The 53,373-nt window shown below is 60.7% G+C and carries 59 protein-coding genes, 4 tRNA genes and 1 pseudogene (1 of these 64 only partly in view); 36 read left to right on the top strand and 28 right to left on the bottom strand.

Annotated elements, in window-relative coordinates:
* On the bottom strand, positions 1–244 hold the start of the coding sequence (locus tag AAEZ09_RS19140; protein ID WP_045060932.1) for a hypothetical protein. 836 nt of this gene lie to the left of the window's left edge; 244 of the gene's 1,080 nt are visible here — the first part of the coding sequence; it begins with the start codon at positions 242–244; its stop codon lies beyond the left edge, outside the window.
* Between the two features lie 149 nt (positions 245–393).
* Between AAEZ09_RS19140 and AAEZ09_RS19135 the strand changes: the two genes are divergently transcribed.
* The 4 genes from AAEZ09_RS19135 to AAEZ09_RS19120 are packed head-to-tail and all read left to right on the top strand — an operon-like array spanning position 394 to position 3,007.
* Positions 394–702, top strand: a complete 309-nt coding sequence (locus AAEZ09_RS19135; protein WP_045060933.1) for a PepSY domain-containing protein — start codon at positions 394–396, stop codon at positions 700–702.
* Entirely contained in the window at positions 702–1,025 is a 324-nt protein-coding gene (locus tag AAEZ09_RS19130) for a PepSY domain-containing protein (RefSeq protein WP_045060934.1), read from the top strand. The genes AAEZ09_RS19135 and AAEZ09_RS19130 overlap by 1 nt, the downstream gene beginning before the upstream one ends.
* A gap of 3 nt (positions 1,026–1,028) precedes the next feature.
* On the top strand, positions 1,029–1,697 hold the full coding sequence (locus AAEZ09_RS19125) for a response regulator transcription factor (protein ID WP_045060935.1): 669 nt from the start codon (positions 1,029–1,031) through the stop codon (positions 1,695–1,697).
* The gene (locus tag AAEZ09_RS19120; protein WP_350600362.1) at positions 1,694–3,007 is read left to right on the top strand and encodes a sensor histidine kinase; all 1,314 of its coding nucleotides are present in this window, start codon (positions 1,694–1,696) and stop codon (positions 3,005–3,007) included. The genes AAEZ09_RS19125 and AAEZ09_RS19120 overlap by 4 nt, the downstream gene beginning before the upstream one ends.
* Before the next feature lie 155 nt (positions 3,008–3,162).
* Here the strand turns inward: AAEZ09_RS19120 and AAEZ09_RS29515 are convergent, their stop codons facing one another.
* A complete protein-coding gene (locus AAEZ09_RS29515; protein ID WP_412072549.1) occupies positions 3,163–3,918 on the bottom strand; it encodes a methyl-accepting chemotaxis protein in 756 nt (251 codons plus the stop codon).
* A gap of 102 nt (positions 3,919–4,020) precedes the next feature.
* Positions 4,021–4,167 (bottom strand): annotated as a pseudogene (locus AAEZ09_RS29510) (HAMP domain-containing protein); the annotation flags it as partial.
* A gap of 1,468 nt (positions 4,168–5,635) precedes the next feature.
* Here AAEZ09_RS29510 and AAEZ09_RS19110 point away from each other — a divergent pair.
* Both AAEZ09_RS19110 and ctpM read left to right on the top strand, forming a co-directional pair.
* Positions 5,636–6,952, top strand: a complete 1,317-nt coding sequence (locus AAEZ09_RS19110) for a Na+/H+ antiporter family protein (RefSeq protein ID WP_177328578.1) — start codon at positions 5,636–5,638, stop codon at positions 6,950–6,952.
* Positions 6,953–7,143: 191 nt separating this feature from the next.
* Positions 7,144–8,826 carry a methyl-accepting chemotaxis protein CtpM gene (ctpM, locus tag AAEZ09_RS19105; RefSeq protein ID WP_045060939.1) on the top strand — a complete coding sequence of 561 codons (1,683 nt, stop codon included), beginning with the start codon at positions 7,144–7,146 and terminating at the stop codon, positions 8,824–8,826.
* A 112-nt stretch (positions 8,827–8,938) separates the two neighbouring features.
* Here the strand turns inward: ctpM and AAEZ09_RS19100 are convergent, their stop codons facing one another.
* On the bottom strand, positions 8,939–9,874 hold the full coding sequence (locus AAEZ09_RS19100) for a LysR family transcriptional regulator (protein ID WP_350600360.1): 936 nt from the start codon (positions 9,872–9,874) through the stop codon (positions 8,939–8,941).
* Positions 9,875–10,090: 216 nt separating this feature from the next.
* On the opposite strand from AAEZ09_RS19100, the gene AAEZ09_RS19095 reads away from it, so the two are divergent.
* From AAEZ09_RS19095 to AAEZ09_RS19085, 3 genes are all read left to right on the top strand, one after another.
* Entirely contained in the window at positions 10,091–10,576 is a 486-nt protein-coding gene (locus tag AAEZ09_RS19095) for a DMT family transporter (protein ID WP_045060941.1), read from the top strand.
* A 2-nt stretch (positions 10,577–10,578) separates the two neighbouring features.
* On the top strand, positions 10,579–11,031 hold the full coding sequence (locus AAEZ09_RS19090) for a DMT family transporter (RefSeq protein ID WP_045060942.1): 453 nt from the start codon (positions 10,579–10,581) through the stop codon (positions 11,029–11,031).
* An 82-nt stretch (positions 11,032–11,113) separates the two neighbouring features.
* Complete coding sequence (locus AAEZ09_RS19085) at positions 11,114–11,281, top strand: metallothionein (protein ID WP_205892468.1); 168 nt, start codon at positions 11,114–11,116, stop codon at positions 11,279–11,281.
* 84 nt (positions 11,282–11,365) lie between these two features.
* On the opposite strand, the gene AAEZ09_RS19080 is transcribed toward AAEZ09_RS19085, so the two are convergent.
* Complete coding sequence (locus AAEZ09_RS19080; protein WP_045060943.1) at positions 11,366–11,593, bottom strand: DUF6555 family protein; 228 nt, start codon at positions 11,591–11,593, stop codon at positions 11,366–11,368.
* A 230-nt stretch (positions 11,594–11,823) separates the two neighbouring features.
* On the opposite strand from AAEZ09_RS19080, the gene selD reads away from it, so the two are divergent.
* Complete coding sequence (selD, locus tag AAEZ09_RS19075) at positions 11,824–12,858, top strand: selenide, water dikinase SelD (RefSeq protein WP_045060944.1); 1,035 nt, start codon at positions 11,824–11,826, stop codon at positions 12,856–12,858.
* Positions 12,858–13,961: a tRNA 2-selenouridine(34) synthase MnmH gene (gene mnmH / locus AAEZ09_RS19070; RefSeq protein ID WP_350600358.1), complete on the top strand. Its 1,104-nt coding sequence runs from the start codon at positions 12,858–12,860 to the stop codon at positions 13,959–13,961. The genes selD and mnmH overlap by 1 nt, the downstream gene beginning before the upstream one ends.
* 38 nt (positions 13,962–13,999) lie before the next feature.
* Here mnmH and AAEZ09_RS19065 read toward each other — a convergent pair whose 3' ends face one another.
* Together AAEZ09_RS19065 and AAEZ09_RS19060 are read right to left on the bottom strand one after the other, a co-directional pair.
* Positions 14,000–15,055, bottom strand: coding sequence for a permease (locus AAEZ09_RS19065; protein ID WP_350600357.1), 1,056 nt, complete (start codon positions 15,053–15,055; stop codon positions 14,000–14,002).
* Positions 15,056–15,121: 66 nt separating this feature from the next.
* Positions 15,122–15,793: a hypothetical protein gene (locus AAEZ09_RS19060; protein WP_045060947.1), complete on the bottom strand. Its 672-nt coding sequence runs from the start codon at positions 15,791–15,793 to the stop codon at positions 15,122–15,124.
* 362 nt (positions 15,794–16,155) lie between these two features.
* Between AAEZ09_RS19060 and AAEZ09_RS19055 the strand changes: the two genes are divergently transcribed.
* The 3 genes from AAEZ09_RS19055 to hemB all read left to right on the top strand — a co-directional run bounded on the left by AAEZ09_RS19055 (position 16,156) and on the right by hemB (position 18,829).
* A complete protein-coding gene (locus AAEZ09_RS19055) occupies positions 16,156–16,854 on the top strand; it encodes a glutathione binding-like protein (RefSeq protein ID WP_350600355.1) in 699 nt (232 codons plus the stop codon).
* Between the two features lie 27 nt (positions 16,855–16,881).
* A complete protein-coding gene (locus AAEZ09_RS19050) occupies positions 16,882–17,724 on the top strand; it encodes a PhzF family phenazine biosynthesis protein (protein ID WP_350600354.1) in 843 nt (280 codons plus the stop codon).
* A 130-nt stretch (positions 17,725–17,854) separates the two neighbouring features.
* On the top strand, positions 17,855–18,829 hold the full coding sequence (gene hemB, locus AAEZ09_RS19045) for a porphobilinogen synthase (protein ID WP_045060950.1): 975 nt from the start codon (positions 17,855–17,857) through the stop codon (positions 18,827–18,829).
* 61 nt (positions 18,830–18,890) lie between these two features.
* Here hemB and AAEZ09_RS19040 read toward each other — a convergent pair whose 3' ends face one another.
* The gene (locus AAEZ09_RS19040) at positions 18,891–20,426 is read right to left on the bottom strand and encodes an FAD-dependent oxidoreductase (RefSeq protein WP_350600352.1); all 1,536 of its coding nucleotides are present in this window, start codon (positions 20,424–20,426) and stop codon (positions 18,891–18,893) included.
* Positions 20,427–20,717: 291 nt separating this feature from the next.
* Between AAEZ09_RS19040 and AAEZ09_RS19035 the strand changes: the two genes are divergently transcribed.
* A complete protein-coding gene (locus tag AAEZ09_RS19035; RefSeq protein ID WP_045060952.1) occupies positions 20,718–21,809 on the top strand; it encodes a DUF1615 domain-containing protein in 1,092 nt (363 codons plus the stop codon).
* 63 nt (positions 21,810–21,872) lie between these two features.
* On the opposite strand, the gene AAEZ09_RS19030 is transcribed toward AAEZ09_RS19035, so the two are convergent.
* The 3 genes from AAEZ09_RS19030 to AAEZ09_RS19020 all read right to left on the bottom strand — a co-directional run bounded on the left by AAEZ09_RS19030 (position 21,873) and on the right by AAEZ09_RS19020 (position 23,940).
* Positions 21,873–22,592 (bottom strand): anti-sigma factor, encoded by a 720-nt coding sequence (locus AAEZ09_RS19030; RefSeq protein ID WP_045060953.1) that lies wholly within the window; start codon positions 22,590–22,592, stop codon positions 21,873–21,875.
* Positions 22,589–23,116 carry a sigma-70 family RNA polymerase sigma factor gene (locus tag AAEZ09_RS19025; RefSeq protein WP_045060954.1) on the bottom strand — a complete coding sequence of 176 codons (528 nt, stop codon included), beginning with the start codon at positions 23,114–23,116 and terminating at the stop codon, positions 22,589–22,591. Before AAEZ09_RS19025 ends, AAEZ09_RS19030 begins: the two co-directional genes overlap by 4 nt.
* A 302-nt stretch (positions 23,117–23,418) precedes the next feature.
* Positions 23,419–23,940, bottom strand: coding sequence for a DUF3455 domain-containing protein (locus tag AAEZ09_RS19020; RefSeq protein ID WP_045060955.1), 522 nt, complete (start codon positions 23,938–23,940; stop codon positions 23,419–23,421).
* Between the two features lie 157 nt (positions 23,941–24,097).
* On the opposite strand from AAEZ09_RS19020, the gene AAEZ09_RS19015 reads away from it, so the two are divergent.
* Positions 24,098–24,721 carry a glutathione S-transferase gene (locus AAEZ09_RS19015; protein WP_045060956.1) on the top strand — a complete coding sequence of 208 codons (624 nt, stop codon included), beginning with the start codon at positions 24,098–24,100 and terminating at the stop codon, positions 24,719–24,721.
* A gap of 101 nt (positions 24,722–24,822) precedes the next feature.
* Here AAEZ09_RS19015 and AAEZ09_RS19010 read toward each other — a convergent pair whose 3' ends face one another.
* On the bottom strand, positions 24,823–25,263 hold the full coding sequence (locus AAEZ09_RS19010; RefSeq protein ID WP_045060957.1) for a CBS domain-containing protein: 441 nt from the start codon (positions 25,261–25,263) through the stop codon (positions 24,823–24,825).
* A gap of 212 nt (positions 25,264–25,475) precedes the next feature.
* Here AAEZ09_RS19010 and AAEZ09_RS19005 point away from each other — a divergent pair, with 212 nt between their 5' ends.
* Positions 25,476–27,836 carry a DNA polymerase II gene (locus AAEZ09_RS19005; protein WP_177328577.1) on the top strand — a complete coding sequence of 787 codons (2,361 nt, stop codon included), beginning with the start codon at positions 25,476–25,478 and terminating at the stop codon, positions 27,834–27,836.
* On the opposite strand, the gene AAEZ09_RS19000 is transcribed toward AAEZ09_RS19005, so the two are convergent.
* Both AAEZ09_RS19000 and AAEZ09_RS18995 read right to left on the bottom strand, forming a co-directional pair.
* On the bottom strand, positions 27,801–28,271 hold the full coding sequence (locus AAEZ09_RS19000) for a DUF1810 domain-containing protein (RefSeq protein ID WP_045060959.1): 471 nt from the start codon (positions 28,269–28,271) through the stop codon (positions 27,801–27,803). The genes AAEZ09_RS19005 and AAEZ09_RS19000 overlap by 36 nt on opposite strands.
* A 28-nt stretch (positions 28,272–28,299) precedes the next feature.
* Positions 28,300–29,121 carry an aldo/keto reductase gene (locus tag AAEZ09_RS18995; protein ID WP_350600350.1) on the bottom strand — a complete coding sequence of 274 codons (822 nt, stop codon included), beginning with the start codon at positions 29,119–29,121 and terminating at the stop codon, positions 28,300–28,302.
* A 289-nt stretch (positions 29,122–29,410) separates the two neighbouring features.
* Between AAEZ09_RS18995 and AAEZ09_RS18990 the strand changes: the two genes are divergently transcribed.
* From AAEZ09_RS18990 to AAEZ09_RS18980, 3 genes are all read left to right on the top strand, one after another.
* The gene (locus tag AAEZ09_RS18990; RefSeq protein ID WP_414704645.1) at positions 29,411–30,097 is read left to right on the top strand and encodes a hypothetical protein; all 687 of its coding nucleotides are present in this window, start codon (positions 29,411–29,413) and stop codon (positions 30,095–30,097) included.
* Positions 30,098–30,162: 65 nt separating this feature from the next.
* Positions 30,163–31,377: an MFS transporter gene (locus AAEZ09_RS18985; RefSeq protein ID WP_350600349.1), complete on the top strand. Its 1,215-nt coding sequence runs from the start codon at positions 30,163–30,165 to the stop codon at positions 31,375–31,377.
* A gap of 217 nt (positions 31,378–31,594) precedes the next feature.
* A complete protein-coding gene (locus AAEZ09_RS18980) occupies positions 31,595–32,380 on the top strand; it encodes a sulfite exporter TauE/SafE family protein (RefSeq protein ID WP_045060964.1) in 786 nt (261 codons plus the stop codon).
* Between the two features lie 12 nt (positions 32,381–32,392).
* On the opposite strand, the gene AAEZ09_RS18975 is transcribed toward AAEZ09_RS18980, so the two are convergent.
* Together AAEZ09_RS18975 and AAEZ09_RS18970 are read right to left on the bottom strand one after the other, a co-directional pair.
* A complete protein-coding gene (locus AAEZ09_RS18975; protein WP_350600348.1) occupies positions 32,393–32,563 on the bottom strand; it encodes a GNAT family N-acetyltransferase in 171 nt (56 codons plus the stop codon).
* A gap of 6 nt (positions 32,564–32,569) precedes the next feature.
* Positions 32,570–32,863 (bottom strand): GNAT family N-acetyltransferase, encoded by a 294-nt coding sequence (locus AAEZ09_RS18970; RefSeq protein WP_350600346.1) that lies wholly within the window; start codon positions 32,861–32,863, stop codon positions 32,570–32,572.
* Positions 32,864–33,074: 211 nt separating this feature from the next.
* Here AAEZ09_RS18970 and AAEZ09_RS18965 point away from each other — a divergent pair, with 211 nt between their 5' ends.
* Entirely contained in the window at positions 33,075–33,623 is a 549-nt protein-coding gene (locus AAEZ09_RS18965; RefSeq protein ID WP_045060966.1) for a DUF4174 domain-containing protein, read from the top strand.
* A gap of 62 nt (positions 33,624–33,685) precedes the next feature.
* On the opposite strand, the gene ampC is transcribed toward AAEZ09_RS18965, so the two are convergent.
* The 3 genes from ampC to AAEZ09_RS18950 all read right to left on the bottom strand — a co-directional run bounded on the left by ampC (position 33,686) and on the right by AAEZ09_RS18950 (position 37,699).
* Positions 33,686–34,852 carry a class C beta-lactamase gene (gene ampC / locus AAEZ09_RS18960; RefSeq protein WP_350600345.1) on the bottom strand — a complete coding sequence of 389 codons (1,167 nt, stop codon included), beginning with the start codon at positions 34,850–34,852 and terminating at the stop codon, positions 33,686–33,688.
* A 137-nt stretch (positions 34,853–34,989) separates the two neighbouring features.
* Positions 34,990–36,333: a glucarate dehydratase gene (gudD, locus tag AAEZ09_RS18955; protein ID WP_350600343.1), complete on the bottom strand. Its 1,344-nt coding sequence runs from the start codon at positions 36,331–36,333 to the stop codon at positions 34,990–34,992.
* A gap of 22 nt (positions 36,334–36,355) precedes the next feature.
* Positions 36,356–37,699 carry an MFS transporter gene (locus AAEZ09_RS18950; RefSeq protein WP_350600342.1) on the bottom strand — a complete coding sequence of 448 codons (1,344 nt, stop codon included), beginning with the start codon at positions 37,697–37,699 and terminating at the stop codon, positions 36,356–36,358.
* A gap of 275 nt (positions 37,700–37,974) precedes the next feature.
* On the opposite strand from AAEZ09_RS18950, the gene AAEZ09_RS18945 reads away from it, so the two are divergent.
* The 3 genes from AAEZ09_RS18945 to AAEZ09_RS18935 all read left to right on the top strand — a co-directional run bounded on the left by AAEZ09_RS18945 (position 37,975) and on the right by AAEZ09_RS18935 (position 40,308).
* Complete coding sequence (locus AAEZ09_RS18945) at positions 37,975–38,691, top strand: FadR/GntR family transcriptional regulator (protein ID WP_350600340.1); 717 nt, start codon at positions 37,975–37,977, stop codon at positions 38,689–38,691.
* Positions 38,692–38,780: 89 nt separating this feature from the next.
* Positions 38,781–39,011 (top strand): hypothetical protein, encoded by a 231-nt coding sequence (locus tag AAEZ09_RS18940; protein ID WP_350600339.1) that lies wholly within the window; start codon positions 38,781–38,783, stop codon positions 39,009–39,011.
* Between the two features lie 235 nt (positions 39,012–39,246).
* On the top strand, positions 39,247–40,308 hold the full coding sequence (locus AAEZ09_RS18935) for an AI-2E family transporter (protein ID WP_350600338.1): 1,062 nt from the start codon (positions 39,247–39,249) through the stop codon (positions 40,306–40,308).
* On the opposite strand, the gene AAEZ09_RS18930 is transcribed toward AAEZ09_RS18935, so the two are convergent.
* The 3 genes from AAEZ09_RS18930 to AAEZ09_RS18920 all read right to left on the bottom strand — a co-directional run bounded on the left by AAEZ09_RS18930 (position 40,305) and on the right by AAEZ09_RS18920 (position 41,393).
* The gene (locus AAEZ09_RS18930; RefSeq protein ID WP_045060243.1) at positions 40,305–40,487 is read right to left on the bottom strand and encodes a hypothetical protein; all 183 of its coding nucleotides are present in this window, start codon (positions 40,485–40,487) and stop codon (positions 40,305–40,307) included. The genes AAEZ09_RS18935 and AAEZ09_RS18930 overlap by 4 nt on opposite strands.
* A 100-nt stretch (positions 40,488–40,587) precedes the next feature.
* Positions 40,588–40,782: a hypothetical protein gene (locus AAEZ09_RS18925; RefSeq protein WP_045060244.1), complete on the bottom strand. Its 195-nt coding sequence runs from the start codon at positions 40,780–40,782 to the stop codon at positions 40,588–40,590.
* A 233-nt stretch (positions 40,783–41,015) separates the two neighbouring features.
* Positions 41,016–41,393 carry a hypothetical protein gene (locus AAEZ09_RS18920; RefSeq protein WP_045060245.1) on the bottom strand — a complete coding sequence of 126 codons (378 nt, stop codon included), beginning with the start codon at positions 41,391–41,393 and terminating at the stop codon, positions 41,016–41,018.
* A gap of 244 nt (positions 41,394–41,637) precedes the next feature.
* Here AAEZ09_RS18920 and AAEZ09_RS18915 point away from each other — a divergent pair, with 244 nt between their 5' ends.
* A complete protein-coding gene (locus AAEZ09_RS18915) occupies positions 41,638–42,456 on the top strand; it encodes a shikimate 5-dehydrogenase (RefSeq protein WP_205892483.1) in 819 nt (272 codons plus the stop codon).
* A 226-nt stretch (positions 42,457–42,682) separates the two neighbouring features.
* Here AAEZ09_RS18915 and AAEZ09_RS18910 read toward each other — a convergent pair whose 3' ends face one another.
* On the bottom strand, positions 42,683–43,330 hold the full coding sequence (locus AAEZ09_RS18910; RefSeq protein ID WP_122839356.1) for a YceH family protein: 648 nt from the start codon (positions 43,328–43,330) through the stop codon (positions 42,683–42,685).
* A 203-nt stretch (positions 43,331–43,533) separates the two neighbouring features.
* Here AAEZ09_RS18910 and AAEZ09_RS18905 point away from each other — a divergent pair, with 203 nt between their 5' ends.
* Positions 43,534–44,043, top strand: a complete 510-nt coding sequence (locus AAEZ09_RS18905; RefSeq protein ID WP_045060247.1) for a DUF1993 domain-containing protein — start codon at positions 43,534–43,536, stop codon at positions 44,041–44,043.
* Positions 44,044–44,195: 152 nt separating this feature from the next.
* Here AAEZ09_RS18905 and sstT read toward each other — a convergent pair whose 3' ends face one another.
* Positions 44,196–45,428: a serine/threonine transporter SstT gene (sstT, locus tag AAEZ09_RS18900; RefSeq protein WP_045060154.1), complete on the bottom strand. Its 1,233-nt coding sequence runs from the start codon at positions 45,426–45,428 to the stop codon at positions 44,196–44,198.
* A gap of 259 nt (positions 45,429–45,687) precedes the next feature.
* On the opposite strand from sstT, the gene AAEZ09_RS18895 reads away from it, so the two are divergent.
* Complete coding sequence (locus AAEZ09_RS18895) at positions 45,688–46,842, top strand: MFS transporter (RefSeq protein ID WP_045060155.1); 1,155 nt, start codon at positions 45,688–45,690, stop codon at positions 46,840–46,842.
* A gap of 4 nt (positions 46,843–46,846) precedes the next feature.
* Here the strand turns inward: AAEZ09_RS18895 and nhaR are convergent, their stop codons facing one another.
* Positions 46,847–47,746: a transcriptional activator NhaR gene (gene nhaR / locus AAEZ09_RS18890; protein ID WP_045060156.1), complete on the bottom strand. Its 900-nt coding sequence runs from the start codon at positions 47,744–47,746 to the stop codon at positions 46,847–46,849.
* A 134-nt stretch (positions 47,747–47,880) separates the two neighbouring features.
* Between nhaR and AAEZ09_RS18885 the strand changes: the two genes are divergently transcribed.
* Positions 47,881–48,123, top strand: a complete 243-nt coding sequence (locus tag AAEZ09_RS18885) for a hypothetical protein (RefSeq protein ID WP_045060157.1) — start codon at positions 47,881–47,883, stop codon at positions 48,121–48,123.
* 27 nt (positions 48,124–48,150) lie between these two features.
* Positions 48,151–48,900, top strand: a complete 750-nt coding sequence (locus AAEZ09_RS18880; RefSeq protein ID WP_045060158.1) for a TerC family protein — start codon at positions 48,151–48,153, stop codon at positions 48,898–48,900.
* A gap of 68 nt (positions 48,901–48,968) precedes the next feature.
* On the opposite strand, the gene AAEZ09_RS18875 is transcribed toward AAEZ09_RS18880, so the two are convergent.
* Positions 48,969–49,124: a hypothetical protein gene (locus tag AAEZ09_RS18875; protein ID WP_350600335.1), complete on the bottom strand. Its 156-nt coding sequence runs from the start codon at positions 49,122–49,124 to the stop codon at positions 48,969–48,971.
* 223 nt (positions 49,125–49,347) lie between these two features.
* Here AAEZ09_RS18875 and AAEZ09_RS18870 point away from each other — a divergent pair, with 223 nt between their 5' ends.
* The 3 genes from AAEZ09_RS18870 (at position 49,348) to AAEZ09_RS18860 (ending at position 50,539) form a co-directional block, all read left to right on the top strand.
* A complete protein-coding gene (locus AAEZ09_RS18870) occupies positions 49,348–50,019 on the top strand; it encodes a C39 family peptidase (RefSeq protein WP_350600333.1) in 672 nt (223 codons plus the stop codon).
* Between the two features lie 89 nt (positions 50,020–50,108).
* Positions 50,109–50,315, top strand: a complete 207-nt coding sequence (locus tag AAEZ09_RS18865) for a DUF6021 family protein (RefSeq protein ID WP_045060160.1) — start codon at positions 50,109–50,111, stop codon at positions 50,313–50,315.
* Between the two features lie 17 nt (positions 50,316–50,332).
* Positions 50,333–50,539 carry a hypothetical protein gene (locus AAEZ09_RS18860; RefSeq protein WP_205892485.1) on the top strand — a complete coding sequence of 69 codons (207 nt, stop codon included), beginning with the start codon at positions 50,333–50,335 and terminating at the stop codon, positions 50,537–50,539.
* A 51-nt stretch (positions 50,540–50,590) separates the two neighbouring features.
* Here AAEZ09_RS18860 and pbpG read toward each other — a convergent pair whose 3' ends face one another.
* Together pbpG and folD are read right to left on the bottom strand one after the other, a co-directional pair.
* The gene (gene pbpG, locus AAEZ09_RS18855) at positions 50,591–51,529 is read right to left on the bottom strand and encodes a D-alanyl-D-alanine endopeptidase (RefSeq protein WP_045060162.1); all 939 of its coding nucleotides are present in this window, start codon (positions 51,527–51,529) and stop codon (positions 50,591–50,593) included.
* Positions 51,530–51,767: 238 nt separating this feature from the next.
* The gene (folD, locus tag AAEZ09_RS18850; RefSeq protein WP_045060163.1) at positions 51,768–52,622 is read right to left on the bottom strand and encodes a bifunctional methylenetetrahydrofolate dehydrogenase/methenyltetrahydrofolate cyclohydrolase FolD; all 855 of its coding nucleotides are present in this window, start codon (positions 52,620–52,622) and stop codon (positions 51,768–51,770) included.
* Between the two features lie 275 nt (positions 52,623–52,897).
* Between folD and AAEZ09_RS18845 the strand changes: the two genes are divergently transcribed.
* The 4 genes from AAEZ09_RS18845 to AAEZ09_RS18830 all read left to right on the top strand — a co-directional run bounded on the left by AAEZ09_RS18845 (position 52,898) and on the right by AAEZ09_RS18830 (position 53,372).
* Positions 52,898–52,974: transfer RNA gene (locus AAEZ09_RS18845), tRNA-Arg, on the top strand.
* 32 nt (positions 52,975–53,006) lie between these two features.
* A tRNA-His gene (locus AAEZ09_RS18840) sits at positions 53,007–53,082 on the top strand.
* Between the two features lie 57 nt (positions 53,083–53,139).
* Positions 53,140–53,224: transfer RNA gene (locus AAEZ09_RS18835), tRNA-Leu, on the top strand.
* Positions 53,225–53,299: 75 nt separating this feature from the next.
* Positions 53,300–53,372: transfer RNA gene (locus tag AAEZ09_RS18830), tRNA-His, on the top strand.
* The last annotated feature ends 1 nt before the right edge of the window (position 53,373 follow it).

Here is a 53,373-nt window from a genome sequence, read left to right as displayed (position 1 = left end):
CGCTGGCGAAACGCCAGGAGCCCACCGAGGCGCCGATCAGCGAGCGCTCCCGCGGGGCGGCCGGCAGCCACTCACCGAACAACGCCAGGTCCAGTCCCTGAATCCCCAGGGCTTTGGGGCCACCGGCGGCGCCGGGCAGCGTGCCGACATCGGCGGCGCTCAGCCCTTGTTCACGGATGCGCGCAAAGGCGCGGGGGCCGGCTTTGAGGGTCAGGGCGGGGAACTTGATGTGGATGGCGGTCATACCGGATCTCGATTCTGGCAAGCGGGAGCGATTATAAGAGATTTCAAAGGCAAACCCTTGCGCAATGCATGATGGCCATTCAGTTTCAGTTAAGTTCGAATCGTTAAGGTAGCTCCCGTAAGCAACACCCAAAAAATTCGGAGACACCGATGAAAACCCTGACTGCCCTGTTCACTGCTTCCCTCGTCGCCATGACCGCCAGCCTCGCCCATGCCCGGGACCTGGGCCCTGATGAAGCCCTGCGGCTGCGCGACGCTGGTACCATTGTGTCTTTCGAGAAGCTCAATGCTACAGCTCTGTCCAAACACCCGGGCTCCACCATCACCGAGACCGAGCTGGAAGAAGAGTACGGCAAGTTCGTCTACCAGGTGGAGATGCGTGACCCACAGGGTCTCGATTGGGACATGGAATTGGACGCTGTCAGCGGGCAGGTTCTCAAGGATCAACAGGATACGTAATGAAGGTGCATTTTTTGTCCGGCACGCGCGCCAGCCTCCGAGTGGGGCTGGCGCTGCTGGTCTTCTGCTCTGTGGTGATGGCCCGCGACCTGGATCAGGACGAAGCCCTGCGCCTGCGCCAGCAAGGGGTGATCATGCCCCTGGAGCAGCTGCTGCAGCAGGCCCTGGATCGCTATCCAGGGGCCAAATTGCTGGAAGCCGAGCTTGAAGAAAAACACGACGTCTACATTTATGAAGTCGAACTGTTGACCGCCGAAGGCGTAGTCCGCGAGCTGGACCTCGACGCCACCACTGGCCAGTTACTGAAAGACAAGGAAGATTGACCGATGCGCTTGCTTCTCGTGGAAGACCACGTGCCCCTGGCCGACGAATTGATGGCCGGTCTGAACCGCCAGGGGTATGCCGTGGACTGGCTGGCCGACGGCCGCGATGCGGTGTACCAGGGCAGCAGCGAGCCTTATGACCTGATCATCCTCGACCTTGGCCTGCCTGGTTTGCCCGGGCTTGAAGTGCTGGCGCAATGGCGCGCCGGTGGTCTGTCGACACCCGTGCTGATCCTGACCGCGCGCGGTTCCTGGTCCGAACGCATCGAAGGCCTCAAGGCCGGCGCCGACGATTACCTGACCAAACCCTTTCACCCCGAAGAGCTGCATTTGCGCGTCCAGGCGCTGTTGCGCCGCTCCCACGGCCAGGCCAACCAGCCGACGCTCAAGGCGGCGGGCCTGCATCTGGATGAAGGCCGCCAATGTGTGACGCGGGACGGTGCCGACATCTTGCTCACCGCTGCGGAATTTCGCCTGCTGCGCTATTTCATGCTGCACCCCGAACAGATCCTGTCCAAGAGCCACCTGGCAGAGCACCTCTACGACGGTGAAACAGAGCGTGATTCCAACGTGCTGGAGGTCCACGTCAATCATCTGCGACGCAAGCTGGGCCGCAGCGTGATCGAAACCCGTCGCGGCCAGGGTTACCTGTTCGGCGGGCAAGCCAAGTGAGGTCGATCCAGCGCCGCTTGAGCCTGGGCCTGATCAGCGTGATGGTGATTGTCGGCCTGGTATTGGCGCAGACCAGCCTGTGGCTGTTCGAAATGGGCTTGCAGCGCTACCTTGAGGCGGGCCTGCGCAACGACAGCGAGAACCTGCTGGTGGCACTGGTACGTGGGCCCCAGGGTTTGCAACTGGAGGAGCGGCACCTGTCGCCGGCCTATCAGCGGCCGTTCTCCGGGCACTACTTCCGCATCGACTTCGCCGACAAACATTGGCGCTCGCGATCCCTGTGGGACCAGGAGTTTCCCCAACTCACTGAATCGGGGCTGCACAGCAACCTGCAACTGGGGCCCGAGGGCCAGCAGTTGCTGGTGTTGCGTTCCGACTATCGGCGGCTGGGGCAGTCGATTTCCATCAGCGTGGCGCAGGACTACACCCCGGTGCGCGACAGTTTCCTGCGCATGCAACAGGTCGGCCTCGGGCTGGGACTGGCGGGGCTGCTGCTGATTCTGGTGCTGCAACGGGTCACCGTACGTCGAGCATTGCGTCCCCTGGAAAAGGCCCGCGAGCAGATCGCCCAGTTGCAACAGGGGCAGCGCTCGCAGCTGGACGATCAGGTCCCGGTAGAGCTGGAGCCGTTGGTGGCGCAGATCAACCATCTGCTGGCGCACACCGAGGACAGCCTCAAGCGCTCGCGCAATGCCCTGGGCAATCTTGGTCACTCCTTGAAAACCCCGCTGGCGGTGTTGGTGAGCCTGGCCTCGAGTGAAAAACTCGATGACCACCCCGAATTGCGCAGGATCTTCAAGGAGCAGCTGGAGCAGGTCCGGCAAAGGCTCAATCGAGAGCTCAATCGCGCAAGGTTGTCCGGCGATGCGCTGCCGGGCGCCTTGTTCGATTGCGCTGGCGAGTTACCGGGGTTGCTGGCGACGCTGAACATGATCCACGGTGAACATTTGCACCTGAGCTACCGCGCGCCCCAGGGGCTGCAACTGCCCTGGGATCGTGAAGACCTGCTGGAACTGCTCGGCAACCTGCTGGACAACGCCTGCAAATGGGCGGATGCCGAGGTGCGCTTGAGCGTGGTGGAGACGACGGCAGGGTTTGAGTTGGATGTGGAGGATGACGGGCCGGGAATACCCGAGGATCAACGGACCCAGGTCTTCAGCCGCGGCACCCGTTTGGATGAGCAAACCGATGGGCACGGCCTGGGGCTGGGGATCGTGCGCGATATCGTCGACACGTGGGGCGGGGTGTTGCGCCTGGAAGAGAGTGAGTGGGGCGGGTTGCGGGTGGTGATTGAACTGCCCAGGCGCTGAGACCTGAAACTGCCCCAAAGTCCCTGCGGGAGCCAGCCTGCTCGCCATAGCGGTGTGTCAGTCGACATCTAGTTGCCTGACACTCTGCTATCGCGAGCAGGCTCGCTCCCACATTGGCTCTTGCACATTGGCTCACCCGTGCGCTGTGGAGTGGCTCACACGCGAAACTGATCCATCAAGCTCTGCTGCTGATTCGCCAGGCTGTTGAGTGACTGGCTGACCCGCGCCGACTCATTCGCCTGCCCCGACAGCGACTCCGTGACGTCGCGAATCGTCGCCACGTTGTTGTTGATCTCTTCAGCCACGGCGCTCTGTTCTTCCGCCGCACTGGCGATCTGCAGGTTCATGTCGCTGATCACCGTCACCGCTTCTCCGATCTGGCGCAGGGCGGTCACGGCCTGGCCAACCTGCTCGACGCTGCCCTGGGCCTGGCGATGGCTGTTGCTCATCGAGCCCACCACCTCCTGTGTACCGCTTTGCAGCTGCTCGATCACCAGGCGGGTTTCCTCGACCGACTCCTGGGTACGTCTCGCCAGGTTGCGCACCTCATCGGCCACTACGGCAAAGCCGCGACCGGCTTCACCCGCGCGAGCGGCTTCGATGGCGGCGTTCAAGGCCAGCAGGTTGGTTTGTTCGGCGATGGCGCGAATCACTTCCAGCACCGAGCCGATTTTCTCGCTGTTGGCTGCCAGGCCTTCGACCTGCACCATCGCCGCACTCATGTCGGCGGCAAGGTTGTCGATGCTGGTGGTGGTCTGGTCGATCACGGTCAGGCCACGGCGAGTCGCATGGTCCGCGTCGCGGGCGGCCTGGGCGGCTTGCGCTGCACTGCGGGCGACGTCCTGGGCGGTGGCGCTCATTTCGTGGGACGCGGTGGCAACCTGGTCCACCTGGCGATACTGCTGCTCCATGCCGGCGCTGGTTTGAGTGGCGATCGCGGAGGATTGGTCAGCCGTGCTGCGCGCATCCTGCACCGAGCGTTTCACTTCGGCGATGATTGGCTGCAGCTTGTCCAGGAAGCGGTTGAACCAGCCGGCCAACTGGCCCAGTTCGTCCTGCTTGTCGTAGGCCAGTCGGCGGGTCAGGTCGCCTTCGCCGCTGGCGATGTCTTCGAGCATGCGCGCCACCCCGAGGATCGGTTTGGTCACACTGCGGGCCATCAGCCACACCAGCAGCAGGCCGATCAACGCGGCCAGCACGCCCAGGCCCAGTTCAACCAGGGTGCCAGTGGTGTTGCTCTCATCGAGTTGTCGTTCCAGGGCTTCGGCAGGACCGACCAGGACTTTTTCCGGCACTTGCAGCAGCACGCCCCAGGATTTGCCACCGGGGATCGGCTCGAAGGGTGCGAGCACCTTGAGCTGTTGGTCGCTGTGCAGGCTGGCTGTCTTGTCGCTGGTCGCCAGCAAACGAATCAGCTCGGCGCCGCTGCTCTTGTCGACACTGTCCAGGCGCTGGCTGAGTTTGCTCGAGTCCGGGCTGTAGCCGGCCAGCAGGCCGACCGGGCTGATGATGCTGACGTGGGTCTGGCCGTCGTAGAGCTTCTTGCTCGCCGCCTGGCTGATCGATTGCAGGCTGTTGAGGTTGATGTCCACCGACAGCGAAGCGATGACCTTGCCGTTGACCATCAGCGGAAAGACGATGCTGGTCATCAACACGTCCTGGCCGTCGATCTTGTAGAAGTACGGCTCGATGACGCACGGCTTGAGCGAGGTGCGCGGGCAGGTGAACCAGGCGTTGGCCGGTTCGCCGCTGGGGCCGGCATTGGTGTCGGCCATGTCGCTTTCCGGCAACGCCATGGACGTTACCTGGCCCGGAGTGGGCTGCGACCAGTACAGGGCGAAGCGGCCCTTGTCGTTGCTGCCCAGCTCGGCCTGGCCGGCGAACAGTTCGTCTTTGCCGTCCAGGGCATTGACTTCGAACACCAGTGACAGGCCGAGCAGTTCCGGGTTGGCCTGCAGTGCCGACTTGACCTGGCGGGTCAGGTCTTCGCGCAGGTCGAAGGCGTCGAGGAAGCGCTTTTCCGCCTGGTCGCGCAGGAACAGCACCTGGCGCGAGAAGCCATGGCCGTATTGGTAGGCGTCCATGAACTGCTGGCGAATGACCAGCGCCTGGTTTTCACCCTGGGATTGAATACGTGCCTGGGCGGCTTCATTGAGCATCTCCGTGCTCGAGGCCTTCACCAAGGCGGAACTGTGCTCCATGCGATACAGCGAAAGACCCACCAGCAGGGTCACGATACCCGCCAGGCAAAGCCCGGCCAGCAGGGTGATTTTCCATTGAATGGAAAGTTGTCTGAGCGACATGGAGACGTCCTTATTCGATAAATATCTGCGGCTTGGTACTGTAGCGGCCGTTACTCGGGATTCTTGATGGTGTTTACCGAATATCGAATTTCACCCGGTAGGAGCTGCCGAAGGCTGCGATCTTTTGATTTTCAATGTTCTTGATGACGCCAGAAGCTCAAAAGATCGCAGCCTGCGGCAGCTCGTACGGGATCGTGTTGGCTTTGACAAGCTGGCAGTGCTGCGGCACAGTGCGCGCCCTCTAATAAAACCCATTCTAAAATCCGCTGGCGGCTCTTCGCAGACTGCCGGCTGAGCTCATTCTGCTTGCCTTGAGGTAACGATGATTAATGCAGTAATTGCTGCGGTCGGCGTCATGCTGATACTCAGCCTGTCCCGCGTACACGTAGTGATCGCGCTGATCGTGGGCGCGCTGGTCGGTGGCCTGACCGGCGGCCTGGGCATCGACGCCACGCTTAAAGCGTTCAACAGCGGCCTTGGGGGCGGGGCTACCGTTGCGCTGTCCTATGCCTTGCTGGGGGCGTTCGCGGTGGCGATTGCCAAGTCGGGGATGGCCCATGCCCTGGCAGACAAGGCGCTGGCCATGGTTGATCGCCAGCACGCCAGCAGTGGCGGCCGGGTCAAATGGTTGCTGATCGGCCTGCTGGGGGTCGTGGCCATCGCTTCGCAAAACATCTTGCCGATACATATCGCCTTTATTCCGTTGCTGGTGCCGCCGCTTTTGTACGTGCTGACCAAGCTGCAACTGGATCGACGGCTGATCGCCTGCGTCATGACCTTCGGGCTGATCACGCCGTACATGTTCCTGCCGGTGGGCTTTGGCAACATCTTCCTCAACGAGATCCTGCTGGCCAACGTCGCCCGCAGCGGCGTTGATATCAGCGGCATCAATGTCACCCACGCGATGGGTATCCCGGCGCTGGGCATGGTGTTTGGCCTGGCGATTGCGTTTTTCAGCTACCGCAAGAAGCGCGTCTACGACCTGGGCAAGATCGAGCAGGTCGAGCAGGTGGCGGTGCAATACAACCCGCTGAGCCTGATGGTCGCGGGCCTGGCGATCATCGCCGCGTTCGTGATCCAGCTGCTGCTCGACTCGATGATCATTGGCGCCCTGGCAGGGTTTCTGATTTTCTCGGTGTCGGGAATTGTGAAGTGGCGTGATACCGACGATCTGTTCACCGAAGGCATGAAGATGATGGCGATGATCGGCTTCATCATGATCGCCGCCTCGGGGTTTGGCGAAGTGATCAAGGCCACTGGCGATGTGCAGTCGCTGGTCGTAACCGCCGCTTCCTGGATCGGTCACAGCAAGGCCATTGGTGCCTTGTTGATGTTACTGGTGGGGTTGCTGGTGACCATGGGCATCGGGTCGTCGTTCTCGACGGTGCCGATCCTGGCGGTGATTTTCGTGCCACTGTGCGTGCAGCTGGGCTTCAGCCCGCTGGCGATCGTGTGCATCGTCGGCACTGCAGGTGCACTCGGGGATGCGGGCTCCCCAGCCTCCGATTCGACCCTCGGCCCGACCTCCGGCTTGAACGTCGATGGCCAGCATCACCATATCTGGGACACTGTGGTGCCGACTTTCCTGCACTACAACCTGCCGCTGCTGGCCTTCGGCTGGGTGGCGGCGATGGTGTTGTGATCCCCACGCCTCACTGATCTCCCCTGTGGGAGTGAGCCTGCTCGCGATGACGGCCTGACTTTCAGCATTGATGTTGGCTGACACTCCGCTATCGCGAGCAGGCTCACGCCTACAGTGGGTGATATTCAACTTTTGCTCCGGCGTGCCGTTAAAGCTTCCAGGCACGCCAATAAATCAAAAGAGTGAATGTCATGCGCATGAGCCTCAAGGCTAAAGTCCTGTCCCTCGCCGTCCTCCCGGTGCTGCTCTTTGCGCTGGTCATCAGTCTGACCACGCTGTTTATCCTGCAGCAACAGGCGCGCAACGAAGTGGAGGAAACCCGGCAACGCCTGCTCTCTGACGCCAAGGCCACCTTGCAAAGCTACGTGGCCGTGGCCGTGTCCACGATCAAACCTCTCTACGAAGCCGCCGCCCCCGGCGACGATGGCGCGCGGGCCCAGGCGATCAAATTGCTGTCGAGCATCAGCTATGGCAAGGACGGCTATTTCTTCGGCTATGACTCCAACACCGTGCGCCTGTTCAAGGCCAACAGCCCGGAAGGCGTCGGCCAGAGCTTCAAGGACAACCGCGACCCGAACGGCGTGTACGTCAACCGCGACCTGGTGAAAGTCGCGAAGGACGGCACCCATTACCTGCAATACAGTTCACCGTTGCCGGGCAACACCCAGGTGCTGGTGCCCAAGCTTGGTTACACCGAGTACCTGGCCAAATGGGACATGGCGGTGGGTACGTCGGTGAATCTCGACGGCATTGAGGCGCAGGTGGCGCTGGTCGAGGCCAAGGTACAGGCGCGCATGGAAGGGGTGGTGTGGAGCATTGTCGGCATCGCTGCCGTGGTCTTGCTGGTGATCGCCGCTGCTGGCGTGTTGCTGTCCAACACGATCTTGCGTCCACTGCACCTGATGAAGGCCAACCTCGATGACATCGCGGCAGGCGAGGGTGACCTGACTCGCCGCCTGACCATTACCAGCCAGGATGAACTTGGCGAACTGGCGGGCTCGTTCAATCGTTTTGTCGACAAGATCCATGGGCTGGTGCGCCAGATCACTGAAATGACTTCGCAGCTGACCGGCCTGGTGACTCAGGTATCCGCTCAGGCCCAGCGTTCGGACCAGGCGATGGAGCGCCAGCGTCACGAGACCGATCAGGTGGCCACGGCGATCAATGAAATGTCGGCGGCGGCCCAGGAAGTTGCCAAAAGCGCGCAGAACGCTGCGGTAGCGGCTCAGCAGACGGATGAAGAGGGCCAGGCGGCCAAGCGGGTAGTGGCTGGCAGCATCGTGAAGATTCATGCACTGGTGGACGACATTCGCAGCAGCGGCGTGTCGCTGGACAGTTTGCAGCAGGACGTGTCGTCGATTGTCAGCGTGCTCGGGGTGATTCGCTCGATTGCTGACCAGACCAACCTGCTGGCCCTCAATGCCGCGATCGAAGCGGCTCGCGCCGGCGAGGCGGGCCGCGGCTTTGCTGTGGTGGCGGACGAAGTGCGGGCGCTGGCCAGTCGCACGCAAATCAGCACCCAGGAAATCCAGGGCATGATCGACCGTTTGCAGGCGGGCACGCAGTCAGCGGTTGAGGCGATGCGTCGCTCCAGTGAGGCCGGCGACGGCACCAGCGCCCAGGCCAACGAGGCGGGCGCTTCGCTGGATGCGATGGCGCAGTTGATTGGCACGATCAACTCGATGAACGCGCAGATCGCCAGCGCCGCCGAAGAGCAGACGGCCGTGGCCGAAGAGATCAACCGCAGCGTGCATCAGATTGCGGCAGCTGTAGACAGCGTCGCTGACGAAACCCAGCTCGGCGCACAAACCACCCGTAGCCTCGCAGACCTGGGGCAACGGTTGGGCGGACTGGTTGGGCAGTTCCGTATCTGACGCCTGACGTTTTTGGTGGCCTTTACACGTCTGTGGCAATTGAGCTCCTGTGGCGAGGGGGGCAGCTTGCCTGCTCCAGGATGGTGCCATAGCGCACTGCCTGCCTCGCCAGCTACGGTCGGTCCCAGTACGGCACCGCCCCGAAGCATTCGACAAAAAAATCGATCACCGTCCTGACCTTTACCGACAACCGTCGGCTACCGGGCCACAGGACGGCGATCTGCTGCGGTTCCAGGCTATTGGATACCTGATACTCCTCCAGCACGGGCACCAGCGTGCCGTTACGCACCGCTTCGCCAATCAGCCATGACGGAAACATCACCAGCCCCAGGCCCTGTTCCGCCGCTTGAGTGAGAGTGTCGGCATGGTTGCCGGTGATTGGCCCCTTCACCGAGTAAGCCACCCAGTCCTGCTGATCTTTGCGGAAGAACCAGCGCTGCTGACCGGCCACGCCTTTGTAGGCCAGACACTGATGGGCGACGAGCTCGTCGGGACGCCTCGGGGTGCCGCGACGCTTAAGATACGCCGGGCTGGCCGCCACCTGGAAACGATGGGGCGCCAGAATTCGCGCCTGCATGCTCGAGTCGTGCAGGGGGCCGATGCGGAACAGCAGGTCGGCACCTTCCTGCAGCGGATCGACGGAGCTGTCGGTCTGCTGGATATCCAGTTGCAGCTTCGGGTAGCGCTCGCACAACTGGCCAAGCCAGGGCGTCAGGTGCCGTTGCCCGAAGACCACCGGGGCGTTTATCCGAACCAGTCCACTCGGCTCGCTTCGCTGCTCCTGCAGCGCCTGTTCGGCTTCCTCGAGCTGCACCAGCACCAACCGCGCATGGTGCCCCAGCATGCGCCCGACCTCGGTAGGGGTGACGGCGCGCGTGTGGCGGTACAGCAGTTGTTGGCTCAGGGCCTGTTCCATCAGCTGGATCTGCCGCGAAATGGAGGAGGGTGCCAGGCCTTCGCGACGGGCGACTTCAGAGAAACTGCCATGGTCCAGCACCGCGACAAACAGCCTGAGCGCCTTGAATCCAAATTCGTTGAGACCCTGCATGATCAATCCTGCTGTGCGTAATGCGCAAAAGTGTTGTCTGGATGTTCCCATTTATCGCAAAGGGAAGCCAGCCGATAATGCACGCCTCCTTCGCCCATGGGGCGCAAGTCTGCCCGCGAAATCATCGCTCACCCGCTTGTTGCCGACCCGAGCAGCGTTTTCGCGAGCAGGCTCGCGCCGACATGGGTTTGTGTTAACTGACCACAGGTTATCTTTATGCAATCTTCAATCGAACAGGTCGCTGCGACGCCTGCCACCAAACCGGGGCTACGGCTGCTGCTGTTGCCGCTGGTGATCCTGGCCGGCATGGGGCTTTCCGTGGAGGCCGGGTTGCTGGGGCCGCTTGGGGTTCAGGTCGGGCATCTGTGGGCGACCTTGAGCATCTTTGGCGTTGGCTCGGCCATCTTGTTTCTGCTGCTGTTGATGAGCGGCCCGCAACAGGGGCCGGCGTTGAACACCTTGCCGCGCTGGCAACTGATCGGCGGTTTCCTGGGCCCCGTGTACGTGATCGTATTGACGCTGGCCACGCCGCATATCGGCATCGCCATGACGATGATCGCGATTCTTTCAGGGCAGGTCGGTAAAAGCGTGCTGATCGACCATTTCGGCTGGTTCGGCGCAACGCGCAAAAAGGTCAACGGTGAACGCTGGCTGGCGTTGGTGTTGATTGTTGCCGCACTTGTTCTGATTGCCAGGGGTTGATGATGAGTCTGTTTATTTTGTTGGCGGTGGTCGTAGCGGCCGGTGCGGTGTTGAGTGTGCAGGCGGCGATCAATGGACGCCTGGGTGAAACGGTGGGCGTGTTGCGCAGCAGTCTGTTGACCTTCGTGGTCGGCGCTGTGGTCACCGGCCTGCTGATCCTGTTCTTCGAACCGGCCCATGCGGTGAGTCTGCTCGACGTGCCGAAATGGCAGCTCAGCGGCGCCCTCTTCGGCGTGGTCTACATGATGGTGATGGTCGGCGCAGTGCCACGGGTAGGGGCGGCTGTCGCCACTGTGGCGGTTATCGTCGGGCAGTTGGGCATGGGCATGCTGATCGACAATTTCGGCTGGCTGGGCAACCCGGCAATCGAGTTGTCGGGCAGCCGGATCCTGGCGATGGTGTGCCTGGCGCTGGCGCTGGTGTTCATGTATCGCAGTAATACGCGGCAGGCGTAACGTCGATGGTTGATGGTCCTACACTGTAATCACGGGTGGGCATCCGCTGCATCCGGACGACCATAACGATGGAGTCAAGACCATGACCGTAACCAGGACCGATACCTGCGACTGCCCCAAATGCAAGTGCGAGCTGGGTGAGCACCCGATCGCTCGACACGGCAAGCATTACTGCTGCGAAGCGTGCGCCAAGCACCACGAGCATGGCGAAGAGTGTTCATCCAAAGGCTGCAAGTGCGCGCACAGTTAACCGGTCACCCAATAACCGGTCACTCAAACAAAGTGGAGCCTTTTCAGGCTCCACTGTTGTTTTGGGCAAACCATGCTTCGCGGGTCAGCCAGCCGGCCGCCAGGTCACGTTCTCGACGCCGAATTTCTCGGCCATCGGTTTGCTGGTCTTCTGCACCTTCTCCCGGCCAAAGCGCGGGATCCGACCCACACCGGCGTCACAGCTTGCCCAATGCCAAGCCTCTGCGTTGTCCATCTTGTCCAGACGGATAATGAAAGACTTGGGGGCGCCATGAAGGGTGTACTCAATGACGAATAATTTTGCGTTGTTCATAAAGCCCGTGATTCTCCCTGTGGTATTAGAAGGATCATGGGCGGGCCGGAAAATTCAGTCGGATTGTCAGACGGCAGCGAGTTGGGATGGGCTCCCAACCTGAAACTCACTATAGCTGAGGGAACCTGCACGGTGGTTTTTTGGCCTGAAGGCCCAAAGATCACAGGCCGGCTCTGATCGTCCAGGTGATTGCTGTACGATTGTCGACCTGACTTCACAAGGTGCCCCCCATGAGCGAGCCGATTCGTCTGACCCAATACAGCCACGGCGCAGGATGCGGCTGCAAGATTTCCCCCCAGGTGCTGGAAGTGATCCTGGCAGGCAGCGGGGCGCAGAACCTGGACCCGAATCTGTGGGTCGGCAATGCCTCGCGTGATGATGCGGCGGTCTATGCCATCGACGAAGAACGTGGGGTGGTCTCGACCACCGACTTCTTCATGCCGATCGTCGATGACCCGTTCGACTTCGGTCGCATCGCCGCCACCAACGCCATCAGCGACATCTACGCCATGGGCGGCGATCCGCTGATGGCAATCGCCATTCTCGGCTGGCCGGTCAACGTGCTGGCCCCGGAAATCGCCCGGGAGGTGATTCGTGGCGGTCGCTCGATCTGTGATGAAGCAGGCATTCCCTTGGCCGGCGGGCACTCCATCGACGCGCCCGAGCCGATTTTCGGCCTGGCCGTGACCGGGCTGGTGGAAAAACGCCACATGAAACGCAACGACACCGCGACCGCCGGATGCCTGTTGTACCTCACCAAACCCCTGGGGATCGGCATCCTCACCACCGCCGAGAAAAAGGGCAAGTTGCGCCATGCCGATATCGGCCTGGCCCGCGACTGGATGTGCACCCTGAACAAGCCTGGCAGCCGTTTCGGCAAGCTTGAGGGCGTGACCGCGATGACCGACGTCACCGGGTTCGGCCTGCTCGGGCACCTGGTGGAAATGGCCGACGGCAGCCACCTGACCGCGCGTATCGAGTACGACCGCGTGCCGCGCCTGGCCGGTGTTGAGTATTACCTTGAGCAGGGTTGTGTCCCAGGCGGCACCCTGCGCAATTTCGACAGCTATGCCAGCAAACTGGGACGTCTGCAGGAACTGCACAAGCGTGTGCTGTGCGACCCGCAAACCAGCGGCGGCCTGCTGATAGCGGTCACTCCGGCAGGCAACCCGCAGTTTCTGAGCGTGGCCGCCGAACTGGGACTGACCCTTGAGCCCATCGGTGAGCTGGTTGAGCGACAGACCCACGCGGTCGAGGTGTTCTGATGCCAATCGACTGCACCGACTACCGCGCCATTTTCCTCAACGACCGACCCATGCTCGATGCTCGTGCACCGGTGGAATTCGCCAAGGGCTCGTTTCCCGGCGTGGTCAACCTGCCGCTGATGAATGACCACGAGCGCCAGCGCATCGGCACCTGCTACAAGCAGCACGGGCAGGAGGCAGCGATCACCCTCGGGCACCAACTGGTGTCCGGTGCGATCAAGGCCGAACGTATCCAGGCCTGGGCCGATTTTGCCCGGGCCCATCCTGAAGGTTATCTGTACTGTTTTCGCGGTGGCTTGCGCTCGCAGCTTGTGCAGCAGTGGCTCAAGGACGAGGCGGGCATCGAGTACCCACGAGTCGGTGGCGGCTACAAGGCCATGCGCTCGTTCCTGCTGGACACGGTCGACCAGGCAGTGACGCAGTGTGATTTCGTGTTGCTGGGCGGCATGACCGGTACCGGCAAGACCGAGGTGCTCACGCAGTTGAGCAACGGTCTGGACCTGGAAGGCCATGCCAATCACCGCGGCTCCAGTTTCGGCAAACGCGCCACTGACCAGCCCTCCAACATCGATTTTGAAAACCGCCTGGCCGTGGACATCTTGAAAAAACGTGCGGTTGGCATCGAGCGCTTCGTATTGGAAGACGAGAGCCGCACGGTCGGCAGCTGCGCCTTGCCGCTGCCGTTGTTCCAGGGCATGCAGCAGTATCCGATGGTCTGGCTGGAAGACAGCCTGCAAGGGCGGGTCGAGCGGATCCTGCGCGATTACGTGGTAGACCTGTGCGCGGAATTCATCACTGTGCATGGCGAAGTCGGGTTTGCGCTGTTCTCCGAGCGGTTGCTGGAAAGCCTCAATAATGTGCAAAAACGCCTGGGTGGCGAACGGCACCGGCGCATGCTGCTGTTGATGGAGGATGCGTTGGCGGAACAGGCACGCAGCGGCTCGGTGGACCTGCACCGGGCCTGGATCGAGGGCTTGTTGAGCGAGTATTACGACCCGATGTATGCGTTTCAGCGCGAGAAAAAGGGCGCGCGAATCGAGTTTGCCGGGGAGCGGGATGCGGTGCTCGAGTATCTGCTGGCGCGTGCTGTTCAGCGGGGGTGATGTTGCCCGCGATGGCGCCCTCACGGGCGCCACAAAATCTACAGCAAAGCAGCCCCAATCAACCCGCTAACCACACCAATCCCCATGGTCATCAGCGCCACACTCACCAGCACCCTCGCATCGAAATCCTTGCGCAGCATCAGCAGCGACGGCAGGCTGATGCTCGGCAGGGTCATCAGCAGCGCAACGGCGGGGGCGGTGCCCATGCCGAGGGTCATCATGGTTTGCACGATGGGGATTTCCGCTGCCGTTGGAATCACGAACAAAGTGCCGATGATCGCCAACGGCACCAGCCACATCAGGCTGTTGGCCGTGGCCCCATCGATGTGCGGAAACACCCAGACCCGCACTGCGCCGAGCACCAGCACTGCCAGGATGTAAATCGGGATAGTGCTCCAGAACAGTTGCCAGAGCGTGCGGCCCCAGCGCACCAGGAACGGTTGCACATCCACCGTGCTCGCTTCACTCACTGCTTCCACAGCCGCTTCAGGCAGCACCTGAGGGCCGGACATGCGCTGCGCCACCCAGGACACGCCAAACACCAGCACGATACCCGCCACCAGGCGCAGCGCCGTAAAGCCCCAGCCCAGCACGAAGCCCATGAACACCAGCGTGGCCGGGTTGAGCACCGGATTGCCGATCCAGAACGCCAGCGCGGCGCCGACTGACACATTGGAGCGACGCATGCTGGCCGCTACCGGTGCCGCGCAGCATGAACACATCATGCCCGGCAGGGCGAACAGGCCGCCGCGCAAGGTCGAGGCAAAACCGGCGCGGCCGAACAGGCGAAGCAGCCAGTCGCGGGGGATCAACACCTGCAGCAACGAGCCGAGAATCACTGCCAGCACTGCAGCTTTCCAGATCGCCAGGAAATACACCTTGGCATAGGTCAGTGCAGCGGCCAGGGGAGCGGTCTGGGCGTCGTTGAGGATGGAGGCGCCGATGCTGTGGTTGTCAGCGGCGAGGAAAGCCTTGGCGTAGTAGGGCGACCATTTGACGTAATACAGGCCAATACAGGCGACCAGGACAAAAAGCGCAGGTTTCCACCAGAACGACCAGCCCCTGGAGGGGGCAACTGTGGATGAGAGTGACATGGGGAGGTTCCGGGGCAAGAAGGACAGGGTTCATGATAGCCCAGCTCCTCCTCCCGGCGCAGGCACTTACGTTGGGCAGGTCTCGCGACCGTTATCCAGGCCTTGCTTGTAGGTGTGGCTTTCCAGGCTGGCCTTGCCGTTGTGCCAGGTCAGGGTCAGCACATACAACGAGTCGTAATCGCTCGATTCCCAGTCTTCGGTAATCTTCTGCTTCTTGCCCAGGGCGTCGCCCGCCACCTTGTTGATCAGCTCAGGCAGGTAGCCATGGGACCAGGCGGTGTAGATGACCGAGTTGTGGTACTTGTCATGGAGCAGTTCGTCGGCCAGGTCGCTGGTATCGTTGGCCGAGAAGTTGATGTTCACCGGCAGGCCGAGCTTGATCGCACTCGGGCTGATGGTCATCAGGGGACGGATGTAGCTGTAGGAGTTATCCAGCTCGCCTTCCTCGACATTGCGGGTCGGGTTGGCCGCAAACACATAGTCGGCCTTGCCGAATTTTTCCGGGAGCAGGGTCGCCAGGTCAATGGCGCGATTGAGGCCCTGGCAGTTGAGCTGGCCCAGGCCGCCCTCGGGTTTTTCCGCATGGCGCAGGAACACCAGGGTCTGGGTACCGTCAGCGGGCTGGGCGCGGCTTTCACTGGATTCCAGCGACAGGAACACCGCACTGGTGGCGAGCAGTGCCGGCAGAAAAAGATAGGCGCGATGCTTGAAGCGATTGGCAAATTTCAAGAATTTCATCGAATAAGGGGTTCTTCAGCGCATTCGGTTAAGGCTGACAAACCTTTACACCGCGAGCTTCCAGCGTCGGGTGATTTCCATGTCGTTGAGCCGGTCCGTTTCCGAAGGGGCAAGGATCAGAGTGCCTGAAGCCCATTTGGTTCGATCCCGACAGGTGCGCCGCACTCTACCGGGATGCTTTCTCGGATGTAGGAAAAGTTACCGACAGGATGTTACAACTTGTCGTCGCAGCTGCCGGAGGCTGCGATCTTTTGCTCTTGATGTTCAGCAACCTTGAAAAATCAGGATCACGATCAAAAGATCGCAGCCTTCGGCAGCCCCTACGGATTATGATCGGCTTACATCTTCCTTTGGATGCTCCCATGACTGATTTGTCCGCGTTCCCCATCACGCAAAAATGGCCGGCCCAGTACCCTGAATGGATCCAGCTGTATTCCCTGCCGACACCCAATGGGGTCAAGGTCTCGATCATGCTCGAAGAGATCGGACTGCCCTACGAGCCCCATCGCGTCAGCTTCGAAACCAATGACCAACTGTCCCCGGAGTTCATTTCGCTGAGCTCTAACAACAAGATTCCGGCGATCCTCGATCCCCATGGTCCGGCCGATCAACCCTTGGCGCTGTTCGAGTCCGGGGCGATTCTGATCTACCTCGCCGACAAGAGCGGGCAGTTACTGGCCCAGGAATCGGCGGCACGCTACGAGACGCTCCAGTGGCTGATGTTCCAGATGGGAGGCATCGGGCCGATGTTCGGCCAGCTCGGCTTCTTCAATAAATTCGCCGGCAAGGACTACGAGGACAAACGCCCACTGAGTCGTTATGTGGACGAAAGCAAGCGCCTGCTCAAGGTGCTCGATACCCGGCTGCAAGGGCGGGACTGGATCATGGGCGATCGCTACACCATTGCCGACATCGCCACGTTCCCCTGGGTGCGCAACCTGATCGGCTTCTATGAAGCGGGCGACCTGGTAGGCATCAACGACTTCAAAAACGTGACGCGGGTGCTTGAGCGCTTCCTGGCGCGGCCGGCAGTCATGCGCGGGCTGGAAATTCCGAAGTAGTCCATTCAACAAGACCAGGGAAAGGCCATGCATTCATTTGATTTCAAGCAGGTAGATGTGTTCAGCCGCAGCCCGCTCAAGGGCAATCCGCTGGCGGTGGTGTTCGCTGCTGATGAACTGAGCGACGAGCGGATGGCGGCGTTTGCCGCCTGGACCAACCTCAGCGAGACCACCTTCATCCTCCAGCCCCGTGACCCGCGGGCCGACTACCGGGTGCGGATCTTCACCACGCTCAAGGAGCTGCCATTCGCCGGTCATCCGACCCTGGGGACTTGTCATGCCTGGCTGGAAGCCGGCGGCGTGCCCATGGCCGAGGAGGTGATTCAGGAGTGCGGAGTCGGGCTGGTGCGTATTCGTCGCCAGGGCGCGGAGCTGGCTTTCCTGGCGCCGCCGCTGATCAGGACCGGGCCGGTGGATGCCGGGATTGTAGAACGGGTGCGTCTGGGGTTGGGCCTGGAGCGCGGCGCGATCCTGCGCAGTCAGTGGGTCGATAATGGCGCCGGCTGGCTGGCGGTGATGCTGGCGGATCGCCGGCAGGTGCTGGACCTGCAGCCCGACCATGCGCAAATGCTCGGCCTCGCGGTCGGGGTCGTTGCGCCTTGGCAGCCGGCACGCGATGGCGATGCCGCGCAGTTCGAAGTGCGTGCATTTATCAGCGGCGACGGCATGCCTGAAGACCCGGCCACCGGCAGCCTGAATGCCGGGCTGGCGCAGTGGCTACTCATGGAAGGGCTGGCACCGCCGAGCTATGTGGTCAGCCAGGGTGTGACCATGGGTCGCGCCGGGCGAATCCAGGTCGAGCAAGTGGGCGACGAAATCTGGGTCGGCGGCCCCGTGGTGACCTGTATCAGCGGCACTTTGACCCTCTAGACCGACCGTGCCGTCTGGTGATTATTGCCGGACCGGTAACGCACTCTTGGTCAACAAGCGTTTGTGCGGTACGCCGCACAACGCATAAGCTTTCGCCCCCTACGACTTTTGTCTTGTCCCAGGAACCTCCATGTCCAGTCAGTTCCCCGAAGCACGTCCACGCCGTCTGCGCCGCAATGCGAGCCTGCGCAGCCTGTTCCAGGAAACCGAGTTCAGTCTCGATGACCTGGTGCTGCCGATCTTCGTCGAGGAAGAAATCGACGACTTCGTGCCGATCAAGAGCATGCCGGGCGTGATGCGCATTCCCGAATCGAAACTTGCCGGCGAGATCGAGCGCTACGCCCGTGCCGGCATCCGTTCGGTGATGACGTTCGGCGTGTCCCACCACCTGGACAGCAACGGCAGCGATACCTGGAACGAAAACGGGCTGGTGTCGCGCATGTCGCGCATCGCCAAGGATGCAGTGCCGGACATGATCGTGATGTCCGACACCTGCTTCTGCGAGTACACCGACCACGGCCACTGCGGGGTCATGCACAATCATGAAGTCGACAACGATCAGACCCTGGTCAACCTCGGCCGGCAGGCCGTTGCCGCAGCCCAGGCCGGTGCCGATGTGATCGCTCCTTCCGCGGCGATGGACGGGCAGGTCCAGGCGATTCGCCGGGCGCTGGATGCCGCCGGTTTCACCCACACGCCGATCATGGCCTATTCGACCAAGTTCGCTTCGGCGCTTTATGGCCCGTTTCGTGAAGCCGGTGGCAGTGCCCTCAAGGGCGATCGCAAGAGCTACCAGATGAACCCGATGAACCGCCGCGAAGCGGTGCGCGAGTCGTTGCTGGACGAGCAGGAAGGCGCGGATGCGCTGATGGTCAAGCCGGCCGGCGCGTACCTGGACATCATCCGCGACATCCGCGAGGCTTCGCGCCTGCCGCTGGCGGCGTACCAGGTCAGCGGCGAATACGCGATGATCAAGTTCGGCGCCCAGGCCGGGGCCATTGACGAAGACCGGGTGGTCCGCGAAAGCCTTGGGGCGATCAAACGCGCCGGTGCCGATCTGATTTTCACTTACTTCGCGATGGACCTGGCGCTGGCCGGGATCTAACCAACAGCAACCTGCCTGTGGCAGCGGCAAGCCCGCTCCCACATGTTTGTTGTGTGGGGTGTCAGGGGTTGGTGAAAAACGTACGAATCGCGTGATCACGGAAATAGCGTTCGATCACCTTCGGATCCGAGCTGTTCTCGGCGATCGCCACATAGGTATCCGGTCGTAACAGGTAGAACCCGTTACGTCCAAGGCCCGCCGCTTCGAACGCAGGCCGCCAGGCAAATACCTGCAACGGCAGGTGATGCTCCAGGCACCAGGCGATCATTTCGTCGCTGGTGTCGCCATACACATGCACCTGCCAGACCGGCTGCTTGAGCGATTCATAATTGTCGCCTTCGCCATCGTGCGCCCAAGGCAGTCGATCCCCGCCATGGACATGCCCGGCTACGCCTGCACTCAATGCCATCGTCCGGTAATTCAGAGTGATCTGCGAAACCGTGCGAAACAGAAATTCGCGGGATGTTTCGAACGCGGCCATTTTCGGAATGAGCAACGGCGCCAGGCGGGTGCGCAGCAGGTCGGCCATGGGGCCTTGGGCGGTGACCAAACTGAATACCCGGTCGGTGGTGGCGACCAGTTTGCGGGCAAAAGCGATGCGTTCCGGTTCATAACTGTCGAGCAACCGCGTTTCGGCACCGCCACTCAACACGGCGGCGAGTTTCCACGCCAGGTTGATGGCGTCACCGATCCCGGTGTTCATGCCCTGGCCGCCGACCGGACTGTGGACGTGGGCGGCGTCCCCCAGCAGAAACGCGCGACCGGTGCGAAAGTGATCCGCCACCCGATGATGCACGCGGTAGGTCGAGAACCAGTTCACCCGCTCGATCTGCACGTTCATGCTCTGGATCGCGTGATTGCTGACATCCTCGAACCGCAGGTTTTCCGACTGTTCGGCGCGCTCATCGCGCATTGTGCCGATCAGACGCGCGCGACCTTGCTCGGCCATGGGAAACACCGCAAGGAAGTCGGCCTCATCCAGGTCCACGTGCAATTCACCATTGAGGGCCTCGCCGCTGGCATGCACATCGGCCACGTAGAAAATCTGCTGGTAGGTGCCGCCGGGAAAATCGGTATCGAGGGCCTTGCGCACGATCGATCGGGCGCCATCACACCCGGCCAGGTAACACGCCTGGCAAATTTCCTGCTGGCCGTCCGGCAAGCGCAATTGCGCACTGACGCCGTCGCCGGTTTCCTCGAAACTTTCAAGTTCGGTACTGCGTTCAACCTTGATTCCAAAGGCTTCGAGGCGGGTTATCAATAGTCGCTCGTGCTGGTCCTGGGGATATATTTCCAGGAAAGAGTAGGGCGTGAGGCCTTCGCCGACGGCCGTCAGGGGCAAGCGCGCGACAGGCCCGCCCTTGACCCAGAAATTCGCCGCGGCAACGCGATGACCGCTCTGCACCACGGCGTCGGCGAGGTCGAGCTGGCGATACAGTTCAAGGGTGCGCGCCTGCACCGCCAACGCCCGGGAGGTCGTGCCGGGCGCCGAGGTCTTGTCGATGATCCGCACCCGAATCCCCAGTTTGCTCAACCACAGCGCCAGTACCAGTCCAGTGGGGCCGGCGCCGACAATCAGCACATCGCTTCGATTCATGGGGCTGGTCTCCTCGCCGTGTTGCTCAAGTATGGTCCAGCTCGAAACCGCGTCCAGACGGCCTGCCCAACGGAAAAAGCCCTCTGGTAAAAGCATGCCTGCTGGGGACGGCGTTCCGATCAAAAGATCGCAGCCTCGTTTCTCTCGACAGCTCCTACCCGGATTGCATGCAGATCCCGCGCAAATCAGACCCGGTTTAGGCGGGGGAACAGTTAGCGGCGGCAAGAGTCATAGCCTGCGCCATGCCATTGATCGTATGGTTAACCGTCCCGAAGAATCTGATGGAACACCATGCAAGCCAATCGATTGATCACAAGCGTCACCGCGCTACTGGTACTCGCCGGTTGCGCCACGCAAAGGACACCGGAACCGCCTGCGCGCAAGCCCGCAGAGGTCAAGGCTGAACTGGTGCGCCTGTTGCCGGCAAAAACAGCCGATCGCCAGGGCTGGGCCACGGACATCTATGCCGCATTCGCCGCGCAGGGCATTTATCCGAGCACGCAAAACCTCTGCTCGGTGCTCGCCGTCACCGAGCAGGAGTCGACGTTCCAAGTGGACCCGCCAGTGCCCGGGCTAGGCAAGATCGCCCGTGAAGAAATCGACCGCCGGGCCGCCAAGGTGCATATCCCCCGCCTGCTGGTCAGTGGCGCGCTGCAGGTCAACTCGCCCAACGGCAAGAGCTACAGCACGCGGCTCAATGCCGCACGCAGTGAAAAGGAGCTAAGCGCGATCTTCGATGATTTCATCGGCATGGTACCAATGGGGCAGACGCTGTTCGGCGGATTCAACCCGGTGCATACCGGTGGGCCGATGCAGGTCAGCATCGATTTCGCCGAACAGCATGCGCGACAGTACCCGTATCCGGTCGAGGGCACGATTCGCCGTGAAGTGTTCACTCGTCGCGGCGGCATGTATTTCGGCATCGCCCACCTGCTGGGTTACCCGGTGAGCTACGAACAGCCCCTGTACCGCTTTGCCGATTTCAACGCCGGCTGGTACGCCAGTCGCAATGCAGCCTTTCAGAATGCCGTAAGTCGCGCATCTGGCATCCCGCTGGCGCTGGACGGTGATCTGGTGCGCTACGACGCAATCATGCCGGGCACCACCGAGCTGGCCGTGCGCAGCCTTGGCAAGCAACTGGACATGCGCAATCCGACCATCCGCGCTCAACTGGACAAGGGTAAGAGCCTGGAGTTCGAGGAAACGAAACTGTATCAGCGGGTGTTCGAATTGGCGGAGCAGGCTGAAGGCCGGTCATTGCCCCGGGCGGTATTGCCGGGAATCGTTCTGCAAAGCCCGAAAATTACCCGAAAACTCACCACCGCCTGGTTCGCCAAGCGGGTGGATGAGCGCTATCAGCGTTGCATGGCCCGAGCCCGCTGAGCGGGCCCAGGCCTCAGTGGGAGCGGGCGTTTGTTTGCATCAGACGGCCCAGGGTAAATTCAATCAAATGACCTTCACTGCCCGGCCGATGAACTGAATCGGCCCGGTCGGCTTGCCGATTGGCGAGCCATTGGGGTTCTCCAGGGTCAGCTCGAACAGTTGATCAGGAACCAGTGGCGGCAGTTTATCCAGCGGCACCGACAGGGTTTGCCCCGGTTTGACCAGACCCAGGGATACCGGCCCTTGCCAACCGTCTGCCTTGGTCCAGAATTCCAGCGCCTTGTCGGCTGGAACTTCAACCACCCCCAGCGGAATCAATTGCAGCTCCCTTGGGTTGCTCGCCTGGACGACCCAGCCCGGCGCCTTGTCCTGAGGGCCGACCAACACCACCAGGTAGGTCGGCTTGGCCGTGGTCTGCGTCAACAGCAATGCACCGAGCAGCAGGCTGGCCGCCAGCCCGGCACCGGCCAGCCCGCGCCATAAGGGCAGCAGGTTCCACCAGGAGGGCGCGCGCGCGGCAGGTAACCGGTGCTTGGGCTCCAGGACCTGCACACTGCGCTCAATTCGCGGCCACAATTGGGTAGAAGGAAGCACCGGCTCGACGAGGTCGGTCAAGCCGAGCAGGCGACGTTCCCAGCTGTCGACCGCCGTGCGCAACTCGGCGTCGTCCTCCAGGCGCAGGCGCACCTGAGCTCGCAACTCGCCCGAGAGCGTGCCCAGTACATACTCGCTGGCCAGTTCGTCGCGCTCTTCAGGGGTTTCGTTCAAAGGTCTGCTGATCATCCCATGCACTCCCGCAACGCCGTCAGGCTGCGCTTGATCCAGGCTTTGACCGTGCCCAGCGGGGTGCCGAGCTTGTGTGATATCTCGGCGTGGGAATAACCGTCGACGTACGCATGCACGATGCAAGTGCGCCGTGCCGGTTCCAATTGCTCCAGGCAGTGATGGATGCGTCCGGAATCGGCCTGGTCATCGAAAGCTTCGGTAACGTCCGGCACTTCGGTCTCGTCGTGGCTTTCGCGCCGATGGTCGCGCAGGAAATTCAACGCCAGGTGCCGCGTTACGCTGTACATCCAGCCCCGCGCCGAACCTCGCGCGGGATCGAATCGCGCGGCACCGTTCCAGATTTTCAGAAATGCATCGTGGACAATATCTTCGGCCAGCGCGGTGTCGCGTACCAGGCGCTTGGCCACGCCCAGCAGGCGCGAACTCTCCTGCACGTATAAATCGCGCAAGGCCTGCCGATCGCCTCGCCCGCAGGCGGCCAGATGTGCTTCGTAATCGAATAAGGGTTCGGGCAAGGACACTGTGCTCAGCCATTGTTGGGACCTGGCATGCAATCTAGCAAACAAACATACCCCCTGTAGGCGCAAGGCTTGCCCGCGATGGTTTTCTATCAGCAAATGTTGTGTCTGCTGACCGAAAGCCATCGAGGGCAAGCCTTGCTGCCACAGCTGCCACAGCTGCCACAGCTGCTACAGCTGCTACAGCTGCTACAGCTGTTCCAGGTAACAGAAATTGCAGGTGTCCCAGATCACAGGTCATGCATGTGTTCCAGAATATTGCAGTATTCCAGGCGTCTATTAGAGATTAGAGATGGGGGCCGGAATCAGCTGGCGGCCCAGAAAATGTAATCCGCCTGGTACTTCACCACTTCCTGCTTGCCCTTGTTGGCGGAGGTGCATTCGGTACCCGGTGCCACGCCGCCCTTAAGGGCCACGCGCTGGATGTAGCTCACGCCGCTCATCGCGCCTTTGCCTTCGGCCGGATTGGCCTTGACCAACTGGTACGGCAGGTTACCCGGTGTCGATGGTGCGACGGCCAGTTGGGTACCGGTGACCTTCGAGCCGTCCTTCGCCTGCCAGGTGGCCGGCGGGCCGAAATAGGTGCCGACCTGTTTGCCGCTGCGATCGTTAAGCACCGCTTTGGGCCCCACGAAAACCCACTCGGTCATGCCGGCGGCGTTGGCCTTGTCGCGGCACTCATAGGTGATCTCGCCGACCCCGGTGGTCTCCATCGCTACCTTGTGCCCGTCCGGCACCTTGATGCTGTCGGGCAACCCGGTCTGGGCGAAGGCGGCGGTAGTGGTGGCAAGCAAACCGGCAAGGCACATCAGCTGTTTGGCGTTCATTGATAGCACTCCGAAAGTGGGTAATCCGCTGTGCAGCATCAGCGCTGCTACAGGTACTACCCGCCACCGGGCGATTTGGATGCAGAGGCGAAAAAAGAAATTTTTCCGCAGGAGCCGAGTCAGCTGCTACAAAGAGAGAACTGCAAAGGAGGTGTGTATGTACCAGCTCTACGGACACAGGAACTCCGGCGCTGCGGCGATTGAGGCGGCGTTGGAACTCTGCGAGATTCCCTATCGTTTTATCGATGTCGAGGCCTCACCAGAGTCGGCGCAGGCCCTGGAGAAACTCAATCCGCTGAAGCAGATACCAACCCTGCAATTGCCCGACGGCAGCGTCCTGACCGAGAGCGCCGCGATCCTCATCCACCTGGGGCTGACCTTTCCCCAGTCGAACCTGCTGCCGGATGACGTCGCCGAACGCGATCAGGCCATTCGCGGCCTGGCGTTCATTGTCAGCAATTGTTATGCGGCGATCGGCATCATCGACTACCCCGAGCGCTGGCTGGACGAGTCGGATGAGAAGTCCCGACAGAACCTCATGGCCGGCGCGCGCCAGCGCCTGCACTGGAGTTGGGAGGTGTTCGCCGACCAGTTTTCCGGCGAGTTGTACCTGGGCGACGAGGCGCCAGGCGCTCTGGACGTTCTGGCCGCCGTGGTCAGTCGCTGGGCGGGTAGCCGCGAACATCTGCGCATCACCCGGCCAGGATTTTATGCGTGGCTGGAGCGAATCGATCGGCATCCGACATTGGCACCGGTGTTTGCCCGGCATTGGCCAACGTGAACAATACTGTGGGAGCGCGCCTGCTTGCGATGGAATGTCAGATCCAATGAGGTCGACTGACACTCCATCGCGAGCAGGATCACCCACGGTGGGAACCCAAACTATTCGCCGCGAATGTACTGCTCCAGCTGCCGAATGAGCTCGGCCTGTTCGGCAATGGCTTCCTTGACCAGGTCGCCGATCGACAGCAGGCCGATCAGCTTGCCGTTCTCGACCACAGGCAAGTGACGCAGCCGTTTATCGGACATGATGCCCAGACAGGTGTCCACGGTCTGGTGGGTGTCCACGGTGATCACTTGCGAGACCATGATGTCGCGCACCGGCGTACCCACCGAGGAACGACCATGCAACACCAGTTTGCGCGCGTAATCCCGTTCGCTGATGATCCCCAGCACCTGGTCATTTTCCACCACGAGCAGGGCGCCGACGTTCTTCTCGGCCATCTTCATCAACGCTTCTAGCACCATGTGGTCGGGCTTGATCTGGTGCACTTCCTGGTTCTTCTGATCTTTCAACTTGAGCAGTTGGGCGACGGTTTTCATGGTGGGTACTCTGGTGTTGTCGTTGTTCTAGAAGAATCATAGACCCGGGCGTTGAGGGCAAGACGCAAAGCGGCGGATATCATGCAAAAAACGTCATTTGGCTGTTTTTTTATACATTTTCCCATTCCAACTCCACATAACCTCGCTGGCTCGGCAGCTGTGACGAGGATACGCGTAGAATCCCCACCTGAATCGTTATCGAGGCTGCACTGGTGGATCTACAGCAGGGTTTTGTCCTGACCCGGCATTGGCGTGACACCCCGGCCGGTACGGAAGTCGAGTTCTGGCTGGCGACCGACAACGGTCCCCGGCGCATTCGCCTGCCCCATCAACCGTCGGTGGCGTTCATTCCCGCCGAACAGCGGGAACAGGCAGAGCAGGTGCTACAGGGTGAAAAAAACGTCGAGCTACGGCCCCTGGCGCTGCTGGACTTCGAGCATCGCCCGGTGCTCGGCCTGTACTGTCAGCTGCACGGCCAGTTGATGCGCCTGGAAACCGCCCTGCGCAAGGTCGGCGTCGAGATGTTCGAAGCCGATGTGCGACCGCCCGAACGCTACATGATGGAGCGCTTCATCACCGCACCGGTGGTCTTCGGTGGCACGCCGAATGCCGAAGGACTGGTGCTCGACGCGCAGATGAAAGCTGATCCGGCTTACCGGCCCACGCTCAGGCTGGTGTCCCTGGATATCGAAACCACCGCCCGGGGCGAGCTTTACTCGATTGCGCTGCAAGGGTGTGGCGAGCGTCAGGTGTACATGCTTGGTCCGCCCAACGGTGACGACAGCGAGGTGGACTTCCAACTTGAATACTGCGAGTCACGCACCCTGTTGCTGAAGAAACTCAACGAATGGTTTGCCCGTTTCGACCCGGACGCGATCATCGGCTGGAACGTCGTGCAGTTCGACCTGCGGGTGCTCCACGAGCATGCCCGGCGCCTGGCGGTGCCGCTCAAGCTGGGGCGTGGTGGCGAAGAGATGCAGTGGCGTGAACATGGCAGCCGCAATCACTTTTTTGCGGCAGCGGCGGGCCGCTTGATCATCGACGGCATCGAGTCCCTGCGCTCAGCGACCTGGAGTTTCCCCTCGTTCAGCCTGGAGAACGTCGCCCAGACCCTGTTGGGGGAGGGCAAGGCGATCAGCACGCCTTACCAGCGCATGGACGAAATCAACCGCATGTTCGCCGAGGACAAGCCGGCCCTGGCCAAATACAACCTCAAGGACTGCGAATTGGTCACGCGGATTTTCGCCAAAACCGAGCTGTTGACCTTCCTGCTCGAGCGCGCCAGCGTTACAGGTTTGCCGGCGGACCGCAGCGGCGGCTCGGTAGCGGCCTTCACCCACCTTTACATGCCGCTGATGCACCGCCAGGGCTTTGTTGCGCCGAACCTCGGCGGGCGGCCACCGCAAGCCAGTCCTGGCGGTTTTGTCATGGACTCACAGCCGGGGCTCTACGAATCGGTGCTGGTGCTCGACTACAAGAGCCTCTACCCCTCGATCATCCGCACGTTCCTGATCGACCCGGTCGGCCTGATCGAAGGCCTCAAGCACCCGGACGACCACGACTCGGTCCCCGGTTTCCGCGGCGCGCGGTTTTCCAGGACCCGGCATTGCCTGCCAGCGATTGTCTCGCGGGTGGCCGAGGGCCGGGAAACCGCCAAGCGTGAGCACAACGCGCCGCTGTCCCAGGCCCTGAAGATCATCATGAACGCGTTCTACGGCGTGCTCGGGTCCAGCGGCTGCCGGTTCTTCGACACGCGCCTGGCCTCATCGATCACCTTGCGCGGGCACGAGATCATGCTGCGCACTCGTCAGCTGATCGAGGCGCAGGGGCACACGGTGATTTACGGCGATACCGACTCGACCTTCGTCTGGCTGCGTCGGGCCCATGGCCAGGAAGAAGCCGCGCAGATCGGCAGGGCCCTGGTCGATCACGTGAACCAGTGGTGGCGTGGGCACGTGCAGCAGCAGTATGGGCTGCAAAGCGTGCTTGAACTGCAATATGAAACCCACTACACGCGGTTCCTGATGCCGACCATTCGCGGTGCGGAGGAGGGCAGTAAAAAGCGTTATGCAGGATTGGTCCGCCGTGCCGATGGTACCGACGAGATGGTCTACAAGGGCCTTGAAGCGGTGCGTACCGACTGGTCACTGCTGGCCCGCCAATTCCAGCAGGAACTCTATTCGCTGATATTCCACCGCAAGCCCTATCAGGATTATGTGCGCGACTACGTGCGCAAGACCCTGGCCGGCGAGTTCGACGAGCGCCTCGTCTATCGCAAACGCCTGCGCCGCACCCTCGACGACTATGAGCGCAACGTGCCTCCACATGTGCGGGCGGCGCGCATCGCCGATGCCTACAACGACCAGCAGGGCCGGCCTCGGCAGTACCAGAACGGCGGCTGGATCAGTTACCTGATCACCGTAGCCGGGCCTGAGCCGCTGGAGGTGCGCAGCGCGCCCGTCGACTATGACCATTACGTCACGCGGCAACTGCAACCGATCGCGGACGCCATCCTGCCGTTTGTAGATGACGACTTTTCAACCCTGATTGGAGGGCAACTGGGGCTCTTTTGAGTCCAGTAGCGACAGGGTCCACTCGTCCGGAATGCCGTGGTAGTAACGGTCCATGGCCTGATGGAACAGACTGTCCCCGGGGCTGAACTGCGTAAACAGGGTCATGGAGGAGTGAAACTTCAGGTTGTCGGGGTGACCGAAAATGTCACCGATGGACCGATGCTTGATGTTGAGCACCAATTGAGTACAGGTCCGCAGCCGTGCACCCAGCACTGCATGATCCAGATAGGCCATCGCTTCTGCGGCCGACTGGATAGCGAAGCGCCGCGACATTTCGCTGCCACCCAGTCCGGCGATCTGCGGGAAGATGAACCACATCCAGTGCCGGCGCTTGCAGCCGGCAGCCAGTTCCTCGAGGACGTAGTCGAACACCGGGTCCTGCGCCTGGAGGAAGCGGTCCAGGTTAAAGGAGTCCAGCGGGTCGGTGCTTCTCATGTAGAAGCCCTCTGATGAAACCGATGGCCTAGACCATGGCCAGTCGCTGTTTGCGTTGTGGCGCACGAAACACTTGGTCCAGCGCCTCCAGATCCCCGGGTTCAAGCCGTATGTCGTGTGCTTGGGCATTGAGTTTGACGTGCTCGGGCCGGACCGCCTTGGGGATGGCGATTACCCCGTCCTGCCGCAGAATCCATGCCAGTGCCACCTGCGCCGGTGTCGCGGCGTGACGGGCTGCCACTTGTCCGAGGGTGGCGTGGGCCAGCATATGCCCACCTTGGCCAATGGGACAGTAGGCCATGACGGGCAGCCTCTGTTGCTGGCACCACGGTAGCAGGTCGAATTCGATGCCGCGCGCTTCCAGGTTGTACAGCACCTGATTGGTGGCGCAGGCCGGTGCAGCCAGTTCGTGCAGGTCATCCAGATCAAAATTGGACACCCCCCAGCGGCCGATCTTGCCGGCCTCGCGCAAGCGCTCGAAGGCTTCGACAGTTTCCTCCAGCGGATACTGACCGCGCCAATGCAGCAGATACAGATCGATGTAATCGGTGCGCAGGCGCTTCAGGCTGCGCTCGCACGCCAAGGGAACGCCCTGGCGACTGGCATTGTGCGGGTACACTTTGCTGACCAGGAAGACCTTGTCACGCTGACCCGCGATCGCCTCGCCCACCACTTCCTCTGCTGCGCCTTCGGCGTACATTTCGGCGCTGTCGATCAGGGTCATGCCCAGCTCGATGCCTTGGCGCAAGGCCGCGACTTCGCTGGCGTATTGCGACGAATCCTCGCCCATGCGCCAGGTGCCCTGGCCGATGACCGGTACCTCGACGCCGGCCAATTGCAAAGTGCGCATTCAAACCTCCTGAAAAATCCGCTGGTGTACGTTCGGCAGCATGAACGGCATGAGGTTCATTGCTGCAAGGCTCCAGGCTACCGCAGCCAGTGGACGTTGTTGAGTGGCGCATCCTTCGTGCAGGTTTACGGACCGTCGGCACTGCACTTTTTCAGCATTCGCGGCTCTATCCATGGCCTGCCCGCGGCGATCCCCACCGCCGGCCAATGCCCAAGTCGCAAAATTCATGGCCCAATTGTTGTCCCTCATCACCGCGCACATCCGCGGCCAACGCCGGCTACTCGCCTGCATGGCGCTGCTGTTCGTCACCGGTTGCAGCCAGCAGCAGGGACGGGACGTCATCAGCCAGTTTCGCGAAGGCAAACCCCAGGAATTTCTCCAGACCAGCGTCGACCGCATGGCCACCCTGACCATGCGCGACAACCTCGACAGCCTCTACCTGCTGATGAACAAGCTGTACCTGCGCAACCCCGACGAGCTGAAAAAGTCCGGCTTTCTCGACGCTCGAATCGCCGAAAAACAGGTGCGCATGGCGATCGAGCAACAGCAACCGCTGCCCACCCTGGGGGGCAGAAAGGACCTGGCGGCGCTGAGCTATGCCATGAGTCCGGAGTTCCTCGGCGACCGGGTCGGTGCGTTCATCTATGCCATCGGCAGCATGCTGGTGACTGCCCACGGCGACCGGCTGGAGTTCTACATGACGGATGCGATCAATCCGACCTTCGTCAACAACGCCGCGCGCAACATCGAGAAAGCCACCTGGATCCTCAGTCAGCGGCAGAACCCCCAGGGCGGACCCTTGCTGTTTTCCAACGAGATCTCGGAGGAAGGCAGCAACCTGAGTTTCGCCGTGGAATTCGGCAAGATCGTTGCGCGCCTGGACCTGTTGACCCAGATGCTCGACGAGCGATATCGACGGATCGGCCTGAACTACGCGCAGAGCCTGCTGTTTCTGAATTTTTTACCGGTGCAGTGATCCGAGTCAGTTACAGTGTTAAGTTGTATACAATCGATGTCGCTTGAAAGGGAGCTGCAACCGTCATGACAGACCAGGCCGCCGTCGAGCGTGCGCGCACCGAACACTCTGCCCAGAGCGAGAAGCTGCCTTACGCTGCGCTGCTGGCGTTCGCCATGACCGGTTTTATCGCCGTGCTCACCGAAACCCTGCCGGCCGGGTTGCTGACGCAGATCGGCGCTGGGTTGCAGGTCAGTGAAGTGTGGGCCGGCCAGCTGGTTACGCTCTATGCCCTGGGCTCGATCGTGGCGGCCATTCCGCTGACTGTGGCGACTCGCGGCTGGCGGCGTCGGCGAGTGCTGATGATGACGGTGTGCGGATTTCTGTTGTTCAACACAGTCACGACGTTCTCCAGTCACTACGGGCTGACCCTGGTGTCGCGCTTCCTGGCGGGCATGGCGGCGGGCCTGGCGTGGGGCATCATGGCCGGTTACGCCCGGGGGCTGGTCACCCCGCGCCTGCAAGGTCGGGCGCTGGCGATCGCGATGCTTGGCACCCCGGTCGCGTTGTCGCTCGGCACACCTGCCGGGACCTGGCTGGGTAACCTGATCGGCTGGCGCGCCTCGTTCGGCATCATGTCGGCCCTGGCGTTGCTGCTGGCGGCCTGGATCATGGTCGCCGTGCCTGACCGTCCCGGCCAGCCCTACACCGAGCGCCTGCCCCTGGCCAAGGTGTTCAGCATGAAGGGCGTGCGTCCTGTGTTGTTTGTGGTGCTGACGTGGATGCTGGGGCATAACATTCTGTACACCTATATCGATCCGTTCCTGACCCAGGCGGGCCTGGGTGAACGGGTGGACCTGGTGCTGCTGGTGTTCGGTGTCAGTTCGCTGGTGGGTATCTGGGTGATTGGCCTGCTGGTGGACCGTTGGTTGCGCCGGTTGGCACTGATCAGCCTCGCGGTTTTTTCGCTTACCGCGCTGGTGCTGGCCATGGCTGCGTCGTCGCCCTGGGTGGTGTATGGCTGCATGGCGGTGTGGGGGCTGTCATTTGGCGGGTCGGCAACGTTGCTGCTGACGGCGGCTGCAGATTCTGCGGGCGAGAACGTTGATGTGGTGCAGGCGATGCTGACGACTTCCTGGAACGTGGCCATTGCCGGGGGCGGACTGTTCGGTGGTCTGCTGCTGGACCGGGTGGGCGCGATGGCGTTTCCCTGGGCGTTGCTGATTTTGTCGCTGGTGGCGTTTGCTACGGTTTTTGTTAATAGCCAATACAGCTTCAAGCCGGGGCGGCGGTCGCACTGACCTGCAATGATCCGAACTCATTCTGTGGGCGCAACGCTTGCCTGCCGCGGCTGCCTGCGTCGCACCCCTGTGGGAGCAAAGCTTGCTCGCGATAGCGGTCCGCCATTCAACATCATTGCCGAATCGATATAACCATAGTCCGCATTGATATAAGTAGTTATAAGAAAAATCGCTATGCTGCGGACCAGTTTTTTCCTGCGGTTTGTTTGGGCGATTTATGGACTTTGGAAACCTCGGGTTAGTCGTTGCAGGCTTGGTAGTCGGTTTTATTGTCGGCATGACCGGCGTCGGTGGCGGGTCGTTGATGACTCCTATCCTGCTGTGGTTCGGCGTCAATCCCGCCACAGCGGTCGGCACTGACCTGCTGTACGCGGCCATCACCAAATCCAGTGGTGTTCTGGTGCACCGCAAAAACAAGAATATCGACTGGGCGATCACCGGCTGGCTGACCCTCGGCAGTGTCCCGGCAGTGGTCATGACATTGTGGTTCCTGAGCACGCTGCACAGCTCTCCGGATGCCATGAATGCCGTTATCAAACAGGCCCTGGGTTTCGTACTGTTCGCGACGGCACTGGCAATTTTCTTCAAGAAACGCCTGCTCGATTTCGCCCACAAACGTGCTGGCGGCAACTACAACCCGAGCGGTCCGCGCCTCAATGTGATGACCGTCATCACCGGTCTGGTCCTCGGCACCATGGTCGCACTGACGTCCATCGGCGCTGGCGCGCTGGGCACCGTGGCCTTGTTCATCCTCTATCCGCTGCTGCCAACCCGGCGCCTGGTGGGCACCGAAATCGCCCACGCCGTACCGCTGACCCTCGTCGCCGGCCTTGGCCACGCGAGCATGGGCAACATGGACTGGCACGTGCTGGGCTATTTGTTGATCGGCTCGCTGCCGGGTATCTGGCTGGGCAGTCACCTCACCGGACGGATCTCCGATGAAGTGCTGCGACCTTGCCTGGCGACCATGCTGGTATTGATCGGTTACAAATTGGCGTTCTGAGTGAGCCGTGCGTCAGGCCTTCTGGATCAGACGCTTCATCACAGTGATGCCGAGCCCCTCGTCATCGACCGTATGCTCGACAACTTCCCAACCCAGCCTGGCATACAGCGACTGGGCCTGGTCGGTATAGAGATACAACTCGGCAATGCCCAGTGCTGCCGCTTCGTCGACAATACGGTTCACCAGCGCCTAGGCAATGCCCCGGCCGCGATGCTCGACCTTCACATACACTCCAGCCAGCCACGGCGTCAGATCCGGGCGGGAGTCGAGGTCGCTGTCGATCAGCAGGGCGCCGCCGAGCAATTGTGCACCTTCAATGGCGACCACAACCGAGGGCACTGCACCTTTGCCACAGGCCGCCCGCATGCGCACGGTTCTGGCTTGCAGTGTGTCGCCGGGACGGTATTGACCCCACTCGTTGAAATTGAGTTCGGCCAACTCGGGGATGAGTGCTGGGTGGTCGCAAAGGTAGTCGATTTGCATGGCGCTTGAAGCTCCTTTTCATGACGCTGGCTTGTCGTGCGCCGACCATGGAATGTTCGTTTCAAGTCATCAACTGCGCACAGGATGGCGGTTGCGCAATAATCGCCCTGACCTAAGCTTTGAACAAAGCGAAACATTATTGCGGTGCTTCACCCGGAACAATCACCGCGATGCGCAATCATTAGAGCGTGGATTACAAAAGGAGATGCGCATGCTCATCAGGTCTTTGACCCTGACTACCTTGCTGGTACTCGCCGGCCCCTTGCTCGCCGCTGACGGCGATTCACCGCTGGACATGGACAAGGGCCGCTCGCGTCCGCTGATCGTGATCGCGCCCAGCACGGTGGACCCGACGTGGGTCAGCCTGAAAAAATCCCTGGAAGAGCCCGACAACAAAAAAGGCTTCACCGACCGCAACATGGTGCTTTATTCGGTGATCAACACCATGGGCCAGCGAGAGGGTAAAGACCTCGACCCGCAAAGTACGATGGCGCTGATTCGTGCACTGAAGATGGGGGCAGGGGCGCAGACCAAGGTCATTCTTGTGGGCAAGGACGGTGAGAAGAAGCTTGAGCAATTGGGGACGGTAAACCTGAAGGAGATTTTCAGCACCATCGATGCCATGCCGATGGCTGAAAAAGAAGCGGCGGCAGCGGCGGTGGCGGCACCGGCCGAAGCCGAACCGGCCAAAGGCGCCAAGGGCGCGAAACCTGCCAAACCGGCTAAACCCGCCAAGCCACCTGAAATGCCCGACGACTGACACAAAAATGGGCGACCTGCACAGGTCGCCCATTTTAGTGTTCACACGAAAGGTGGATTCGATCAGTGTGCCAGCACGCTCAGAACCGAGTGAGCGATCTTGACCCTGTCCGGGATTGGAAAGTTCTTGTTCGCCAGAATCACGATGCCTATCTCCTTGGAGGGCACCAACGCCGCATAGGCCCCAAAGCCGCCAGTCGAGCCGGTCTTGTTGATCAGTACATTCTGCGGCTGTGGTTGCGGGGGGTTAAGCCACTTGACTTGATGCGCCTGCATCGCCATTTCCGTTGAATTCCCGGCCAGTAGCTGGTCGAGTGTGATGGGGTAGCTGTACAGCTCCCAACCCAGCCCCTGAGTCATGTTTGCGACGGTGTAGTAGCCGGTGTGGGTGGTAGCGATAGCCTGTTGCATCGGCGCTTCCAGCTTCGTCGGCCGCATGTTTGCCTCGACATAGCGCAGCATGTCGACGGCGCTGGTTTTGACCCCATACGCCTCGGAATCGAGCGCTCCCGGGCCGACTCTGACCGGTTTATCCTCCTTGTTGTAGCCCTGGGCATACAGTGCCATTTCGGCCTGGGGGACCTTGAGCCAGGTGTGGGAAAGGCCCAGTTTTGGCAGCAAGGTCTGTTCCATCAACTGGTCAAATGGCGCCCCCATGCTTTGCGCGGCCAGGTAGCCAAAGAGCCCGAGGCTGGGGTTGGAATATAGTCGATGGCTGCCAGCGTCATAGGTCGGTTTCCACTGCTGGAAATAGCCGATCATCTTGTCTGGCGAGTCGGCATTTTCGGGGAACTGCAACGGCAGGCCACCGGCGGTATACGTGCCCAGTTGCAGCACGCTGATGTTGTCGAAGGCGCTACCTTGCAATGCCGGGAGAATCTGACTGGCCTTTGTGGACAGGGACAATTTGCCGCTGGCCTGGGCGTAGGCGGCCAGGGTCGCGGTGAAGGTTTTGCTGATTGAGCCTATTTCGAACAAGGTGTTTTCAGTGACCGCCTTGCCGGTTTCCCTGGAGGCTGCGCCGAAGTTGAAATAATGCGCCTGGCCCTTGTAGGTGACGGCTACCGCCATGCCCGCGATGTTTTGTTGCTGCATGACGGGGGTCACGGCGGCCTTCACGGTTGCTTCGATTTGTTGATCGGAGGGGGCGGCGGCGATGCAGTGGGTCGTGGCGAGGAGGAGTCCGAATGCGCTGCAGGCCAGGGTTTTGCTGAGGCTGGAGGTGTGCATGAGGTGTGGTTGTCCTTGGTGTTTTTGCACAGTGTACAGGCTGGGTGGGGAGTGAATCCTGAGCAAGCAACGCTTTGCTCTCACAGGTGTCACTTCCCGCAAGCCCAGGAAACGGATCTGTACACCGCCAAAAAGCCCTAGCGCATCAGACACGGCCGCTTGTTATCGAACTTCCAACCCGGAATCAGAAACTGCATCGCCACGCTGTCGTCCCTCGCACCCAGGCCCATGCCTTTATAAAGCTCATGAGCCTTGGCCAATTGATCCTCATCCAGCTCAACCCCCAACCCTGGCTTCTTCGGCACCTGCACGCAGCCGTCGACGATTTGCAGAGGTGCTTTGGTCAAGCGCTGGCCGTCCTGCCATATCCAGTGCGTGTCGATGGCGGTGATGTCGCCCGGCGCGGCGGCCGCGACGTGGGTGAACATCGCCAGAGAAATATCGAAGTGATTGTTGGAGTGCGAGCCCCAGGTCAGGCCCCACTCATGGCACATCTGCGCCACCCGGACCGAGCCCTGCATCGTCCAGAAGTGCGGGTCGGCGAGGGGGATGTCCACCGATTGCAGCTGGATCGCATGGCCCATTTCCCGCCAGTCGGTAGCGATCATGTTAGTGGCGGTTTTCAAGCCCGTGGCACGGCGGAATTCGGCCATCACTTCACGGCCCGAATACCCGTTTTCCGCTCCGCAAGGGTCCTCGGCGTAAGCGAGCACATGATGCTGATCCCTGCACAGGCGAATCGCTTCTTTCAACGACCATGCGCCGTTAGGGTCCAGGGTGATGCGTGCGTCAGGGAAGCGTTCGGCCAGGGCCGTCACGGCTTCGATTTCCTCATCCCCTGACAACACGCCGCCTTTAAGCTTGAAGTCCTTGAACCCGTACCGCGCATGGGCGGCCTCTGCCAGGCGGACCACGGCGTCGGTGCTCATGGCCTTTTCGTGACGCACCTGGAACCAGTCGTTATCCGCGTCCGGTTCGCTGCGGTAGGCCAGGTCTGTTTCGGTGCGATCACCCAGGTAAAACAGATACCCGAGCATCTTCACTTCATTGCGCTGCTGACCTTCGCCGAGCAGGGCGGCGACCGGCACTTCCAGATGCTGACCAAGCAGGTCCAGCAGCGCGGCTTCCAGGCCGGTCACCGCGTGGATCGTGATGCGCAGGTCGAAAGTCTGCAGACCGCGACCACCGGCATCGCGGTCGGCGAACGTCTGTCGCACCTGATTGAGGATCTTCTGATAGGTGCCGATCGGGCTCCCCACCACCAGCGATCGAGCGTCTTCCAGCGTCTGGCGAATACGCTCGCCACCGGGTACCTCACCGACGCCGGTGTGCCCGGCATTGTCCTTGAGGATCACGATATTGCGCGTGAAAAACGGGCCATGGGCGCCGCTCAGATTGAGCAGCATGCCATCGTGGCCTGCCACCGGCACCACTTGCATACTGGTGATGATCGGGGCTTTTGCGGTGTCTTGTGTGTGCATTTTCTTGTCCTTATGACCGGGTTCAGGCGTGGTTTGGCGCAGGGTCCAGTACAACGTCGGGAGCGGGCTTGGGTGTGTTGCGTGCGGCGAAGACGATGATCGCGGCAATGATCGAGGTGGCGGCCAGGCCGTACAGACCGCCCTGGATCGAACCGGTGTGCTCTTCCAGCAGGCCGAAGGTGGTGGGCGCGACGAAGCCGCCGAGGTTGCCCACCGAGTTGATCAGGGCAATCACCCCGGCAGCGATCCGTGCATCCAGATAGGCCTGGGGGATCGGCCAGAACAGCGAAGAAGCCGATTTGAAACCCAGTGCCGCGAAACAGATCGCGACGAAGGCGAAGACCGGCCCGCCTGTGGTGGACATGAACATCCCTGCGGCGGCAATCAGCAACGCGGCGGCCACCCAGGCTTGCTGGTGTTTCCATTTGGCTGAGAGGGACGCGAAGGCATACATGCCGATGATCGACAGTAACCAGGGGATCGAGTTGAAGAAGCCGACCTGGATGTCGCTGAGGTCGCCCATCTTTTTGATGATGCTCGGCAGCCAGAAGGTCGCGGCGTAGATGGTCAGCTGGATGAAGAAGTAAATCACGCAGAACAGGATAATCTGGCGGTCCTTGAGCAGCTTGCCCAGTGACGGCTTGATCGGCGTTGCTGCTTCGCGAGCCAGTTGTTCATCGTCGATGGCCTTGACCAGTGCATCCTGTTCGTCGCGGCTCAGCCACTTGGCGTCGTGCGGTTTGGAGTCCAGCCAGAACCAGACGAACACGCACAGGCAGACGGAGAACATGCCCTCGATGAAGTACATCCATTGCCAGCCGTGCATCCCCAATCCGTTGATTTGCAGGAGGAGCCCCGACAGCGGGCCGGAAATCAGCGAAGCAATGGCTGAGCCGCTGAGGAAGATCGCGATTGCTTTGCCGCGCTCCACGCCTGGCAGCCAGCGGGTGAAGTAGTAAATCACCCCGGGGAAAAATCCGGCTTCGGCTACGCCCAGCAGGAATCGCAGGATGTAGAAGTGGGTTTCGTTCTGGATGAATGCCATGCATGCGGCTACAAGGCCCCAGGTCAGCATGATGCGGGTCAGCCAGATACGTGCACCGACTTTCTGCAGGAGGATGTTGGAGGGGACTTCGAACAGCGCGTAACCGATGAAGAACAGGCCGGCACCAAGGCCGTAGGCAGCAGCGCCGATGCCCAGGTCGTGTTCCATGTGGGCGCGGACGAAGCCGATGTTTACCCGGTCAATGTAGTTGACGATGAACATGATGACGAATAGCGGCAAGACGTGGCGTTTGACTTTCGAGATGGCGGAACTCAGGACCGGATCGGCGGCCTGGTTCATCCCGTTTATGGATGATTTCACAGATTTTCTCCCACTGATTATTTTTATGCGGGGTGGAGCTTCCTGTTGCGTTGATAGACATCATACAACTGCTATTTTTACGCCTGCAAGGTGTTCTGCTCAGTAAAATGGCAGAAATAGGTGGTATTTTTTAATCTTTAGCGGAGGTGCTGGCGCTGTAATTAGCTATTTTCCAGGGTTTTGTTGAGTGTTGTCATACAAGCTGACCGTCTTTGCCAGAGATTCCCGAGCAGCGCAGTGCTACGATTGCAGCAGTTCCGCTTTCGGATGACGCCATGCAAGAAGACCTCGAAGCACCCGCTCGCAAGCGCACCCATAACCTGGCCCATGACCTGGTCGCCAAGCTGACCCAGAGCATCCTGCTGGGGCAGATGCAGCCAGGGGACAAGCTGCCGTCCGAGAACTCGATCGTGCAGGAACACGGGGTCAGTCGCACCGTGGTGCGCGAGGCAATCTCCAAGCTGCAGGCGTCGGGTTATGTCGAGACACGTCACGGCATCGGTACCTTCGTGCTGGAGCGCGAGACGCAGCAGGGCCTGCGATTGAACGTCGATACCGCGCTGGGGGTGCGCAGCATCCTGGAGCTGCGCATGGGGCTGGAAACCCAGGCCGCCGCGTTGGCAGCTATGCGCCGTTCGGATCAGCACCTGGTGCAAATGCGCCAAGCGCTGGACGACTACCAGCGCTTGCTGGCGAATAGCGACAGCTGCGTTGAAGCCGACAGGCGTTTTCACCTGCTGATCGCCGCAGCCACCGGCAATGCCTGCTTCAGTGAAATCATGCAGCACCTGGGTAACGCGATGATTCCTCGAACCCGGGTCAACGCCGCCGAACGCGGCGCGGCGGACTTGAGCAAGCTGGGCCTGCTGGCCAACCTTGAGCATGAGGCAATCCTCAATGCGATCAAACGCCAGGACACTGACGCGGCGCGCGCTGCCATGTGGTTGCACCTGACCAACAGTCGCGACCGCTTTCTCGCCGATCACACCTGACCGTCCGTCTCGCCGACAGCACGCGGCGCCCGCACCCGTTTCCAACAAGTACGGCCCAGATTTGCTGGACCTCATCAATGAGGTGCGTCATGGCTAACGAAACGAACTTCCCCGGCACAACCCCCAACACCGACCCCGCCAGACCCATGCCCGGCACGGATGAGCGGTTGATGGATCACGATGCGCCCCCTGGCATGGACCCCTCGCGAGATCCGTCCGAGGCGGATGCGGATCGTCCTGAAGACTGGATGGACCCCACTGCGGACGAAGACATGCCGCCAGCGGATGAACCTTCGCCGCTGTCAGATGATCGTCGCTAAATGGCACCAGGCGACCGTGCCGCATTAATGAGTCGTTGTATTCGCAAGCCTGACGGCATCTGCCTGTCAGGCTTTTTCTTTGGGTGAAAATGTTTGGCGGGCGGGGCTGTCAGTTCCCCGGGGTCTATCGATCTCCATCTATGCTTTATCCACAAACGGATGGCACTCGCGCGGACCGTGGTGGACTAAGCATCAGGTCGCGAACTTGCGGCCTGTGGACTGACATGGATCGGACATGAACGAAAAGACGCTACAGAATAAATCGTTGGTGATACTGCTGTTCGTGGTCACCGCCGCCTTCATCTGGATCCTGCTGCCATTTTATGGTGCGGTGTTCTGGGCGGTGATTCTGGGAATTGTGTTTGCACCCTTGCAGCGCCGCCTGCAGTTGAAGTTTGGCTGGCAGCGCAACGTGACCTCGCTGTGTACCCTGAGTGTGTGCCTGGTGATCGCGATTTTGCCGGTGATCATCATCAGTGCGTTGCTGGTGCAGGAAGGCGCGGTGTTCTACAAGAGTGTGGAAAGCGGCGAGCTGGATATTGCGGCCTATGTGGCCCAGTTCAAACACAGCCTGCCGACGTACTTCCAGCACTTGCTCGACCGCTTCGGCATGGGCGAGCTGAACGGCTTGCGGGAAAAACTGGTGAAGAGCGCAATGACCGGGGGCCAGGTCCTGGCATCCCAGGCCTTCAGTTTTGGCCAGGGCACGTTTGAGTTCGTCGTGAGTTTTTTCATCATGCTGTACCTGCTGTTCTTCTTCCTGCGCGACGGCCCCGAGCTGGCGCGCAAGGTTCGCGCGGCAGTGCCGCTGCAGGAACACCAGAAACGCCGGCTGCAGCTCAAGTTCAATCGCGTGGTGCGCGCGACCGTGAAAGGCAATCTGTTGGTGGCTGTCACGCAGGGCGCTCTGGGCGGACTGATCTTCTGGTTTCTGGATATTCCGAGTGCGTTGCTGTGGGCGGTGCTGATGGCGTTTCTGTCGCTGTTGCCGGCGGTGGGGGCGGGCATTGTCTGGGGGCCGGTGGCCGCTTACTTCCTGCTGACCGGGGCAATCTGGCAGGGCGTGGTACTGGGGTTGTTCGGGGTATTCGTCATCGGCCTGGTGGACAACGTGCTGCGTCCAATCCTGGTGGGCAAAGACACCAAGATGCCGGACTACATGATCCTGATTTCAACCCTGGGCGGCATGGCGGTGTTCGGCCTCAATGGCTTTGTGATCGGGCCACTGATCGCCGCGCTGTTCATGTCGAGCTGGGCGATCTTCAGTGAAACCAAGCCGCGGGTGCAATTGCCTTAAGCACTCAGGCGGCCATGGTCGATACGTTGCGACAATGCCTGTGCGGCCGGCAGTGAAGTCAGCGGGCCGCTGATTGGTTCACCGTCCTGCACAAGATACCAACAAGCCAGCAGACCCAGCTCCCTCAAAGGGGCGGGGACTGCGCTGCCAACTACGGACATGATCTGGACCTGGGACATAACTACCTCCATCAATCGATGGAGCTACCTTACGGGCCCGGCGCCGACAGGAACAATCAACGCTCTCGATAGTCGTCATTGACGCGAGTGAGTGCTGCGTTCAGTCGACCACCAGGTCCAGCATATGCACCACTTCCTGCTCATTGAGCAGCCCCTTGCGCACCAGGTTTTCGGCCAGCAGCGAGAGGAACTTGGCGTTGCGGTGGCCTTCCAGGTTCTTGAGTTCGGTCAGCGTGTCATACACCTTGCTGGAGGTGCACAGGCCGACATTGCGATGCGGATTCTGTGTGGGCATGAGGTCGTCCTTGTTGTTATCAACCTGCTATTGGCGGACAGGCCCAAGCTTGCGGACCTGACATGACATAAATATGACTGTTTTACCCAAAGTGGGGAAAGAGGATCGATTCAATCTTGCCGAATTTGCTTGCAAGCGCTGTTCCGACAGCGACCTCGGCAACATCGATCCAGACCTGAACCGATCAGCGGGCACAAAAAAGCCCCGTTTTGAGGCGGGGCCTGATGGGTCTGTCAGTAGTGCGGGCGGCCGTAATAACCACGGGGCGGGCCGTAATAGCCGCGCGGTGGACCGTAGTAGCCGCGGGGCGGACCGTAGTACACCGGCGCTGGCTGATAGTAGACCGGCTGTTGAACGTAGACCGGCGCCGGCTGGTAATAGACCGGTGGCGGCTGTTGCACATAAACCGGCTGTGGTTGGGCGTAGACCGGTTGCTGCACATACACCGGCCGGTTGGCGTTGATCAGGGCCGAACCGACGATGGCCGAGCCCACGATCGCACCAAATACCGCTGGACCTTGCCAACCGCCACCACCGCCATGGGCCTGTGATTGCCCTGTGACCGCGAGAGCGCCGATCAGCAAGGCCACTGTGGAGATTTTACGGATCATGATAATTCCTCGGTTCTTCGACCCGGCGCTTGTGTCTGCAATAGACTCAAGGATTGTCGCGGGGATACATCTAAGACAGCACTTTTTGCAAAATCAGCACAGCCGCTGGGTAAATTTTGTGTAAGGTCTGTACCGGCTTGTCGACGGTCCCGTTCCCAGCGAACGCTGGCCTTTATGATCGAACAGAACAGGATGGAATGGCCAATCCCGTCCATCTGAAAGTGCACTTGATGGAGATTTTTTCATGCAGATGAACCCCAACCGAGATACCCAGCTGTGCATGTCCCTTTCAGGGCGTCCGGGGAATTTTGGCCTGCGTTTTCACAATCATCTGTACGAGCAGTTGGGCCTGAATTTTTACTACAAGGCGTTCAGCAGCCAGGATTTGCCTGGTGCGGTGGGCGGCATTCGCGCTTTGGGCATCCGTGGCTGCGGGGTGTCGATGCCGTTCAAGGAGGCCTGCATCGCCCTGGTGGATGAGCTGGACGCATCGGCTGCGGCCATCCAGTCGATCAATACCATCGTCAACACCGATGGCCACCTCAAGGCTTACAACACCGATTACATCGCCATTGCGCAGCTGCTTGAAACTCATCAGGTGCCCAAGGATTCGACCTTCGCCCTGCGCGGAAGCGGCGGCATGGCCAAGGCGGTGGCGAGTGCGCTGCGCGATGGCGGTTACAGCAATGGCCTGATCGTCGCCCGCAACGAACAGGCCGGGCGCGCCCTGGCAAATTCGCTGGGCTATGAATGGCAAGCAGAGCTGGGAAATGAGCGGGCGCAGATGCTGATCAACGTCACACCGATCGGCATGACCGGTGGGCCGGAAGCCGAGCAACTGGCCTTTGCGGCAGATGCGATTGAAAAAGCGCAAACCATCTTCGATGTGGTGGCAATCCCCTCGGAAACGCCGTTGATCGTGCGCGGACGTGCCGAGGGGAAGCGAGTGATCACAGGGCTTGAAGTGATCGCCATCCAGGCGCTGGAGCAGTTCGTGCTGTACACCGGCGTGCGGCCGACGGATGAGCAGTTTCGCCTGGCGGTAGAGTTCGCGCGCAGCTGACGTGCCAGCGCGGGGGGCGTCATCCCCCAATTGATAGGGAGCAATGCGCCCGTAGGAACTGCCGAAGGCTGCGATCTTTTGATCTTGATTTCATAATCGTTCTAAATCAAAGATCAAAAGATCGCAGCCTTCGGCAGGTCCTACATGGAAAACGCATCTTCCGTGTTGTTCAAGTCAGGGAAACGCATTTTCCGGGTGTTCAAGTCAGGAACATACATTCGTCAGGTTATTCCAGGCGGGAAAGGCGCTCTTCCAGCGCGGCAATCCGCGCTTCCAGCTCTTCGATCCTTTCCACCGAAACGCCACCGCTCGAGCCGCGTTCCGCAGGGTTATGCCGTGCGGCCAGAATCACCTCGATGTCCGCCGGATCCCCCAGCGCGTGCATGTAGCGGTCCTCGCGCTGTCCGGCCTGGCGCGGGATCAGCAGCGCCAGCCCGCGTGCGATCAGGCGTTCCAGTTGATGCACTACCTGCTCGGCGTCTTCGAAATCATGCATGCGACCGCTGCGGGTCAGCAGTTCATTGACCGTTTGCGGGCCGCGCAGAAACAACAGTCCCGCCAGGATCACTTGTGCCGGCACCAGTTCCAGCGCCTTGTCGACCTTATGCTCCCAGCGGTCGGCGCGGCTGCCCATCACCAGTTTGGTGAAGCCGCGACCTTCCAGCGCGCGCAGGCTCTGGCCTACCTGGCCCTGGGTGAGGTTCATCACCGGCTCGCGGCTGGTTTTCTGGTTGCAGGCAATCACCAGCGCATTAAGCGTCAGCGGGTAGGTTTCCGGGCTGGTCGCCTGTTTTTCGATCAACGAGCCCAGGATGCGGATTTCCGTGCTGTTGAGCCGCGGTTCGTCGAGGGTCGTTTGTTGTTCAGTGCTCATTTTTTTTCTATCCCTAATTGGCAGTCGGGTCGGCAACCACGACTCATCCCCATGTGAATCGAGCCGGGAATCTTGCGCTAAAGAGACTATCCCGAATCTGCGGCAGTGGCCAATGGACACGCATGCATGCACATCAGCGTGTCGATCCGTTCCAAGGCTATAATCGCCCCCACGTTTCCCTACTGTCATCACACGAGACTGCCATGACCATTTCCCTGTACGACGCCTCCATCCCGGTTTTCACGCAAATGCTCACCGCCCTGAGCGACGTTCTGAAAAAAGCTGAAGCTCACGCCAGCGCAAAGAACATCGACCCGAACGCGCTGCTGCAAGCGCGCCTGTTCCCGGACATGTTCCCGCTGGTGCGCCAGGTGCAGATCGCCGTTGATTTCGCCAAGGGCGTGTCCTCGCGCCTGGCCGAGATTGAAGTGCCGAAGTACGAAGATACCGAAACCACCTTCGCCGAGTTGCAAGCGCTGCTGACCAAGGTGCTGGGCTACATCGGCGAAATCAAACCCGAGCAGATCAACGGCCAGGAAGGTATCGAGATCGTGACGCGTCCGGGCACGCCTAAAGAGAAGCGCTTCACCGGCCAGGCCTACCTGCTGACTTACGGCTTGCCGCAGTTCTTCTTCCACGTCACCACCGCTTACGCCTTGCTGCGTCATAACGGTGTGGAAGTGGGCAAGCGCGATTACATGGGCGCGTTCTAAGCTGCCCAGGCACAAAAAAGCCCGCCAGGGTTTGCGCCTTGCCGGGCTTTTAGTTTTAAAGTCAAAAGATCGCAGCCTGCGGCAGCTCCTACAGTGGATTTGTGTTCGCCCTGTAGGCGCTGCCGCAGGCTGCGATTTTTTGCTGTTCAGCTTTACGCCAGTCTCTGAGCCTTCTCTTCTTCACCCAGACAAGCGGCCGCAGTAAACAAGACATCCGTCGACGAATTCAACGCAGTTTCCGCCGAATCCTGAATCACCCCGATGATAAAACCGACCGCCACCACCTGCATGGCGATCTCGCTCGGGATGCCGAACAGGCTGCAGGCCAGCGGAATCAGCAGCAGCGAACCACCGGCCACACCCGAGGCGCCGCAGGCGCAGATGGCCGCGACCACGCTGAGCAGAATGGCGGTGGGTATGTCCACGGCAATGCCCAGCGTATGCACGGCAGCCAGGCTCAGGACGGTAATGGTGATCGCCGCACCCGCCATATTGATCGTCGCGCCCAGCGGGATCGAGACCGAGTAGGTGTCTTCGTGCAGGCCCAGGCGCTTGCTCAACTCCAGGTTCACCGGAATATTAGCCGCCGAACTGCGGGTGAAGAATGCGGTGATGCCGCTTTCCCGCAGGCACATCAGCACCAGCGGGTAAGGGTTGCGACGCAGTTTCCAGTAGACGATGGCCGGGTTCATCACCAGCGCCACGAACAGCATGCAACCGAGCAGGACCGCCAGCAGGTGCAGGTAGCCGACCAGGGCACCAAAGCCCGAGGTGGCCAGGGTCGAGGCCACCAGGCCGAAAATCCCCAGCGGGGCAAAGCGGATCACCATGCGCACGATCAGGGTCACCCCGTTGGACAGGTCGCCCAGTACCTCGCGTGTGGTGTCGCCCGCATGGCGGATGGCCACGCCCATGCCGATCGCCCAGGCCAGGATGCCGATGAAGTTGGCGTTCATCAGCGCGTTCACCGGGTTGTCCACCACACTCAACAGCAGGCTCTGCAATACCTCACCGATTCCGCCAGGTGCCGTTACGGCCACGTCCTGGGTGGAGAGCACCAGGCTCGACGGGAACATCATGCTGGCAACGACCGCGACCACCGCCGCAGCGAATGTGCCCAGCAGGTACAGGAACAGGATCGGCCGGATGTGAGTCTCCTGGCCGTGCTTGTGATTGGCGATCGACGCCATGACCAGCACGAACACCAGTATCGGCGCGACTGCTTTCAGCGCCGAGACGAAGACCTTGCCGATGAATGCAGTGGACTTCGCCACGTCCGGCGCGAGCAGCGCCAGGGCAATGCCGGCGATCAGGCCGATGATGATTTGGGTAACCAGGCCGGTGCTTTTCAGGCGGTGCAGCAGGGAAGGGGATGAAGGGGTCATAAAGCGGGCATCTCTGATTTTTTTAGGTGCGGGCTAGCCGACGAACAGGGTGTGCATATCGCGGGGCGCGGACTTTATCACAGCGTAGGCTCGATCCTTCAGACCTGTGACGATTGGCCGCCCGGTTGTTCAACCGGTTTTGCAGGTTCGTGCATCCCGGTGCGCAAACACTTCTGGTAGGATGGCCCATCCTCATTTTCAAGTTCTGCCAGTGGGCCTTCGGGCTAGCGCTGGTGTCGTCGTTTTCCTGGAGTTCTGCATGCTGTTGCCCATCCTTCTGTTGTCGGCCGCCGGTTTCACCGTGCTGACCACGGAGTTCATCATCGTCGGCCTGTTGCCGGCAATCGCTCGAGACCTGGCTGTCACCATCCCGCAAGCGGGCCTTCTGGTGACCCTGTTCGCCTTCACGGTCGCTGCATTCGGCCCGTTCCTGACCGCGTACTTCGCCCGGTTCGAACGGCGAAAATTGTTTATTTCGGTATTGATCATGTTTGGCCTGGCCAACACGCTCGCCGCGTTTGCCCCCAACATCTGGGTGATGGCCGCTGCGCGCCTGATTCCGGCGCTGGGGCTGCCGGTGTTTTGGGCACTGGCCAGTGAAACGGCAGTGGACATCGTGGGCCCTGACTTCGCCGGGCGGGCAATCGCCAAGATCGGCTTTGGCATCGTCTGCGCCACGGTATTTGGCATCCCGGTGGGCACGCTGATTTCCGATGCGTTCGGCTGGCGCAGTGCCTTCGGCATTCTGGCGGTGATCGCGTTTGCCAAGGCATTGCTGCTGTTTATCTACCTGCCCAGGACCAGCCTGCATCAGCACCAGGTCAGTTTCCGTTCGCAATTCAAGATCCTGCGCAGCCCGTTGATGATCGGCCATGTGCTGTTGTCGATCCTGGTGTTCAGCGGCATGTTTACCGCCTACACCTATCTGGCGGATATCCTCGAGCGGCTTGCGGGTTTCAACGGCACCCTGGTCGGCTGGTGCCTGATGGGCTTCGGTGCGGTCGGTCTGATCGGTAACTCCCTGGGCGGCCGTGCCGTGGATCGCCATCCGCTGATTGCTTCGGTGATGTTTTGCGCATTCATGATTGCCGGCATGGTGACGCTGGTGCCGAACATTCATTCGACCCTGGGCCTGGCGGCGGCGATGGGGATCTGGGGCGTGACCCAGGCTGCGTTGTTCCTCGTCAGCCACGTTCGGCTCATGAAGGCCGCCCCCGAAGCGCCAGCGTTTGCCGCGTCGCTGAACATCGCCGGGGCCAACCTCGGCATCGGCCTGGGCGCCATGGTGGGTGGTCGCGTGATCGACAGCGTTGGCCTGCAAGGCCTGGGGTTCGCCGGGGCGGCGTTTATCCTTGCCTCGATCTTGCTGGCCATCGCCCTGATGACCTTCAAACCCAGGGAAGTTTGCGCCTGAAAGCTTAAACCCCGGGAAACAGCTCTCGTCGGGCGCCTTCGGTAATCGCAACGATACCGGGGTGCTTGACCTTGCGCTCCACCGAGATAGCGTAGAACGATTCGGTGACCGCATCCGTCTGGCCGATCAACTCCACGCCATATTGGCGTCTGACTTCATCGGCGATCACGCTGGGGCCGATGAAGATCCCGCTGCCGGATTGCCCGAAGGCCTGCATCAGCGCGCTGTCATCGAACTCGCCGACAATTCTTGGCTGTATCTGCTGCTCGGCGAACCAGCGCTGCAAGCGACTGCGCACCACGGTTTCCGGCCCGGGAATCAGTAGCGGGGCACCGTGAAGGCTGCGGGGAAAATCCTGGCCGTATTGCGCCGCCAATTGCGCAGTGGCGAAGAAGCTGATGCCGCACTCCCCGAGTTTCTGGCTGTAGCCCTTGATGTCGAGGTGCGAGGGCATGGGGCTGTCGGAGATCACCAGGTCCAGGCGCTGGATCGCCAGGTCGGCGAGCAGGCGTTCGAGTTTGTCCTCGCGACAGGTGATGCGCATCGGCTCGCTCAACTCCATGGTCGGCGCGATCAGGCGGTAGACGATGGATTTGGGTACCACGTCCGCCACCCCTACCCGAAACAGAATCTGTTGTTCGTTGGGCTGGGCGCGCAGCATCAGCTCCAGTTCGCCACCCAGCTGGAACATTTGCTCGACGAAGGGCAGGGTCTGGCGCCCGGCTTCGGTCAGCTCCAGCTGCCGGCCGACGCGCTGGAACAGTTCGATCCCATAGGTTTGTTCCAGCAGCGAGATCTGCCCGCTGATGGTCTGCGGCGTCAGGTTGAGCTGTTCGCAGGCACGCACAATGCTGCCGGTTTTGGCCACGACCCAGAAATAGTGAAGCTGGCGATAATTGAGCATGTCGATCAACAGTTCGTTAAAACCGAAGTATAACAGCCAAAAATACGAATTTTACTGAACTGTTTCGGTCTCTAGAATGCAGCGCTATCAACGGGCCACTGTATTGGCTGCGTTTGTTCTAACGAGGAAATTTCATGAAGTTTAAAACCACTGCGTTGTTGGTCGCGTCTTTACTGTTACTGGCGGGCTGCGACCAGGCTGAAAAAAGCGCTCAGCAGTTGATGGGCAAGGCCGCTGAGACTGCCAAACAGGCTATCGACGATACACATAAAGCTGCAGAGCAAGCGATTAGCGACGCCACCGGCGGTTTGATCAGCAAGAAAGAATCATCGGCCGAAGAAAAAGACGACACTGAATCTTCGTCCCAGGAAATCTAAACCGTCTCAACGAGTCAGGACTGACCCATGGAATATCTTTTAGAACTTGCTGTAAGCCCTACCGCCTGGGTTGCCCTGGCTACGCTGGTGGTGATGGAGATCGTGCTCGGCATCGATAACCTGATCTTCATTTCCATTTTGACGAACAAACTCCCCGAGCAGCATCGGCAAAAAGCACGACGCATCGGTATCGGCATGGCGCTGATCCTGCGCCTGGCACTGTTGAGCACCATTGCGTTCATCGTCCAGTTGACGGCACCCGTGATCGAAATCCTCGGCCACGCGTTCTCCTGGAAAGACATGATCCTGATCGCCGGTGGCCTGTTCCTGTTGTGGAAGGCGACCACTGAGATCCATCACAGCATGGACCCGGCGCCGGAAGATCCAAAGTCGGCGACTTCCACCGTGACGCTTGGCTTTGCGGCGGCCATCGGGCAGATCCTGATGCTGGACCTGGTGTTCTCCATCGACAGCATCATTACCGCTGTCGGCATGACCGAGCATTTGCCTATCATGATCATCGCGGTGGTGGTGTCGGTGCTGGTGATGTTGCTCGCGGCTGATCCCCTGGCCAAGTTCATCAACGACAACCCGACCGTGGTGATGCTGGCGCTGGGCTTCCTGATCATGATCGGCATGACGTTGATCGCCGAAGGCTTCGGCGCCCATGTTCCAAAAGGCTATGTGTATGCGGCCATGGCGTTCTCGGCCACGATCGAATGCCTGAACATGATGTCGCGACGGGCCAAGCAGAAGCGTGCGACTGCTGAAGCTTGACGCTGACTGAAAACGCAACGGCCGCCTGGTAATCAGGCGGCCGTTTTTGTTTGTTGAACCCTGGCCAGTCAGTGCGCAGAGACGGATTTGCGGGGCTGCGCCAGGGGTGCAGGTTGCACCGGGTGGTGATGGCGGCGGGCAATACGCAGCACGCCCCACAGCATGGCGGCCGCGACCGCCAGCCATCCGGTTACCAGCATCAGTATGATCATTGCCAGGCTCATCAGTGCCTCCTCTTTGCCCTGCTTCGGGCAACCACTCTTGCTAAATGACAGTCTAGCCGTTGCCATGTTGCAGGCTATTGACCAAAGGTCGCCTGTCACCAACCAGTTCGCTCTATCGAAGTGCCGCTACTGGCACTTGAGGCTATACCCTGGCTGCCTGTCGCCCTATGATCGACGACCTGGCCGGTCGATCGATTGCCGGCATTTGCACAAGAGAGAGATGATGGTACGGGTATTTCCTCGAATTATGGCTGCAGCACTGTTCGCCTGGAGCCTTGCGAGCCTGACTGGCTGCGCCGGCAGCGTCTCGCCGCAAATCAAACGGCTGCCGGAACGGGTCGAGCTCAGTGGCACCTTCTATCGCGGGCAGACCCATCAAAGCGGTCCGCAGGTGCTGGCCAGCCTGCTGTCGCAACAGGGCATCGCGATCACGCCCGGTTTGCTCGACAAGCCGCTGCGTCTGCCGGGTGCCGAGGCTCAGCTGCAGCAGAACATGGTCAACCTTGCCCGGGAATATGGCCTGGTGGTCTACCCCCTGGACGACGATCTGCCAGCATTGCTCACCCAGGTGGCCGCCGGTTATCCGGTGATGGTGCGGTTCAACGAAGGCTCGGCGTTCTGGGCTGGGCCGCGCTACGCCATTCTGTCGGGGTACAACACCCAGAAGCAGACCGTTCTATTGCGCGCCGGGATAGATCGCCGGACGCTGATGAGCTTCAGTTCATTCGAGTCGGCGTTCAAGGACGGCGGCGGCTGGGCGGTACTGCTTCAGAAGCCGGAGCAGATCCCTGCCGATGTCGATCAGCAACGCTGGCTGAAGGCAGCTAACGATCTGGCCCAGGCCGGTCAGGAGCAAGCTGCCGCGCGGGCGAAGAGGGCGCTGGGCTCTCAGTAGTCCGTTCGTCATCTGCCGGGCACCGTCGCGCGTCGCACGCCTCTGAAGTACAAGGCCCGGGTTTTCCGGGCCAGACCAAGGAGGCGCCCATGGCACATTCAAATACTCCCGCCGGCCCGCATTCATCGGAGCATTCGTCCGGTGATGACCTGGGTTTTGATCCTGATTCGCCTGACGCTGCAGACCCGCAAGTCGATCCCGTCGGGCCCGCCATCGCGCCGCTGGACAAGGATCCGAACAAGGACGAGAAGGCACCGGCCAAGCCTTACGACCCGCTGAGTGACCTCAAACCCTGATTTTCTGTGAGGTGCGTATGTCTACCGATTCGAGTTTCAATGACAAGCGTCCGGACAGTGTCCCGACTACCCCTGAGGACGATATCGACCCCGTCCTGGATCCGGACAGTCCACAGCGCGATCCAATGGCGCGTCCGCTGGTGACGCCGGCCGAACACCACAGCGATCCAAGTGCGGGAGATGGCATTCCGGATGATGACCAGATGCCGCTGCCAAACGACTGATGGCAGGTAATAAAAAGCCCCGAACGATCGGGGCTTTTTTTGCGGCTGCGTTTATTTGGACGCCTCGACCACACCGCTCTGGCGGCTCTTCAGGTTCTTCTCCGACTTGTATTGCAGCGCCACCGACGGCACGTTCGCGCCCTTGCCGGTTTCTACCCAGCTGCGAATCCGGCTGGCATCGGCGAAATGAGTGTATTTGCCGAACGCATCGAGTATCACCAGGGCGACCTGGCGATTGCCCATGGTCGTCACCAGCACCAGGCAATGTCCGGCCTGATTGGTGAAACCGGTCTTGGTCAGGCGGATGTCCCAGTTCGGCTTGTTCACCAGGTGGTCGGTGTTGCGAAAGCCCAGGGTGTAGTTGGGTTTGCGGAACGACACGGTTTTTTCCTTGGTGGTGCTTAGCGTCGTCAGCAGCGGGTACTTGTGGGCGGCCACCAGCAGTTTGCTCAGGTCCCGCGCTGTCGAGACGTTGCGAGGGGAAAGGCCGGTGGGCTCGACAAAGTGAGTGCTGGACATGCCCAGGGCCTTGGCCTTGGCGTTCATGGCGGCGATGAACGCGACGTAACCGCCCGGGTAGTGATGGGCGAGGCTGGCCGCGGCGCGGTTTTCCGAAGACATCAGGGCAATGAGCAGCATTTCCCTGCGCGGCATTTCGCTGTTGAGCTTGACCCGGGAGAACACGCCTTTCATTTCCGGCGTGTCGCTGATGTTGATGGAAATGTATTCGTCCATGTTCTGGCGCGCTTCAACCACCACCAGCCCCGTCATCAGCTTACTGACAGAGGCGATGGGCACGACCACGTCCGGATTGCTCGCATAGATGACTTTGTTGGTCTGCATGTCCATCAGCAACGCGCTGCCGGAGGCGATCTTCAGGTGTGTGGCATCCCGAGGCGCCGAGGTGGTTTCGGCGGCGTTGACCGATGGCGTGATGAATGTCCCTGTAACTGCAAAAACCAGGGTCAGGATGGAAAGACGGATTTTCACGCTGGCAGACTCATAAGAGGTGGATAAGCCGTTTTGTAACGGGCTATTTCTTAAAACCGACGCATTTTAGGAGTATGGCTGAAGAACTGTCGATGGTTGATCAAATAACAGGTGAAAGTCCTTGAAAAGACGTACAAAACAGCGGGTTTCCGGCGAATGGTAGGTTGGGTTCGGCGAATACAAAAAACCCCGCCATTGGCGGGGTTTGTTGGCTCAGCTTGCACGGCACAAAACGCCATCAGCCATGCAGGGTTTCTGCTGCGTACAGGGTGTTTTCCAGCAGGCACGCACGCGTCATCGGACCTACGCCGCCAGGCACCGGGGTGATCCAGCCGGCGCGGGGCAGGGCGGTTTCGTAGATCACGTCACCGACCAGCTTGCCGTCGTCCTGACGGTTGATGCCGACGTCGATAACGATTGCGCCTTCCTTGATCCACTCGCCCCGGACCAGCCCCGGCTTGCCGGCGGCGACCACCACCAGGTCAGCGCGGCCGACGTGGCCGGCCAGGTCCTTGGTGAAGCGGTGGGTGACCGTCACGGTGCAGCCGGCCAGCAGAAGTTCCATGGCCATCGGGCGACCGACGATGTTCGATGCGCCTACGACCACCGCGTCCATGCCGTACAGGTCGACGCCGGTGCTTTCCAGCAAGGTCATGATGCCTTTGGGTGTGCACGGGCGCAGCAGCGGGATGCGCTGGGCGAGGCGGCCGACGTTGTAAGGGTGGAAACCGTCAACGTCCTTGTCCGGGCGAATGCGTTCCAGGAGCTTGGAAGCGTCCAGGTGTTCCGGCAGGGGCAGTTGAAGCAGGACGCCGTCGATTGCCGGGTCGTCGTTGAGGCGATCGATCAGCTGGGTGAGTGCTTCCTGGGTGGTTTCTGAAGGCAGGTCATAAGCTTGGGACAGGAAGCCGACCTCTTCACAGTCTTTACGCTTGTGCGAGACATAAACCTGAGAGGCAGGATCGCTGCCGACCAGGATCACCGCGAGACCGGGCGTGCGCAGGCCTTGCTGGCGACGCTCGGTGACGCGTTTGGCGATCTGCTGGCGCAGGCTGGCGGCGATCGATTTGCCGTCGATTAGTTGTGCAGTCATTGCGCGTGATTAACCATCGAGAGGGGAAAAAAAGAGAACGCATTCTCGCATGTCATGCGGTGAGGGCAAAGGCGCTTGGTCTGCAAATTCCTCTAACCCCTTTAATTAAATGAATTTTTTTTAAAAAGGATTTGACGCCCTTTGGGGCGGTCTATACTATTCGTCGCACTTGTCGGGCACAGCCTAGCACTGGTTAAGAAGGTTGAGCGGAGTTCCGATTCTGCGAGACTGGAAAGCACTTAGTTTGTAGTCGTCCAAGAGTACAGATTAACAAGGCGCCCGTAGCTCAGCTGGATAGAGCATCCGCCTTCTAAGCGGATGGTCGCAGGTTCGAGTCCTGCCGGGTGCGCCATTAGGCAGCTTTGGCACAAGTAGCGCGATATGGTGGGCGTAGCTCAGTTGGTAGAGCACGGGATTGTGACTCCCGTTGTCGAGGGTTCGATCCCCTTCGTCCACCCCATATTTCAAAAGGCGCCAGATTAACAGTCTGGCGCCTTTGCTTTAACAGCTTCAACCCGCGGATGTGGTGGAATTGGTAGACACACTGGATTTAGGTTCCAGCGCCGCAAGGTGTAAGAGTTCGAGTCTCTTCATCCGCACCAAATAAAGCTTCAGTCATGCCGCTTGGCTTGAGTGGGGTTCGACGAGAAACTCCGGTTCACTTGTCATGCTACATGGTGGGCGTAGCTCAGTTGGTAGAGCACGGGATTGTGACTCCCGTTGTCGAGGGTTCGATCCCCTTCGTCCACCC

This window comes from Pseudomonas sp. 65/3-MNA-CIBAN-0223, assembly GCF_040310425.1.
GTDB lineage: Bacteria > Pseudomonadota > Gammaproteobacteria > Pseudomonadales > Pseudomonadaceae > Aquipseudomonas > Aquipseudomonas gregormendelii.
Note: the sequence above shows the minus strand (reverse complement) of the source record. Positions and strands in the feature narration are given on the sequence as shown.

Bases quoted from the DNA above. Each gene is read 5' to 3' on its own strand.
- AAEZ09_RS19135 (WP_045060933.1), top strand. From the start codon at position 394: ATGAAAACCCTGACTGCCCTGTTCACTGCTTCCCTCGTCGCCATGACC.
- AAEZ09_RS19130 (WP_045060934.1), top strand. From the start codon at position 702: ATGAAGGTGCATTTTTTGTCCGGCACGCGCGCCAGCCTCCGAGTGGGG.
- AAEZ09_RS19125 (WP_045060935.1), top strand. From the start codon at position 1,029: ATGCGCTTGCTTCTCGTGGAAGACCACGTGCCCCTGGCCGACGAATTG.
- AAEZ09_RS29515 (WP_412072549.1), bottom strand. From the start codon at position 3,918: ATGGAGCAGCAGTATCGCCAGGTGGACCAGGTTGCCACCGCGTCCCAC.
- ctpM (WP_045060939.1), top strand. From the start codon at position 7,144: ATGCGCATGAGCCTCAAGGCTAAAGTCCTGTCCCTCGCCGTCCTCCCG.
- AAEZ09_RS19100 (WP_350600360.1), bottom strand. From the start codon at position 9,874: ATGCAGGGTCTCAACGAATTTGGATTCAAGGCGCTCAGGCTGTTTGTC.
- AAEZ09_RS19095 (WP_045060941.1), top strand. From the start codon at position 10,091: ATGCAATCTTCAATCGAACAGGTCGCTGCGACGCCTGCCACCAAACCG.
- AAEZ09_RS19090 (WP_045060942.1), top strand. From the start codon at position 10,579: ATGAGTCTGTTTATTTTGTTGGCGGTGGTCGTAGCGGCCGGTGCGGTG.
- AAEZ09_RS19085 (WP_205892468.1), top strand. From the start codon at position 11,114: ATGACCGTAACCAGGACCGATACCTGCGACTGCCCCAAATGCAAGTGC.
- AAEZ09_RS19080 (WP_045060943.1), bottom strand. From the start codon at position 11,593: ATGAACAACGCAAAATTATTCGTCATTGAGTACACCCTTCATGGCGCC.
- selD (WP_045060944.1), top strand. From the start codon at position 11,824: ATGAGCGAGCCGATTCGTCTGACCCAATACAGCCACGGCGCAGGATGC.
- mnmH (WP_350600358.1), top strand. From the start codon at position 12,858: ATGCCAATCGACTGCACCGACTACCGCGCCATTTTCCTCAACGACCGA.
- AAEZ09_RS19065 (WP_350600357.1), bottom strand. From the start codon at position 15,055: ATGTCACTCTCATCCACAGTTGCCCCCTCCAGGGGCTGGTCGTTCTGG.
- AAEZ09_RS19060 (WP_045060947.1), bottom strand. From the start codon at position 15,793: ATGAAATTCTTGAAATTTGCCAATCGCTTCAAGCATCGCGCCTATCTT.
- AAEZ09_RS19055 (WP_350600355.1), top strand. From the start codon at position 16,156: ATGACTGATTTGTCCGCGTTCCCCATCACGCAAAAATGGCCGGCCCAG.
- AAEZ09_RS19050 (WP_350600354.1), top strand. From the start codon at position 16,882: ATGCATTCATTTGATTTCAAGCAGGTAGATGTGTTCAGCCGCAGCCCG.
- hemB (WP_045060950.1), top strand. From the start codon at position 17,855: ATGTCCAGTCAGTTCCCCGAAGCACGTCCACGCCGTCTGCGCCGCAAT.
- AAEZ09_RS19040 (WP_350600352.1), bottom strand. From the start codon at position 20,426: ATGAATCGAAGCGATGTGCTGATTGTCGGCGCCGGCCCCACTGGACTG.
- AAEZ09_RS19035 (WP_045060952.1), top strand. From the start codon at position 20,718: ATGCAAGCCAATCGATTGATCACAAGCGTCACCGCGCTACTGGTACTC.
- AAEZ09_RS19030 (WP_045060953.1), bottom strand. From the start codon at position 22,592: ATGATCAGCAGACCTTTGAACGAAACCCCTGAAGAGCGCGACGAACTG.
- AAEZ09_RS19020 (WP_045060955.1), bottom strand. From the start codon at position 23,940: ATGAACGCCAAACAGCTGATGTGCCTTGCCGGTTTGCTTGCCACCACT.
- AAEZ09_RS19015 (WP_045060956.1), top strand. From the start codon at position 24,098: ATGTACCAGCTCTACGGACACAGGAACTCCGGCGCTGCGGCGATTGAG.
- AAEZ09_RS19010 (WP_045060957.1), bottom strand. From the start codon at position 25,263: ATGAAAACCGTCGCCCAACTGCTCAAGTTGAAAGATCAGAAGAACCAG.
- AAEZ09_RS19000 (WP_045060959.1), bottom strand. From the start codon at position 28,271: ATGAGAAGCACCGACCCGCTGGACTCCTTTAACCTGGACCGCTTCCTC.
- AAEZ09_RS18995 (WP_350600350.1), bottom strand. From the start codon at position 29,121: ATGCGCACTTTGCAATTGGCCGGCGTCGAGGTACCGGTCATCGGCCAG.
- AAEZ09_RS18990 (WP_414704645.1), top strand. From the start codon at position 29,411: ATGGCGCTGCTGTTCGTCACCGGTTGCAGCCAGCAGCAGGGACGGGAC.
- AAEZ09_RS18985 (WP_350600349.1), top strand. From the start codon at position 30,163: ATGACAGACCAGGCCGCCGTCGAGCGTGCGCGCACCGAACACTCTGCC.
- AAEZ09_RS18980 (WP_045060964.1), top strand. From the start codon at position 31,595: ATGGACTTTGGAAACCTCGGGTTAGTCGTTGCAGGCTTGGTAGTCGGT.
- AAEZ09_RS18970 (WP_350600346.1), bottom strand. From the start codon at position 32,863: ATGCAAATCGACTACCTTTGCGACCACCCAGCACTCATCCCCGAGTTG.
- AAEZ09_RS18965 (WP_045060966.1), top strand. From the start codon at position 33,075: ATGCTCATCAGGTCTTTGACCCTGACTACCTTGCTGGTACTCGCCGGC.
- ampC (WP_350600345.1), bottom strand. From the start codon at position 34,852: ATGCACACCTCCAGCCTCAGCAAAACCCTGGCCTGCAGCGCATTCGGA.
- gudD (WP_350600343.1), bottom strand. From the start codon at position 36,333: ATGCACACACAAGACACCGCAAAAGCCCCGATCATCACCAGTATGCAA.
- AAEZ09_RS18945 (WP_350600340.1), top strand. From the start codon at position 37,975: ATGCAAGAAGACCTCGAAGCACCCGCTCGCAAGCGCACCCATAACCTG.
- AAEZ09_RS18940 (WP_350600339.1), top strand. From the start codon at position 38,781: ATGGCTAACGAAACGAACTTCCCCGGCACAACCCCCAACACCGACCCC.
- AAEZ09_RS18935 (WP_350600338.1), top strand. From the start codon at position 39,247: ATGAACGAAAAGACGCTACAGAATAAATCGTTGGTGATACTGCTGTTC.
- AAEZ09_RS18930 (WP_045060243.1), bottom strand. From the start codon at position 40,487: ATGTCCCAGGTCCAGATCATGTCCGTAGTTGGCAGCGCAGTCCCCGCC.
- AAEZ09_RS18925 (WP_045060244.1), bottom strand. From the start codon at position 40,782: ATGCCCACACAGAATCCGCATCGCAATGTCGGCCTGTGCACCTCCAGC.
- AAEZ09_RS18920 (WP_045060245.1), bottom strand. From the start codon at position 41,393: ATGATCCGTAAAATCTCCACAGTGGCCTTGCTGATCGGCGCTCTCGCG.
- AAEZ09_RS18915 (WP_205892483.1), top strand. From the start codon at position 41,638: ATGCAGATGAACCCCAACCGAGATACCCAGCTGTGCATGTCCCTTTCA.
- AAEZ09_RS18910 (WP_122839356.1), bottom strand. From the start codon at position 43,330: ATGAGCACTGAACAACAAACGACCCTCGACGAACCGCGGCTCAACAGC.
- AAEZ09_RS18905 (WP_045060247.1), top strand. From the start codon at position 43,534: ATGACCATTTCCCTGTACGACGCCTCCATCCCGGTTTTCACGCAAATG.
- sstT (WP_045060154.1), bottom strand. From the start codon at position 45,428: ATGACCCCTTCATCCCCTTCCCTGCTGCACCGCCTGAAAAGCACCGGC.
- AAEZ09_RS18895 (WP_045060155.1), top strand. From the start codon at position 45,688: ATGCTGTTGCCCATCCTTCTGTTGTCGGCCGCCGGTTTCACCGTGCTG.
- nhaR (WP_045060156.1), bottom strand. From the start codon at position 47,746: ATGCTCAATTATCGCCAGCTTCACTATTTCTGGGTCGTGGCCAAAACC.
- AAEZ09_RS18885 (WP_045060157.1), top strand. From the start codon at position 47,881: ATGAAGTTTAAAACCACTGCGTTGTTGGTCGCGTCTTTACTGTTACTG.
- AAEZ09_RS18880 (WP_045060158.1), top strand. From the start codon at position 48,151: ATGGAATATCTTTTAGAACTTGCTGTAAGCCCTACCGCCTGGGTTGCC.
- AAEZ09_RS18875 (WP_350600335.1), bottom strand. From the start codon at position 49,124: ATGAGCCTGGCAATGATCATACTGATGCTGGTAACCGGATGGCTGGCG.
- AAEZ09_RS18870 (WP_350600333.1), top strand. From the start codon at position 49,348: ATGGTACGGGTATTTCCTCGAATTATGGCTGCAGCACTGTTCGCCTGG.
- AAEZ09_RS18865 (WP_045060160.1), top strand. From the start codon at position 50,109: ATGGCACATTCAAATACTCCCGCCGGCCCGCATTCATCGGAGCATTCG.
- AAEZ09_RS18860 (WP_205892485.1), top strand. From the start codon at position 50,333: ATGTCTACCGATTCGAGTTTCAATGACAAGCGTCCGGACAGTGTCCCG.
- folD (WP_045060163.1), bottom strand. From the start codon at position 52,622: ATGACTGCACAACTAATCGACGGCAAATCGATCGCCGCCAGCCTGCGC.